Here is a 49,635-nt window from a genome sequence, read left to right as displayed (position 1 = left end):
CCATAAAAGATGATAATCAGCCATATGAAAAGCCAAAAACCTAGCAAAACAAACAACCAACGAATGATTGTCCAAAAAAACACGGGTGACAGACGATCCGACGAGGAAAAACCCGCCACCCAAAAAAATTGAGTATTAATGCTCTTTCACAGACCACTCCTGGCCTGCCGGCACCAACACACAACCAAAAACAAAAAATAAAAAAGTACTTGGCACACTATTGAGTTCTCAAACAACACACGCACAACCAACCTGAGTGATGGATTTACCAGACTCGGTGTGATTGGCTGGGGTTTCACGTTAACAAAGAATTCATCTCTTTGTCAAAGAATTTTCCCCTTGCAGTGAGTTACAACCTTTCGGCTGCTGTCTCGCTGACCCGGATTAAGTTACGCACAATCCAACAGGAATACAAATCTGCAGGTCATCAGCCATATTATATGCCAAAAGGCGGTGAGGATTGATCCTCACCGCCCTCACTTTAGCGAATTAGGCCTTGCGGGCTCCGGCGAAATTCTTCTTACCCTTACGCAGGACGAGCCATGAACCGTGTAGCCAGTCAGCTTCGGCTGGCTGCCAATCTTCAGATTCGATGCGTTCGTTGTTCGCGTACGCGCCACCTTCCTTGATGGTGCGACGCGCGTCGCCCTTGGAAGCAACGAGACCAGATCCCACGAGAAGATCCACGATGTTCGCGTCTCCAGGTGCATCAAAGACAGCGGTTTCTGCCAGCGCGCCGGCAAGCGTCTTTTCATCGAGTTCGGTCAGCGATGCCTTGCCGAAAAGTGCCTGCGCAGCGAGTTCAACTGCGACGGTGGCGTCGTGACCGTGAACCAGATCTGTCATTTCCTGTGCCAGGCGTCGTTGTGCTTCACGCTTGAATGGGCGCTCAGCTACCGCGTCTTCGTAAAAGGCGATCTCTTCCTGTGTCAGGAAGGTGAACCAACGCAGGTAGTCGATGACCACGGAGTCACCAGCGTTGAGGAAGTACTGGTACCAGGAGTACGCGGAGGTCTTCTCCGGATCGAGCCAGAGCTTGCCACCACCGGTGGACTTGCCGAATTTCTGGCCCTGCGCATCGGTGACCAGAGGCACGGTCAGACCGTGAACCTTCGCGCCGTCGACACGGCGGTTGAGGTCAACGCCGGAAACGATGTTGCCCCACTGGTCTCCGCCACCGATCTGCAGTACGCAGTCGTGCTCGCGACGCAGGTGAACAAAGTCGTTGGACTGCAGCAGCATGTAGGAGAATTCGGTGTAGGAGATGCCGTCGGATTCCAGGCGACGCTTCACAGTGTCGCGGTCCAGCATCGTGTTGAGGGAGAAGTTCTTGCCCACGTCACGCAGGAAGTCGATGACGGACATGTTCATCGTCCAGTCAGCGTTGTTCACCATCAGAGCTGGGTTATCGCCGTCGAAGTCGACGAAGCGTCGCAGCTGCTCCTTGATGGCCTCCAAATTCTTTTCAATGACTTCCTGGGAAAGCATCGAGCGCTCGCCGACGTCGCGAGGGTCGCCGATGAAGCCGGTTGCGCCGCCGGCAAGGGTGATTGGGCGGTGTCCGGCCTGCTGGAAGCGACGGAGCATGATCATTGGCACCAGGTGACCTGCGTGGAGAGAGTCACCCGTTGGGTCGAAGCCACAGTACAGAGTGATCGGGTTTTCACATGCTTCGCGGAGGGCGTCAATGTCAGTGGACTGGTTAATCAGGCCGCGCCACTGGAGTTCGTCAATGATGTTCATTTTTCCTACTTTGCTGGGTATTCTTCGGCTTCATCTGCAAGCATCACCGGGATGCCATCGTCGATTCGATAGGCAATCCCTAGCCGCTCGTTTACGAGCTTTTGCTCTGCCTCGAGATATCGCAGTGGGCCTTTGTCTTGTGGGCACACCAGAATTTCCAGCAACTTAGGATCGATTGTCATGACCTGCATTCTACCTATGGGCCCGTTGTCAGGGTGCACTACCCTGCGACGGCCCGTCGAGATAGAGCTTCACTCCGGAGAACTTCTCCTCGAGCTGTGATCGTTGGTCTTCCAGGCCCTTGAATTTCTGTTGCACGATGGCATTGAGAATCTTTGATGATTCCATGTTCAGGAAGTGAAGTGACTGGTCAAGCTCATCGATGCCCTGTGAACGAGCGATGTCGGGGACTTCTTCGAAAGCCGTGACAAGTGTCGGCACGTGGCTGAACGCAATTTCGTTTACGGTCTGCAGCAGGATTGGCTGGGCGGCGAGCTCGTCCATGTGTCGCTCGAGCTGGCCGATGGTCCAGCTCAGCTGCCCAAGCTCACGCTCGGAGGATTGACCAACTCCAAGATTTCGGAAGCGTACGGTTGATTCTTCAATGGCGTCAACAAGCGTGCGTGGTTCTTCGAGCGCGGGTTGTGGGGCCGCCGGGGTGAGTGCGACGCCGATGCCCCACGCAGACAGCGCGATAACCGGCCACATTGTGCCGAGGCCGACAACAAGGTGAACCACGATGGCGACGATGGCCAGGACCATTCCCACCATGTTCCGCCTGGAAAAGAACCAATTATTGGTATCCACGGATCTCCTTAAATGCCGCGGCGAGGTCACCCTTTGTGGCATCGAACGTCTTGCCACCAGTGAGTTTCGCGAGTGATTCCATCTCTTGCTTGTTGGATTCGCCGTACAGGATGACGAACACTGGAATGCGCTTTTGCTCCGGAGTCAACGCATTGTAGAAGCGCTCGAAATCCTTGTAATCGGCACCGGTATTCGACGCGCCGTCGGACATGAGGACGATGGATGGAATCTTGCCGTCCTTGCCTACGCCACTTTCGAACTCGTTGTAGGCGGTTTGGAGGGCGTCATAAACGGCGGTCCCGCCACCAGGTTGAATCCCGTTGATCGTCGCCTTCAGTTCATCTCGTTTGCTCTGATCAGACTTCTCAAAGGTTCGGCTTTGCGGGGCGGCAACGTAGGTGTCGAATGCAATGATGGTGAGCTCTTCCCTATCGCGTAGGCCCACGGCGCCAGTGGAGGTGCGGGCTGTGCCGTCGACAAGCTCGGTGAGGATCTGGTGCAGGCTGTCCATGCGCTGGCCCGTCATCGAACCCGACTTGTCCAGAACGAACACCGTGCGCCCTGGGGATCGGAGGTCGTCGCTGAATGCTGACACGAGGTCATCAGCCACCTCTTGGCGCGCGGGAAAAGGCAGCTCGATCAGCGTGTTTTTCTGATGGTCCGGATGCGGCCTAGTACCTGGGTCCACCGGGCGACGCTGCGTATCCTTCACGATGTCGCCATTGTGCTCGACCAACCACTTGCTGAGTTTTTGCACGTTGTCCGCCGCGGACTGGCTGCGGGGATTGTGCAGCGGAGCAAGCGGATAGTCCGCGGTCACGACACCATCCGCTGGCACCACCACCTGAATGTCCGAACGCCCAGAATTCTTCATTTGCAGCAACACGGACTCGTAGTTGATGATCGCCTCAGTGCGATTCGGATCAGATACGAAGGCCTCTTCCAGCCAGCCTGAGGAGCCCGACATCAGGTTTTGCCCCGCAAAAAACTCCCGCAACGGCGCTTGCACCTTGCGGATGTCCTCAGTGGTCAAGGCTGCGCCCGTATCTGCCTGAGCAGTGGCGACAGACACCAGCGCCGAAAAACCGGAATTTGAGCGCGAGGGATCAGTCATGCCGAAGCGAAGCTTCTTCGCCTTGACCGCCTCAATGATTTCCGCCCACGTCGGCTGCTTGTCAGTCCACCCCAACGAGCGCGCGGTCTCCTGCCGCACACCGAAGGCAATGGGTGAGGTGGCAATGCTTGTCGACGTGCCAAGCTTGTCCTCCGCGTTGTACAAATCGACATACTTGTTCGTGGCAAACCACGTGGCATCGTAAGCGCCATCGAAGGAACCATTTTTCAGCGCCATGGAGTTCGCGATGGTGCCATCCGGGTAGTCAAGCGTGATCTTCATCGAGAGTTCCTTTTCGGCCTGACGAATCAAAGGCGCCATGTCCTTGAGCTCCGTGGCCGCTACGATGCGGATTTCGCCGCTCGCTTTGTCCCCGGGTGGCACCAACGAATCCGTTCCGCAGGCCACGAGGACGAGGCTGAGAACCGAAGCTAGCGCTGCTTTGAGTTTGGTGATCATTGTTCCGGAGCTCCTTCGGGAGGCGCTGAGCTGGAATATTGCGCGCTTACCCCTTCGATGAGTTGTTCAAGGCGATCGAAGTCAGGTGGGTTGATCGTGGATAGGAAGTCAGGAGGCGGGGTAATTCCGCTTTGGTTGAGTTGCTCCGCGAAAATCCCTGGAGTGTTCGGGCGGAACCCGTGCTTAGCAGCAAGTTTTTGCAGCTCTTTGTCCGTGGCGAGCGCTTCGCCCAATTTATTTCCCTTCTCGCTGTAGGCCAGCAGGGTGTGTTGGGAGGAAATGGTTGGATCAAGGTACGCGAGTTTCATATTTGCACCGATGGTGTTCGGCGCGGACATCTGTTGGCCAAGGAATTGCGCCTCGTAGATCATCACCATTGGCTTGGCTCCCATCCCCTGGGAAAGGTATTCAGCGAACGGCCCTGCCGAGGAGCTTCCGGTGTATCCCTGGTGAGTGAACAGTGGGCTGACCTTCCGAACCACCTTGTCCACTTCTGCATCGGAGGTCGGCACGTTTCCGCCATTGGCCACCCACGCAGCAATTGACAGATACATCGCCGCTGAGTTGGAACTGCGGATATCCGTTGAGGCGATCTGAACGCCCAGCGGAGACGGGAACTCCGGCGCGATGTCGCGCCAGCGCTTGCCACTAGCGGAAAGCTCTAGGTACTTCTCCATGTTGATGTACCAGTGACCGTCTTTTTGAGTTGCTACCTTTTCGCGCTCGAGGGCTACCAGGATCGGCTCGAACGTGGCAACGGCCATCGGAGAATGGAACGGCGTGTACATGCCTTTCGGCTGTGTTTCGCGGGAAATCTTCTCCGCTGCCGGCCCGGAGGAAGGGAACGCAGCATCAAAATCTTTGAGATCAGGGCGCGTAGCGATCTTTCGGGAGCCGCTTGGGGTGACTTCGACAGTCAAGCCCCGTTCTTCGAGGCGCTTCACAACCTCTGGATCGCGGAAGAACTCCATCTTCTCGGATCCGGCGACAACCCGCACCGTATCCTTATCCCCGGCCAACGGGAGGTCTTTGTCCCCGCTGCGTCCGACTATGACCGCAGCAACGATCACACCGATGAGAACCAGTGCGAGCAGAATTGAAATAAAACCTGGTCCTGATCGCTTTTTCGTTTGATAACTGCTCACCATAAGCTCATGGTAGATCCCACTGGTCATCACCGCTATGGATAGACGAGTGCCCCCACCTGTTTGAGGCGGGGGCACTTGTTGTTAAGGGCTGATTACTTCTCGGCCCACTTCTTGAACTCGGAGGAAGCTGCTGCGACTCTCTCGCGTTGCTCGGCGACGCGCGAGCCCGCGGTGCCACCACGGGTGGCGCGGGAGGCGACGGCGCCTTCAACGGTCAACACCTGTCGAACGTCAGGTGTCAATCTAGCATCGACCGATGCCAGCTCCTCGTCGGTGAGGTCGACCAGGTCTACTCCCCTAGCTTCCGCAATGCGGACGCACGCACCGGAGGCTTCGTGAGCTTCGCGGAATGGGACGCCCTGACGGACCATCCACTCCGCGAGATCGGTTGCAAGAGTGAATCCGGCTGGTGCCAGCTCGAGCAGGCGCTCCTCGTGGAAGGTCAGCGTGGATACCAAACCGGTCATTGCAGGCAGCAGCAGGTTGAGCTGCGCAAAGGAGTCCACAATTGGCTCCTTGTCTTCCTGCAGGTCACGGTTGTACGCCAATGGCATGGCCTTCAAGGTTGCCATCAGGCCAGCGAGGTTACCGATCAAGCGACCAGTCTTGCCACGAGTCAATTCAGCCACGTCAGGGTTCTTCTTCTGCGGCATGATCGACGAACCCGTGGACCAGGCGTCAGACAGCGTGACGTAGCCGTATTCCGGGGTGCACCAGTAGATGATTTCCTCGGCCAGGCGGGACATGTCGACGGCGATCTGTGCCAGCACGAACGCGGTTTCCGCCGCGAAGTCGCGGGAGGCGGTGCCGTCAATCGAGTTGTCGCAAGCAGACTCAAAGCCAAGCTCCGCTGCGATCGCTTCTGGATCCAACGCAAGCGAGGAACCAGCGAGCGCGCCGGAACCATAAGGAGACACCGCGAGGCGCTTATCCAGGTCCTGGATGCGCTGCAGGTCACGCAGCAATGGGTGCGCGTGCGCCAGGAGCTGGTGTGCCAACAGTACTGGCTGCGCTGCCTGGGAGTGGGTCTTGCCCGGCATGATCGCGTTCGGGTGAGCTTCGGCCTGAGCCACCAGGGCGTCGACAAGCTCGGTGACCTGGATAGCTACGGAACGGGCGGCATCGCGGACCCACATGCGGAACAGGGTTGCCACCTGGTCGTTGCGGGAACGGCCAGCGCGCAGGCGACCGCCAACCTCGGGGCCGACGATGTCGATGAGCCCGCGCTCCATGGCGCCGTGGACGTCCTCGTCGGTCGGCAGCGGCTTGAATTCGCCAGAGGCTACTGCAGCGCCGAGCTGGTCCAAACCGTCGAGCATGGTGGCAAGGTCAGCGTCCGAGAGCAAGCCAGCCTTGTGAAGCACGCGGGCATGTGCCTTGGAGGCGAGCACGTCGTACGGTGCGAGCACCCAGTCGAAATGCGTGGACACGGATAGGGCAAACATTGCCTCAGAGGGGCCGCCGGCGAAGCGGCCTCCCCAGAGTGCGCCTTCGTTTGTGCCGGCCATTTATGCCTCGCGGTCGCGCTTGTTGGCGATCTGCGTGGACAGACCGTGCAGCTGGACGAAGCCCTTGGCAGCGGTCTGGTCGAAGGTATCGCCGGTGTCGTAGGTTGCGAGGTTGAAGTCGTACAGGGAGTGGCTGGAACGACGGCCGTTGACGATGATCTGGCCAGCCTGCAGCACCAGGCGGATATCGCCGGTCACGTGCTCCTGGGTGGACTCGATGAAGGCATCGAGGGACTTCTTCAGCTGACCGAACCACAGGCCGTCATAGACCTCTTCGGACCAGCGGGAATCGATCAGGCGCTTGTAACGGCCCAGCTCACGCTCGACGGTCACGTCTTCCATGGCTTCGTGTGCCTTGATCAGGATCATGGCGCCCGGTGCCTCGTAGATTTCGCGAGACTTGATGCCAACGAGGCGGTCCTCAACCATGTCCAAGCGACCAACGCCCTGAGCGCCACCGCGGCGGTTGAGCTCCTCGATGGCCTCGAGAACGGTGACTGGGCGACCATCGATGGCTACTGGCTTGCCCTGCTCGAAGGAGATGATCAGCTCATCTGGTGCATTGCCGAGGGCTGGATCCTCGGTGTAGGCGTAGAGGTCCTTTGTTGGTGGGTTCCACAGGTCCTCGAGGAAGCCGGTCTCGACTGCACGGCCCCAGACGTTCTGGTCGATGGAGAATGGGGACTTCTTGGACTGCTCGATAGGCAGGTTAATTTCCTCGGCAAAGGCGATGGCCTTATCGCGAGTCCAGGCGTAGTCACGAGCTGGGGCGATGATCTCGAGGGATGGGTCGAGGGCACGGAAACCGACCTCGAAGCGAACCTGGTCGTTGCCCTTACCGGTGCAGCCGTGGGAGACGTGGGTGCCGCCGTGCTCCTGAGCAGCCTTAATCAGGTGCTTGACGATCAGTGGGCGGGAAATTGCAGAGACCAGCGGGTACTGCTTCATGTACATGCCGTTTGCCTTGATGGTTGGCAGGCAGTAGTCGTTGGCGAACTCATCCTTGGCGTCAATGACAATGGACTCAACAGCGCCACAGTCAAGAGCGCGCTGGCGCACGGACTCCATGTCCTCGCCACCCTGGCCGAGGTCGAGGGACACGGCGATGACTTCGCCACCGGTCATTTTGGCCAGGTATGGGATGGCAACGGAGGTGTCGAGGCCACCGGAGTATGCAAGTACAACGCGGTTAGTCATGAAAGTTTCTTTCCTTTAGTTGTTGAAATTTTTAAGAGCGGCGGCTGAACATGTCGCCGAGTTCTTTGCCCGTCATCGGTTCGCGTGCCAGAACGAAAACAGTGTCGTCACCTGCGATGGTACCCACCACTTCGTTCATGCCAACTCGGTCGATGAAGCTCGCCAGGTATTGTGCGGCTCCGGGAGGAGTGCGCAGTACTGCAATGTTGCCTGTGTGATCGACGGAGACCAGCAGATCATCGAGCATGCGACGCAGCTTTTCCTGCGGGCCTCGCGGTTGTTCAATCCGTTGGCCGTCGACAAGCCCGACAGCGTAGAACGCCCGACCGCCGTCTGGACGCACCTTCTTGGCGCCGAGTTCGTCGAGGTCGCGAGAGAGGGTCGCCTGGGTAATGTCGATGCCTTCGTCGAGCAGGAGCTCAGAGAGCTGGACCTGGCTGGAGACGCGGTACCGTTCGAGGATTTCCAGGATGCGGGCTTGGCGCGCAGTTCGAGTCACGGGATTTGTCATCGTTGATGCTCCATGAGCCACACGAGCAGTGCCTTCTGCGCGTGGAGGCGGTTTTCGGCTTCATCAAAAACGCGGGACTGAGGACCGTCGATAACCTCGGCGGTGACCTCATTCCCACGGTATGCAGGCAAACAGTGCAAGAATACCGCAGTGTCTTTCGCGCGTTGCATCACCGCGCCGTTGACCTGATAAGGCAGGAACGGTGTGCGGCGGTCGAGGCCGTCGTTTTCCATGCCCATCGACACCCAGGTGTCGGTGATGACCACGTCGGCACCATCTACAACGTCCAAGGAATCAGAGACAGTGACGGTAGCGCCGGTCTCCTCTGCACGGCGCTGAGCACGCTCGACGAACTCGGCACGCGGCTGGAAGTCCTTCGGCGCGCAGATGGCGATGTCCATGCCTGCGGTCGCGAAACCGATGAGGTAGGAGTTGGCCATGTTGTTGTCACCATCGCCGAGGTACACGGCCTTCTTACCCTTCAGGCCCGCAGGTCCTTCTTCAGGACACAGGTTTTCTACGCATGTCTGCAGGTCTGCCAGGATCTGACACGGATGCAGATCATCGGACAGCGCATTCACGATCGGCACCGTCGCAGTCTCAGCCATGTCCAGCAGGTTCTGGTGCGCGTAGGTTCGCCACACGATCGCGGACACGAACCGCGACAGCACAGCGCCAGTGTCCTGGTAGGTCTCCCCCTTGCCCATCTGCGAGCTGCCGGAATCAGTCACGATCGCATGACCACCGAGCTGCGCGATGCCAGCATCGAAGGAGAAGCGAGTGCGCGTGGAGGTCTTATCAAAGAGCACCGCTACCGACTGCGGGCCGGCAAAAGTGTCCCGAGAGTACGGTGCCTTCTTCAGCTCCGCCGCCAGCGCAAGCACCTCTGCCTGTTCTGCTGGGGTGAGATCGTCGTCAGCCAGGAAGTGTCGAACCATTTAAGCCTCCTTCTCTACGTCTGCCAGCAGTGATGCCAGCCGCTTCGTTGCCTCAGCTAGTTCTTCGTCGGTGATGACGAGCGGTGGGGTCAGTCGCAGCACGCTTGTCGACGGCGCGTTGAGAATCAATCCATAGTCCGCGCCCTTCGCGACTGCTTGCTTTGCCCATTCTCCCTTGAGCACGACGCCAAGCATCAAGCCACGACCGCGAACATGCTCAACCTGAGCAATCTGAGTAATCTGAGCTGCAAACTCAGAGCCCTTTCGGGTCACCTCAACGCAGAAGTCATCGTCGATGACACTCAAAACGGCATTTCCCGCGGCGCAGGACACCGGATTGCCACCAAAGGTGGTGCCGTGGGAGCCCGGGGTGAACAGCTTGGCCGCCGCACCGTGCGCCAGGCAGGCACCGATCGGCAAGCCACCACCGAGCCCCTTGGCCATCGTCACGACATCAGGGACGACGCCTTCATGCTGGTGGGCAAAGAAGTCACCGGTACGCGCGACACCCGTTTGTACTTCGTCCACGATGAACAGCGCGCCAACCTCGTCACAGATCTCGCGAACTGCCTGCAGGAATCCTTCTGGTGCCGGGATGACGCCGGTCTCACCCTGAATCGGTTCGAGGATGATCGCCGCAACATCGGTCGGGTTGATTCCAACCAATTTGCGCAAGTAATCCACATCGCCGTACGGGTAAAACTCAACGCCGCTTGGCATTGGTTCGAAGGCCTTGCGCTTGTCCGGCTGACCGGTCAGCGCCAGCGAGCCCATGGTGCGACCGTGGAAGCCGTGCTCGGCAGCAAGGATGCGGCGCTTACCAGTCAAGCGCGCAAGCTTGAAAGCAGCCTCATTTGCCTCGGCGCCGGAGTTGCAGAAGAACACGCGGGTCTCCCCTGCCAATTCCACATTGCCGCGGGCAAAGCGCTCAATGAGTGACGCACCGAGATTGAGAACTGGCTCCGACTGGAACAGGTTGGACACGTGTGCAAAGTTTGCTACCTGTTTGGAAACCGCCTCAACGATGGCTGGATGACCATAGCCCAGGGAGTTCACTGCAATTCCCGCCAGCAAGTCGATATGGACGCGACCTTCGGAATCCGTGACGGTTGCACCTTGACCGTTGGTGATGGTCAATGCGGGCGTGCCGTAATTGTCCATCAAAGTTTCTGACCACTGTGGCATTTACTTGTCCTTCCTGAACACAGTTCCATCTGGGTAGTTTTCCCGGTCGTAACCGTCGGGAAGCACCATCGTGCCGATACCGCCCATGGTGAGCAGCTCGAGTAGCACAGAGTGCGCGATGCGACCGTCGATGACATGGGACGCCGCCACGCCCTGATCGACGGCCGAAAGGCATGACTCCATCTTAGGGATCATTCCCGAATCGAGGTTCGGGAGAATTTCCCGCAGCTTGCTCGACTTAATGGCTGAAACGAGGGAGTCCTTGTTAGGCCAATCGGTGTAGAGGCCCTCCACGTTGGTGAGGATAACGAGGCGCTCGGCACCCAAGGCACCTGCGAGTGCACCAGCGGCTGTATCAGCATTGATGTTGTACACTCCCCCGTCGTCACCTGGGGCGACAGTGGAGACCACTGGGATACGACCGGCGTCGATAATGTCGCGGATGGTGTCTGCGTTGACGGACGTGATGTTGCCGACGAGGCCGATATCGGTGGCGGTGCCTTCGACGTCGATAAGGCGTTTTTCGGCCTTGAAAAGGCCGCCGTCCTCACCAGACATGCCGACGGCGTAGGGACCGTGGGAGTTGATCAGGTTGACCAGGTCGCGGCCTACCTGGCCAAAGAGCACCATGCGCACGACCTCCATGACCTCCGGAGTGGTCACGCGGAAACCGCTCTTGAACTCGCCGTCGAGGCCAAGACGCTTCAGCATGCAGGAAATTTGCGGTCCGCCGCCGTGCACGACAACTGGCTTCACGCCAACGGTGCGCAGGAACACCATGTCAGCTGCGAAAGCGGCTTTGAGCTCGTCATCGACCATGGCGTTGCCACCGTACTTGACCACGACGATCTTGTCGCGGTAGTGCTGCAACCACGGCAATGCCTCTGCCAGGACATGAGCCCGGTCGGAAGGGGTGAGATCTACCATCGTGAGGCCCTCCTAGCTCGAGTAGGCCGAGTTGATCTCGACGTAGTCGTGGGACAAGTCTGTGGTGCGTACCATCGCCTGGCCTGGGCCACCGGTGCCGAGGTCAACGAGGACATCAATGTCTGCTCCCGACAGGTCAACCTCGCGGGCACCTGGGGCACCGGTCGTCTTTTCGCAGACGGCCTGGCCGTTAAAGAACACGGAAATGTTGTCTGGATCCATGTCGGCATCTGCCATGCCTACGGCCGCGAGAACGCGACCCCAGTTCGGGTCGGATCCGAACATCGCGCACTTGAACAGGTTGTCGCGGCCCAGCGTGCGTGCTGCGTTCAGGGCTTGTTCGTCGTTCGTAGTTCCCTTGACCGTGATCTTCACGCGCTTGGTCACGCCTTCGGCGTCACTTTGCATCTGGTCTGCAAGGCTGGCGCATGCTTCCAAAACTGCGGCCTCAAACTCTGCAGTGTTCGGAGCGACGCCGGAAGCGCCATTAGCGAGCAGAATGACAGTGTCATTGGTCGAGGTGGAACCGTCGATATCCAGCGTGTTGAAGGTGACAGCGCACGCCTTCCGCAGTGCTTCTTCGGCCACCTCAGCGGTCACCTGCGCATCCGTCGTGAGGCAGACAAGCATCGTAGCCAGCGACGGCGCCATCATGCCGACGCCCTTGCCCATACCGCCAATAGACCAACCGTCACGCTCCACCAACACGGTCTTTGCGACGGTATCCGTCGTCATAATCGCCGTGGCAGCTGCGTCACCGTTGTCGCCCAAATCGCCGGCAAGCTTGTCGACGCCAGTGAGCACCTTCTCCATCGGCATAAGCTCACCGATGATGCCGGTAGAGCAGGCAGCGACATCGGCAGCAGGGACATCGAGTAGTTCGGCAACCTTGCTCACCACTGCCTGAGCGTCCGCATCACCTTGCGTGCCATTGCACGCATTTGCGTTACCGGAGTTGTACACGACTGCGCGCAACTGGCCATTGGCAAGTGCCTTCTTCGAAAGCTTGACTGGCGAGGCAGTGACGCGGTTGCGCGTAAACACACCTGCTGCGACGAACTCTGGTCCTTCGTTGACCACGAGCGCCATATCTGGATTACCGGACGGCTTAATTCCCGCGGTGGTAGCCGCTGAGAGGAAGCCTTGTGGCTTAGTAACGGTCATCGTCTTCTCCTTTAAGGTGCCAAACCGGTCAGGGGAAGGCCGGCAGTTTCGTTGTATCCGAGGACGAGGTTCATGCACTGCACTGCAGCGCCCGCGGTCCCCTTGGTCAGGTTGTCGATTGCGCTGGTAACCAGCAGCACCCCAGCGTCACGGTTCGCCTCCACTTGGATGTGGACCGAGTTTGAGCCCACCACGTTCTTGGTTTGTGGCTGCTCGCCAGCTGGGAGAACCGTTACGAATGGTTCGTCCTGGTAGAAAGCTTCGTACACCTCGCGTGGGTCCTGGTCTGAGATCAGTGGCGCGGTCGCGGTGGTGAGAATGCCACGTGGCATTGGTGCGAGAACCGGGGTGAAACTGACGTTGACCGGTTTATCCGTCACTTCAGAAAGGTTCTGTGTGATTTCCGGGGTGTGGCGGTGCTTGCCGCCGGTGTTGTAGGCCTTGACGTTGCCCATGGTTTCGGAGCCGAGCATCGCAACGTTTGCCTTCTTACCAGCGCCGGAGACACCGGTGATAGACACGACGTTGATGGTTGGCTCGATGAGGCCCGCCTGGACGGCTGGCAGCAGCGCCAGTGTCGCCCCCGTTGGGAAGCAACCTGGGATCGCAATGTGGCGAGCGTTCTTGATCTGATCGCGGTGCCCCGGCATTTCGGGGATGCCATATGGCCACGTGCCGGCATGTGCGCTGCCGTAAAACTTCTCCCAGTCTGCACTGTTTTGCAGGCGGAAGTCGGCGGCGCAGTCAAGAATGACGGTCTCCTCCCCCAACTGCTGTGCGATCTCCGCGGAGTGCCCATGTGGAAGGCCGAGGAACACCACATCGTGGCCAGCGAGAGTATCCTTGGTGGTATCAACCAGGCGTCGGTCACGTAGCTGTGGCAGGTGTGGCATGAGATCCCCCAGGGACTGCCCAGCATTGGAGCCTCCCGTGAGAGCGCCGATGGTCAGGTCACCGGATATATACGCCGGGTGATTCAGCAGCAGGCGCAAGATTTCGCCGCCTGCATAGCCGGAAGCCCCAGCGATCGCTACGTTTACAGTCATACCCATCAGCATACCACATTATGCGCATAAGTGGAAAGTATGCAGACTTTTTGTGTCGTTTCATACAGACGTCAGTTTGTGAATCGAGGTCAACCGCCGTCGACTGCGGGTTTCGCCAACAAAAATATCTTGTCTTGTGGGCAAGCAGGCCAAGCCCCCCCCAGGAAAGAACGACAAGTTAATCAAAATAAGCAGCTAAGACCCGACGTTACTTTCGATGCCTAGAAAATGAAACGATCGAAACTGCGATCAAAATTCCAAGACCAATACATGGGAAAATTATCGGGGTGGGAAGAATTGCATAGTAGAAGTCTTCACCAAACAGATATTTGACAGTTGGCTCGATTATGAATCCAACTCCAACGGCAAATAGGACCATTAACCATCGTGTGTTAAACCGGACGACTTTCAACAAAATAGCCACCAAGAAACCCAGTGTTATCGCTGAAAAGCAACAGACCAGTGCAGTGAACGCGCTGGTCGACCACCCAAAAATACTGCCACGAAAAATCATTGGATAGAAAAACACCACAGCGAAAATTATTGTGGTGGCTGAATATACAACAGGCACAACGCTTTTCTTAATAGCCACATGACACCTCAGTGTAGGTAATATCCAAGTCCAATTTGAGACAGAGTTGACCATGAGCTCCGAAACGATCATGTTCACTTTCTTGTCTACCATTCCCATCCACTGGGTGCTTATAGCCACCCCGCCCATTTTCAGCACAACCCCAATTACTGATCCACAGCCCCTGTACGTGAGCTGGAACAATATTCACCCAACAGCGGAATCCAATAACCGCCTCAGTCCAAAACGGCATCCACAAAAAACAAAAAAAGCCACGGAAAACAACTTTCCGTGGCTTTTGCCAAGCGAAAACTACTGCTCCTGAAGGCTCGCACGATTACGGTGCCAGTAGGCCATGCCCAAAGCGATGATCGAGCCACCGATAATGTTGCCGATGGTCACTGGCAGCAGGTTGCCTACCAAGTAGGAGTAAACGGTCAGACCAGACAGGTCCTTACCAGCCATTGCTTCCATGACAACTGGATCAGCCTGGCCCTTGAGCAGCAGACCCAGCGGGATCATGAACATGTTGGCCACGGAGTGTTCGAAACCAGATGCAACGAACAAGCCGATTGGGAATGCGACAGCAAGAATCTTGTCAGCAACAGTCTTGCCTGCGAATGCGAGCCACACGGCCAGGCAGACCAGCATGTTACAGAGAATGCCCAGGAAGATGCATTCCACGAACGTGTGAGAGGTCTTGGACAGGGACGCATTGATGACCACAGCGCCCCAGGCGCCCTTGTACTGGTGAGCTGCGCCGGAGAAGAACACGATCAGCGCCATAATGAAGGCGCCAGCCATGTTAGAGAAGTAAACAATGCCCCAGTGGCGAAGCATCTGGCCTACAGTCATGCCCTTTTCCTTCACAATGAAGGTGGTCATGGACGTAGAAGTGAACAGATCAGCGCCAGTGATGATGACCAGGCCAAGACCCGTGGAGAAGACGACGCCGCCGAGCACCTTTGCCAGGCCGGTTGGGAAGTCGGTCCAACCGACCTGGGAGGTGATAAAGAAGATGAAGCCCATGCCAATCATGGCACCGGCAAACATCGAGGACACCACCATGGTGCCTAGGTTGGCACGAGACTTTGCCAACAGGCCGGCCTTGGCGGTGTCGATGATTTCGACTGGAGTCGAAATCGTGGTTGTTGCAGTCATTGATATGAACCAATCCACTAAGTGCTTATAGGTACACAAGCATCTTAGCCATCAGCCCATCTAACCGCGTAGTTCGGCCCCGAATGCGGTTTCTGCAGCCTTGACAGCGGCCATGCGAGCTTCGGAGCATTCGTCGTCGGTAAGCGTGCGATCTGGCGCGCGGAAGACGAGGGAGAATGCGAGCGACTTCTTACCCTCACCGAGCTGCTCGGAGCGATAAACATCGAACAATTCGGTCTTTTCCAGCAGGTCACCGGCCGCTTCGGCCACAACCTTGCGCACCGACTCCGCTGGAGTTGCTTCGTCGACAACCAGGGCGAGGTCCTGAAGCAACGCTGGGAACGCAGACAGCACCGGAGCTGGGAAGCTCGGCGTGAATGGAAGTGCGGTCACATCCAGCTCCATGGCGCAGGTGCGGGCAGGAAGTCCGGCACGTTCCAGCACCTGTGGGTGCAGCTCGCCAGCGTAGCCAACAACCTCGCCGTTCACCTTCAATGCGGCGCAACGACCTGGGTGCCATGGCAGCATCTCAGCGTTCTCTAGCTCCAATTCGACGTCAGCTGCGCGCGCAACCACTTGAGCCGCCTCGATGGCGTCGGCGTAGGTGTAGTCACGACCTTCACCCCATGGACCTTCCGGCTCATTAGCACCGGATCCAACCACAGCGACGTGCAACGGCTGGTGCGGCAAGGAGGCCACGAGTTCGGCGATGGTTTCCTCGGATGGGCGCTCGCTTACCGACGGCATCGGCGACACGCCTTCACCACGCGCGAAGGACACCTGCTCAACGCCATACAGGGAAATGTCGTGCTGGCCACGGGCCACATTGCGCTTCACAGCCTCGAGCATTGATGGCAGCAGCGTGGTGCCGAGGATCGCATGGTCGGACTCGAGTGGGTTTTGCACCTTCACAACGCTGCGACGTGGGTCGTCGGCATCCAGGCCCCACACGTCGAAGACATCGTTGGCAATGAACGGAGATGGAAGTACCTCAAGGTAGCCGTTGTAAGCCAGTGCGTGGCCAATGGCACGACGACGCTTCTGAGCCGGGGTGAGACCCTGGCCAGCGGGGGCGGTCGGCACGATGGACGGAATAGCTTCCAGGCCTTCGAGGCGGAGCACCTCTTCCACCAGGGCTTCAGGGTAAGTCAGGTCTGGGCGCCAAGACGGTGCGGTGACCTCCAAAGTGTCGGTGCCGGTTACGGTGCAGCCGACCTCTTCCAGGCGCTTAACCACGGTCTCGCGGCTGTACTCGACACCTGCGATACGGCTTGGGAAGTCGGCAGCCATCGTGACGGTTGCTGGGGTCGGCAGGGAGCCGACCAGGGTGCGACCAGCTTCGACGGTGCCACCTGCGTACTGGACCAGCAGGGATGCTGCCATGTCCAGGGCGATCTCCGGCAGCGTTGGGTCGACACCACGCTCGAAGCGTCGGGATGCCTCGGAAGACAGCTTGTGGCGGCGGCAGGTGCGTGCCACGGTGATTGGATCCCAGATTGCTGCCTCGAAGTAGACGTCTACGGTATCGTCTGCGATTTCGGAGGTGGAGCCACCCATCACACCAGCAAGGGACTGAATGCCCTGCTCGTCACAGATGACTACGTCTTCGACATCAAGCACGCGATCGACGTGGTCGAGGGTGGTGAGCTTCTCCCCTGCTTCGGCGTTACGCACGGTGAGGGAACCTTGGATCTTAGCGGCATCAAAAGCGTGCATTGGCTGGCCGAGCAGGATCATCACGAAGTTGGTGATGTCGGTCGGCAGGTTCACCAGGCGCTGGCCGGAGAGCAGCAGCTCGCGTTCCATCCAGAATGGGGTCTTTGCCTTTGGGTCAATGCCAGTGACTTTACGCAGACCGAAACGGACAGCCTTGGTCTCTGGTGCCAGGTCCACTGGCAGGGACTCGCCGTCCACTGCTGGGACGTCCACGGTGATACCCGCTGCGGAAGGATCCGCTGCAACGTCCGTGTAAGTCAGGTCGAAAGCGGAAGCCAGCTCGCGGGTCAGGCCGCGAGCGGAGAGCGCGTAGCCGCGGTCCGGGGTGACGTTGACGTCAAAGACGGTGTCGTTAAGGCCCAGGACAGCGCGGGCGTCGTCGCCAGGTTGCCCCGCATTCGCGGGCAAGACCATAATGCCCTTGGTCTGCTTGTCAGCCATGCCCAGCTCAGCGGCGGAGCAGATCATGCCTTCGGAGACGTGGTCGTAGGTCTCACGGGCAGCGATCTTGAAGCCACCTGGCAGCTCGGCACCCGGCAGGGAGACGACAACCATGTCGCCTTCCTGGAAGTTGCGGGCGCCACAGACGATGCCCTGCAGCTCACCGGTGCCGTTTGCGTCACCGACGTTGACCTTGCAGTAGCGGATTGGCTTCTTAAAGCCGGTCAGTTCCTCGATGTTCTCCACGATGCCGAGCACCAGCGGACCGGTGGTCTCTTCGATCGGCGCGTAGCCTTCGGTTTCGAAGCCGACGCGGACGTAGCCGGAGTCCATGTCTTCAGCGGAGACGGACCAACCTGGGTTCTTTGCGCCCAGCAGGGTGGTTACCCAATTTTGAGAAAGCAGCATTGTAGATCAAGTCTCCTTTAAGCCTGGACGCCAAATGGCTCGGTGAAACGGACGTCGCCTTCGACCATGTCACGCATGTCGGTCAGGCCGTTGCGGAACTGCAGGGTGCGCTCAAGGCCCATGCCGAACGCGAAGCCGGTGTACACCTCTGGGTCGATTCCGGCAGCACGCAGCACGTTCGGGTTGACCATGCCACAGCCGCCCCATTCGATCCAGCCTGCGCCGCCCTTCTTGTTCGGGAACCACACGTCCACCTCGGCGGATGGCTCGGTGAATGGGAAGTAGTTGGTGCGCATGCGAGTGCGGGTCTCTGGACCGAACAGAGTCTTTGCCAGGTGGTCCAGGGTGCCGCGCAGGTGCGCCATAGTCAGGCCCTTATCGACGGCCAAGCCTTCTACCTGGTGGAACACTGGCGTGTGCGTCGCGTCCAGCTCATCCGTGCGGAACACTCGGCCCGGGCAGGCGATGTAGACCGGAACGTCGCGGGAAAGCAGGGTACGCACCTGGACTGGAGAGGTGTGGGTTCTCAATACCTGTCGCGAGTTTTCTCGCGACACGTGGAAGGTGTCCTGCAGGGTGCGAGCTGGGTGATCCGGCAGGAAGTTCAGTGCGTCGAAGTTGAAGTACTCTGCCTCAACCTCTGGGCCGTCGGCGATTTCCCAGCCCATGCCGATGAAGATGTCGGCAATGTTTTCCGAAAGCTGGGTAATTGGGTGCATCGCGCCCCGGCGACGAGTGGTTGGGACGGTGACGTCGACACGCTCAGCCACGAGGACCTCAGCGTTGCGCTTTTCCTCGAGAACGACCTTGACCTCGCCAAAGACCTTTTCCACTCGACCACGAGCCATATTCACCAGTCGACCAGCATCCTTGCGCTGATCCTTCGGGATCGAGCCGAGCGCGCGACGCGCCATGGGGATTGGAGCGTCGTCGGCAAGGTGCGCCTTTCGGGCGACCTCGAGTTCTTCCAGATTCTGTGCCTGCTCAAACGCCGCAACCGCTGCATCTGCTAGAGATGTGAGGTTGCTTTCCGTCAACTCGATGTCGCTCACCAGTGAAGTCCCCTTGTTGTGAAGTGTCAGGTTCTAACCCAAGTACTATACCGCGCCACCAGCACCGTATCTTCGAGCGGACTAGAATTGTGGAATGGCAAAGGACATCATCTGCGTTGGCGACAGTCTGACTCATGGAATTGTCGGCTGGTCCTACATCGATTTTTCGCGTCTTAAGTCCCGCATGGTCAATCACGGCGTGGACGGTGACACGCTTGCCGGGGTAACTCAGCGTATCGACGCCATTCTGGCAAACTCCCCCGACGCCCAGCACCTAGTGCTCTCGATCGGCACCAACGACACGGTTTTTCCGTTCCTGTCCACCCAGTTCGGCTGGCGGAAAGAAATGACCGCTCGTTCAAAGCTCAAGCAATGTGAACGCGTGGATGAGCGCTTCGCTGAGAACTACCGGTCGCTAGTCCAACGGATTTCGTCCGCCGGACTATCAGTAGTGCTCGTAGGGTTGCCACTGGTGGAGATGAAGGGTTTTCCGACTGCTGAACTGGCACGGCGCAGCGACTTGATCAAGCAGATTGCCGATGAACAAGGCACGCAATTTGTTGATATCGCCGATGCCATGCGCAAGGTATCCCAGGTTCACGACGCTCACTACTCGTGGACAGGCAGAAAGCTCCTTCGAGTAGCCGATGCCAAGGCAATGCAGGTAGCGCCTCAGATCAAGGATAGGTTGGCTCGCAGCCGGCGCCTCGATCTCACTGTCGACGGCGTGCATTGGACATCAGAAACCGCTGGCGCCATTGCCAGAGCAATCGACAGCGCGCTAGTTCCCTAGTCGGCGCACGGCCTCCTGGAGCACCTCGTCCTTCTTGCAGAACGCAAAGCGCACGAGGTTTCGCCATTGCTGCGGATGATCAGTAAAGGCCGGCAGCGGAATCGCGACAACGCCCTTCGATTCCGGCAAAGCACGACAAAATTCAATTGCATCCTGCCCCACGTCCGCGATCAGGAAGTAGGTTCCCGAGGTATCGAAGACTCGATAGCCAGCGCTGCGGAGCCCGTCGGCAAGCAGCTGGCGCTTACGATCCAGGTCAGCGACCATGTCACGCACCCAACTTGATTCGTGTCGCAGTGCGTATGCGACGGCAGGTTGGAAAGGCGTGGCGCCAACGTAGGTCATGAACTGCTTTGCCTTGACGACGCCGTCGAGGAGATCCCGCGAGGCGACCGCCCAGCCGGTCTTCCAGCCAGTGCAATTGAAGCTTTTGGCCGCGGAGGATACGGAGATGGTGCGCAGCCACATGCCGGGGAGTTCGGCGATGCGGGTGTGCTTGGCATCGCCAAACACAAGATTTTCATAGACTTCGTCGGAAAGAACGAGCAGGTCACGCTCGACGCACAGCTTGGCGAGCTCCTCGAGCCCCGATCGGGAGAACACCGCTCCGGTCGGGTTGTGTGGCGAGTTCACGATGATCATGGCCGTCTTGTGGGTCACAGCGGCGCGAATCGCGGGAACATCGATGTCCCAAGTGTTCCCCACCTGCTTGAGCGGAACCGCAACCCGCTTTGCACCTGCGAGGGCGATCGCTGCTGCGTAGGCATCGTAGTACGGCTCTAGCACGATGACTTCTTGTCCGGGTTCCACGTTGCCCAGCACCGCCGCGGTGAGAGCTTCTGTGGCACCGACGGTGATGAGGACATTGTCCACGGATACGAGCCTGTGGTCAGCCACGGCTTCACGCAATTCCTGCACACCCATTCCCAGGGAGTACTGGTTGTTCCCGTTGGCGATCTCCTCCTGCGCGATCTGAAGCATCTTCGCTGGGCCATCGGTATCCGGGAACCCCTGCCCCAAGTTGATTGCATTATGCTTCGTTGCCAGCGCGCTCATGGTGGCGAAGATCGTCTCGCCGAATTCATTCAATCGATCAACAGTCATCGGTTTTGTGCCTTCGAGGATTCGTACATGCAAATTGAGGCGGCGGTTGCCAGATTCAGGGATTCCGCACGTCCGCGAATCGGGATGCGCATCGTGATGTCAGCCTTGGCCATCACTTCCTTCGGTAGGCCATGAGCCTCATTACCGAAGAGCCATGCGGTTGGTTTCGTGAGTACGTCATCCGCTTCATCCAGGCTCATCTCCCCCTCTGGCGAGGTAGCAATGATCTGTAAATCCCGCGCCTTGAGGGAATCGAAAACGGTTTGGAAGTTAGTTTCGCGGATCACAGGGATATGGAAGAGCGATCCTGCGGAAGCCCGAACAGCCTTGGGTCCCTGTGGGTCCACAGTTTCACCTGCGAACAGAACCGCGTCAGCTCCGACAGCATCAGCGACGCGGATGAGGGTACCGGCGTTCCCGGGTTCTGCAGTCTCCACAGGAACCATCACCAGGCGTGGTTTGCTGCGCATGACGTCGCGAAGCGGCCACAGCACCAGCGCACAGACCGCAAAGATACCCGTGGTGGTGACAGTATCGGACAGTGATTTCGCTGCTTTATCCGTGATCGGATGAACATAGACGTTCATGTGACCGGCTGCTTTGAGCAATTCTTCAAACCGGACCGCGGCCTTTTCAGTGACGAAGACATCGCGCGCAGCGCCTGTTGAAATCGCTGCTTCTACTGCGTTTTCACCTTCTGCCAGAAACAACTCGGCCTTCTTACGGCCGGCAGATTTCAATAACTTAGCTGCGTTCACCACCCGAGGGGTGCGCTCCGTAAAAGCCTGTTCGAAATCCAAATACATGCTGTCAGATTACCCGGCATCCGCGTCGAGCTCGGCCTGGGCTGCCTTATTCGCAACCAAGATCACCGGAATGAACATGAGAAGTCCAACCGAAATGATCGCCACAAACAGCACTTCGGTTAACTTCACACCGCTGACCCATATCGCTACCAAGCTCACGAAATAGTACAGTGCAATGCAAATATTAATGCTGGATACCGTACGATGTGCTGCCTTCCATGCGCCAAGAGTCGCTGTAGTTGTCGGAGTATTAATTCCCGGCATTTGCTGGTAATTCAGCCCCAAGAATTCTCCGCGCGGTGCCACCACCCCCATGAAAAGAAAACACACTCCAAGGAGTGCGAGCACCAACGTCATGAATAACATGCGGTCCAACTTACCCCCCTTTTAGACCCCCCTCGCTGCCGCGTCAAATTGGTCACACCGGCCTGACCTGGACTTTATCACCCTTTTTGATGACGTTCTATTATCACTTCATGATTTGTTTACCTGTCATCTACCTACGTTCTAGCGTAAAAGTATCCAAGGCAAACTAGAAAGGTCGTAATAGATATGGACAAGCAAATCTACGGCGCAATGGCTCGAGTTTTCGGCGTCGTCGTCGCCATCGTCGGCGCAATCCTCCTGTACGCAGGAATGTTCGCACACGGCTTCGTCACCGACCAGCTCAACCAAGAGAACATCACCATGCCAGCAGGTCAGGCGATCACTTCCCTGAAGAGCCAGGAAGCACAAGACGCCCTCAAGCCATTTGAAGGCCAGCCAATGACCACCGGCCCACAGGCAAAGGCCTACGCTGACCACTTCATCTGGGAGCACATGATGGCTTCCTCCGAAGGCAAGACGTACCAGGAGATGGGCGACGTCATCAAGTAGGCCAAGAAGGACGGCAAGTCCGAGGACGAAATCAAGAAGTTGAATGACACCCGCGACTCCCTATTCAAGGGCGACGCACTCCGCGGCATTCTGCTCAACGCCTACGGTTGGTGGCTCGTCGGATCCATCGCCATCTGGGCAGGCGCCGGCCTCCTCGCACTCGCAGTCATCCTGCTCGCGCTTGGCTTCACCGTCTTGAAGAAGAAGTAGCAGCTAGACGACAAAGACCCGCCTCCTTGAGGCGGGTCTCTTCTTTGTACACTATTGCAGCGGCACGCCACGCGCATCGCGCGCATAAGAGCCAGATCCGAGCAGAATCAGCACAAATTCAATGAGTACCCACGTTTCTAGGGCGCCCAGAATGAAGAAACCAATGATGAAAAGGGACGTGAAAGCACCGAACAGGAACAGCATCAGCTGCGCGATGGCCTTTCCAGAGCTTCCCAGGTAGAAATTGTGAGCACCAAAAGCTCCCAGGAAGAAAGCCAACAGAGCCGCAACAACCTTCGTTTTCGGCGGCCCTGCCACAGCTGGCGCCATTTGATACTGCTGGGTTGGCAGGTACTGAGGCACCTGACCAAATTGCTGCTGCATCTGTGGCTGCTCTATAGGCAGGCCGTCCTGATTGTATTGACCTTGAGGCATCGTCATTACAGTGACCCTTTTCGCGTCGAGTGATGTGAACTGCTTTAGCTTAAGCGCGCCCAACGCGAAAACGCCCTCAATAATCGCCCTTTTCGTCCTTTTGGCGTTATGTTTCGTACTTTCGGCCACCCCTACCGCTGCAGTGGCACACCCTTAGCATCGCGGTCATATGGGGAGCTTCCGGCGAGAATCATAATGAAGTCCACCAGTGCCCAAATGCCGACAGCCATGCAGATGAACAGGCCAACGAAAATGAGGGACGTAACCAGTCCGACAGCCATCAGAATGAGCTGCGTGAGGCCACGGTTGGTGTAGCCCAAGTAGAAATTATGGATTCCAAAGCCGCCGAAGAAGAATGCAAGCAGCGCCGCGACGATCATCTGCTTCGGTGGTTGCATTGCCATCGGGTACTGCTGCTGAACTGGCATACCGTACTGTGGCTGCATTTGTGGCTGTGCCTGTGGCATCGGCTGGCCATAGCCCGGGTTCATCTGTGGCTGCTGAGGCTGTGGAACCCCAAATGGATTATCCGCTGGAGCAGCATTCTGGGGCTTCGGAGGTGGAACTGGCAGTCCATCCTTATCAAAGTCACCGTATGGGTTCTGCGGAAAAGTCATCTTCGTACCACCTTAAGCTCAAACAACACTGTGCGATTTAGCTAACCAAATTGGCATATTAATAGCAAAAGCACCCCTCTGGGTGACCAGGGGGGCGCTTTTGTGAGAGATTTTAGGCAGCCGTTGGAGCGTTAACATCCTCAGGCAGTGCAGCCTTTGCGGCCTCGCAGATTGCGGAGAATGCTGCGAAGTCGTTGACAGCAAGCTCAGCGAGCATCTTGCGGTCGACCTCGATCTCAGCCAGGCGCAGGCCCTGGATGAGGCGGTTGTAGGTGATGTCGTTCATGCGTGCAGCCGCGTTGATGCGGGTGATCCACAGGCGACGGAACTCAGACTTGCGCTTACGGCGGTCGCGGTAAGCGTAGGTCATGGAGTGGAGCCACTGCTCCTTAGCCTTACGGTACAGGCGGGAGCGCTGACCGCGGTAGCCCTTGGCGGACTTCAGGATCTCGCGGCGCTTCTTCTTGGCGTTCATTGACCGCTTGACACGTGCCATTGAATTACTTCCTTAACTGTCTTGAAAAGTTTATGGGGGTGAAAAGAGGTCAGGGCTTAAGCCATGCCCAGGAGACGCTTCATGCGCTTCTCGTCGGACTTTGCAACGTCCGTGGTGCCCTTCAGGCGACGGGTGCGGGTGGAAGGCTTGCCTTCGAGCAGGTGGCGACGGTTAGCCTTTTCGCGACGAAGCTTGCCGGAGCCGGAGATCTTCACGCGCTTAGCGGTGCCCTTGTGGGTCTTGTTCTTCATTTAAGTTGTCCTTATTAGAAAGAGTCGGTTACTTCTTGCCCTTGCGCAGTGGGCCCAAAACCATGGTCATGTTTCGGCCGTCCTGCTTTGGCCTCGACTCGACGACGCCATGCTCGGCGACGTCAGCTGCGAGACGTTCCAGGAGTCGGAAGCCAAGTTCTGGTCGAGACTGTTCACGTCCACGGAACATGATGGTGACCTTGACCTTGGATCCCTTATCCAGGAATCGGATCACGTTACCCTTCTTCGTCTCGTAATCGTGATCATCGATCTTTGGACGAAGCTTCTGCTCCTTGACCACAGTCTGCTGCTGGTTCTTACGAGCTTCGCGGGCCTTCTGGTCCTGCTCGTACTTGAACTTGCCGAAGTCCATGATCTTGACTACGGGTGGCTTCGCGTTAGGTGCAACCTCGACCAGGTCGAGATCTGCATCGTAAGCCAGCTTGCGTGCGTCCTCGATGCGGACGACGCCTGCTTGCTCACCATTTGGACCTACAAGACGTACCTCGGGAACCCGGATACGTTCGTTGATGCGAACTTCAGCGCTGATGTGTACTCCTCAAGTAGCAGTAAATAACGTGGTACCGCGTGGCTTGAAGTGTCGATTCCCCCGAGCGCTCACGACAAAAACCCGCGCGACTAGTGCAGTCGTGCGGGAGATCCGCGAGCTGAAAGCTCATGTTTGACCCTTATCCAACTAGAATCTAGCGGCATCAGGTGGGAGGGACCTCCACTTGCGGCCTGTATCCCATAAACAAGGACACTAGGCGGTAGCCCCCGTAATGTACCACGCGCCGGATAACATTTCCAAATCTTTCGAGCGCAGCACATTCGGCACCTCTAAGATCTGCGATTATGAAGATCAATAAAGATGATGAAAAGGCGTTTGAGCAGATCGCCAGCCGCCTCACCGCTGCAGAAAAAGCAGTCTCGGAAGTACGCGAACAGCTGTTTGTCCTATATTCCCACGCCGAGATGGTCGAGGCTCCCGCGAAACCCGAGCGCGTGGAGATCCCAGTACCCAAGCCAGCACCTACTCCCCCTCCGTCTCCACCAGTGGCGGCTATGGCTGCTACACCCCCACCAATCCAACCTCCTATGCAAACGCCACCCATGGGCGTCGAAAAGCGCGTGCCGTGGTGGGAAGATGAGCGTCGCATCATTAAGTACGTCGCGATCGGTGGCGTGCTTATCACCCTGGCGGGCGTGTCACTGCTGATCGCGCTCGCTGTCCAGTCTGGTTGGCTGGGCCCGCTCGCCCGCGTGGTCGGCGCGTGGGTACTCGCGGTGGCTCTGATGCTCGGCGCCTACATTGTCCGCGAACGCGGGCTTTCTCGGGAAGGACGATATGCGCTGAGCACCGCGTCGTTGCTGACTGCGATCCTCACCGTCATGGCCACGGTCAGTATGCTCAACTGGTGGTCACCGCTGGTGGGAGCGCTCGTCTTGCTTGCCTTGCTGGCCGTCTATTCTGCGATCGCCCGAGCGTGGGACGACCAATGGATGCTGATCATCACCATTGTCTCCAGCTTCGCGCTGTTCTACCTTTACCTCGTTTTCGGCGATTTCTTCGCCTTCCCACTCATCGCACCGGCCCTCTTCGTCGCGACCTGCTCGATGCAACGCCGGTGGGTGCCGTCGCGCAACATCGCGGCGTTCATCGCACCGCTGGCAATCCCGGCTGGGCTTATCGACGACAGTTTCCCCATCGCTTTTACCGTCATCATCGGTGTCGCCACCTTTACCGCAATTTCGCTGCTCGACGAATGGAACGACCCTAGCGACCGCAACCTCGGGTTCTACTCCCCCATGGTCATGTTCGCGCTAGGTGCTATCTTCACGTCGTCTTTTGTGGAGTTGACCATTTTGGTGGCAGCCATCGTGGCGTTCACGATTCTTTCCGCTCTCTTCCACGGCAAGTTCGCCGTGGCACCACTAACGGCCCTCCCAATTGTCTATTTGCTGTGGTGGTCCCACGCCCCGGCTATGGGTTCACAGATGCTGCTGGAACGCCCAGTTCTCGTAGCCCTGTTTTTCCTCGCATTTTCCGGTTTTGCTTTTTGGCTGGCGCGCAATAATCGATACGGCTGGTACCCATGGGCATCGACTTTTGCGGTTGGTCTCATCCTCACTTCGGAACTTGGCGGAGCGGTGCTCGCGAAGAAGCCGCTATGGCTCACCAGTCACATCGCACCTGTTCAAGCGCTTGCGATTCTGATCTTCATGGTTGTGATCTTCTTGCTGCGCCATTCGTTCAAGAAGTTCCCGACAACTGCCCAGGTGCTGATCGGTCTGGCTGGCCTCCACCTGAGTACGCTGATCATCGTCACGATGTGCACCTATGTGTTCAGCTTCCTCGGCCAAGGCATGATGTGGCTTGGCTACCTCATCGGCCACGCCCTGGTGTCGATCCTGTGGATGCTGCTGGCTGCATACATCCTCGTGGTGACCAATGCCTTCAGCCAACGCACTTCGCTGGCTGTCGGCCTCATCCTCGCTATTGCTGCGGTGGTCAAGCTGGTCTTCTTCGACCTCGGGACGCTTGAGGGCCTGCCACGCGTGCTTGCCTTCCTTATCTCCGGTCTTGCGCTGCTTGGTATTGCCTCGCTGCGCGCCAAGAAGGCAAGCGACCTTGCCCGTCGTTAAAGCAATTCCTTGAGGAAGCTGCCGGTGTGCGAGCCCGGCACCGCAGCGACCTGCTCTGGTGTGCCTTCGGCAACGACCTTGCCGCCACCAGAGCCACCCTCGGGGCCCATATCGATGACCCAGTCGGCTGCTTTGATCACGTCGAGGTTGTGCTCGATGATGACAACCGAGTTGCCCTTTTCTACCAGCCCCTGGATCACCAGCATCAGCTTGCGGATGTCCTCAAAGTGCAGGCCGGTGGTCGGCTCGTCGAGGATGTAGATTGTGCGCCCCTTGGAGCGCTTTTGCAGCTCGGAGGCAAGCTTCACACGCTGCGCTTCGCCACCAGACAATGTCGTCGCGGACTGTCCGAGGCGCACATAGCCCAGCCCCACCTCAACCAAGGTATTGAGGTAGCGGTGAATGCTGGAAATGGGAGCAAAGAACTCGGCGGCCTCAGAAATCGGCATGTCGAGAACCTCTGCGATGTTCTTACCCTTGTAGGTCACTTCCAAGGTTTCGCGGTTGTAGCGGGCTCCTTGGCACACCTCACATGGCACGTACACGTCAGGAAGGAAGTTCATCTCGATCTTGAGCGTGCCGTCACCATGACAGGCCTCGCATCGGCCGCCCTTCGTATTGAAGGAGAATCGGCCAGGCTTATAACCGCGCACCTTCGCTTCGGTTGTCTCCGCAAACAGCGTGCGGATCTTGTCGAACACACCGGTGTAGGTTGCCGGGTTGGAGCGTGGGGTCCGGCCGATTGGGCTTTGATCCACCTGAACCAGCTTGTCCAGGTGCTCAAGACCTTCCACTCGCTTCGCACGCCCTGGCACCTGACGCGCACCATTGAGTTGGTTAGCGAGCGTCTTGGCCAAAATCCGGTTGATCAACGTCGACTTGCCAGAGCCAGACACACCAGTGATGCACGTGAGAACACCCAGCGGGATGTCAACCGAGACATCCTGCAGGTTGTTTTCCTTTGCACCAACAATCCGCAGCATGCGGTCTTTGTCAACGGCTCGACGCTGCTCCGGAACGCCCAACAATCGACGCCCCGAAAGGTAAGCGCCTGTGAGCGATTCTTCGCACTCCAGGATTCCATCTGGGTCGCCCTGGTAGACCACCTCACCACCATATTCACCGGCGCGGGGTCCGATATCGACCAACCAGTCTGCGGCCTTGATGGTGTCCTCGTCGTGCTCGACGACGATCAGCGTGTTGCCGATATCCCGCAGCCTTTGCAGCGTTGAGATCAAGCGTTGATTGTCTCGCTGGTGCAGGCCGATGGACGGCTCGTCGAGCACGTAGAGCACGCCGGCAAGGCCGGAGCCGATCTGAGTAGCCAAGCGAATGCGTTGTGCTTCGCCACCCGAAAGGGTGCCTGCCGAACGGGACAGGGTGAGGTACTCCAAACCAACATCGAGCAGGAATTTCAGGCGCGCGTTGATTTCCTTCAGCACTGCGCCTGCGATGATTTCCTCGCGCTTGCCCAGCTTCAGCGTCGACAAGAACTCCGCAGCGTCTTTAATGGACAGGTCGGTGAGGCCTGCAATCGACTTTTCGCCGTGCTCAGAGGCAAGTCGCACGGAAAGGATCTCTGGCTTCAGGCGGGCGCCATGGCAAGCAGGGCACGGAACATCGCGCATATAGCTTTGGTAGCGCTCCTTGGACCACGCACTTTCGGTCTCATCGGCCTTCCGGTGAAGGAATGGGATCACACCTTCAAACGGAGCGGACCAATTACGCACCCTGCCGTAGCGATTCTTGTAGCGCACCGAGACGACCTCGGTAGAGCCATGCAGCACCTTCTTTTTCTGAGCTGCGGTCAATGAGGAGTACGGCGTATTCGGATCAACTCCGATACTTTCAGCAAAACCAGCAATGAGCTTGTCAAAGTACTTCGAATTGGGCGAAGACGTCCACGGCTGGATGGCTTCATTGAGCGGTGCGTCAGGATCCGGGATGATCAGATCAACGTCTACTTCTTGCTTGGTACCCAAACCATCACAGGTTGGGCAAGCACCGTATGGAGAGTTGAAGGAAAAAGCGCGTGGCTCCAGCTCTTCCACGGTCAGGGCGTGGCCATTCGGGCAGGCCATCTTCTCGGAAAAGCGCCGGATCTCGCCAGAGTCAACGAATTCCAACGCGACCACACCATCAGCGAGCTTTAAGGCGGTTTCGATCGAATCAGTCAGGCGCTGCTTCTGAGTTTCCTTAACCTGTAAACGGTCCACCACGACTTCGATGTCGTGCTTAATCTGCTTCTCGAGCTTCGGCGGGCTGGAGAGGGAATGCACCTCGCCGTCGACACGCACGCGCGAGTAGCCCTGCGCAGCGAGGTCGGCGAATAAATCGACGAATTCGCCCTTGCGGGTTCGCACGACGGGAGCCAGCACCTGGAATTTCAGGCCCTGCTCCATCGCCAGGACTTGATCGACGATTTGCTGCGGGGTTTGGCGCTCAATTTTCGCGTCACATTCCGGGCAGTGTGCGGTGCCGGCGCGGGAGAACAGCAGGCGGAGGTAGTCATACACTTCGGTGATCGTGCCGACTGTCGAACGCGGGTTGCGGTTCGTCGACTTTTGGTCGATCGACACTGCTGGCGAGAGACCATCGATGAAGTCAACATCCGGCTTGTCCATCTGGCCGAGGAACATGCGCGCATAGGAGGACAGCGACTCAACATAGCGGCGTTGTCCTTCCGCGAAGATCGTGTCGAAGGCAAGAGAGGACTTGCCGGAACCGGAAAGTCCGGTGAAAACGATCATTTTTTCGCGAGGCAAGTCGATGTCGACGCCCTTGAGGTTGTGCTCCCGCGCGCCACGAACGATGAGGCGATCTGCCACTTGTGAATACCCTTCAAGCCGTTGTCTAGTACTCAAACCAGGGTACCCTCATAAGGCATGAACCTTATCCTCGACCAGATTTCTGTTTCCGACTTCGACAACAACTGCTACCTACTGGTGTCCGGCGATGAGGCCCTGCTTATCGACGCCGCCGACAACGCCCCCGCGTTGCTCGAGCTAGCTGCTTCGCACAACGCGCGCATCACACACGTCGTGACCACCCATCGGCACAGCGACCATGTACGCGCACTCAAAGAGGTCTTGGATAAAACAGGCGCCACGCACGTCTCCTCTTTCCTTGACTCGCCTGCCCTGCCCGCGCCCGTCGACATCGAATTGCATCACGGCGACACCCTAGAATTTGCCGGCCATAGCTTCCCTGCAATCATCCTGCGCGGCCACACTCCCGGCGGTCTTGCTCTTGAGGTAACCATCGACGGCGCCATCCACCTCTTTGTTGGCGACAGCTTGTTCCCCGGTGGCGTGGGCAAAACGAACAATGAGAATGAGTTCGGTCGCTTGCTCAGCGACGTCACCGAGCGCCTTTTCGATGTCTACCCTGACGACGCCATCGTCCACCCTGGTCACGGCGCCGACACGACGCTGGGAGCGGAGCGCCCACACCTCGACGAATGGGCCGAACGCGGCTGGTAAGTGTCGAAGTTGCTATTCGTTACGCAACAGTGATGTACCCTCTGGCCTCGACAAACACCACCCCTACGGTGTCGAATCATGACGTAGATCACAACGAAGTGCCTTGATCCTGGTTAAGATGGGGCCCACAACCAATTAGCAAAGGAGATACAACCAATGATTCGCAAGATCGCTCGTCCGATGCTCGCCTCCGCTTTCGTCGCTTCCGGCGCCGACATGGTGATGAACTCTGAGGAACACCGCCAGGGCACCCAGGAGCTGCTGACCAAGCTGCGACAGGTGCTGCCGGCTGAGTATGCTCAGCACGTTCCTACGGATCCGGATCTTGTTTCCAAGACCTTGGGTGGCACCCAGGTTGCTTCCGCTTCCCTGCTCGCTTTGGGCAAGTCCCCTCGCATCACCTCCGCAGCACTGGCTGCCGTAGCGATTCCTTCCATGTTGGCTCGCTACGCGTTCTGGGACACCCAGGATGCGCGTGAGAAGCAGGACCGTCGCAATGGCCTGCTCACCAACGTTGCACTCCTCGGCGGACTGATGATCACTTCCGCTGACACCCAGGGCAAGCCAGGTCTGGCATGGCGCGCACAGCACGCTTCCAAGAAGGTTCAGGCTGCTCTGCCAACCAAGTCCGAGCAGGAAAAGATCGCCGACAAGGTCACTGGCTACATCGACGATGCTGCAAAGTACTTCGATGACAACAAGGATGATTGGCTCGCCCGCGCTCAGAAGAACTCTGACGTAGCGAAGTCGAAGTTCGTCAAGGTTGCTGCCAAGGCCCAGGACCGCGCTCAGGAGCTGCAGAAGGTAGCTGCTGAAGAGGCAGGTCGCGCCCAGAAGAAGGCTGCCAAGCAGGCTGCGATCTACCAAAAGAAGGCTGACAAGGCGACCGTTAAGGCACAGAAGAAGCTGAAGAAGTACGATATCTAATCTGTACTTTTAAGGGCCGCCGCGAAAGTTTACTTCGCGGCGGTTCTTTTTGACCGAAATGAAAGGCACTGGTGGATGAACGACATCGCCGCAGAGCAGGATTACCTCAACGGACTCTTTGCCCGCATCGATGAAGAAGTCCAGCAGGCTAACGAGCGCATGAAAGAGGTCATGCTCCGGGTGGACCCGGACGCCCTCATCGAACGCGAAACTGAATACCACGCACTGAACGCCAAGCTCGACAAGCTCACGATTGCCCAGCTAGGGCTCGTCTTTGGGCGCATCGACATTGCCACCGACGATCCAGAAAATCCCGTTCCCGGACGCCCCGACTTGGAACGCCGCTACATCGGACGCATGGGCATGGACGACCGCGAGGACAACTACCGAACCCTCCTACTCGATTGGCGTGCCCCGATGGCCAGGCCGTTCTATCTGGCTACCACGGCGCAGCCCGAAGGCGTCGAGAAGCGCCGGCACATCCGCACCAAGGGGCGCACAGTAACTGCCATCGATGACGAAGACCTCACGCAGGCATCCGACGACCATGGTGTCGCCAGCGAATCGGCGCTGATCACGGCGCTCAACAAGGCGCGTGGCACGCACATGAACTCCATCGTGGAGACAATTCAGCGCGAGCAAGACGAGATTATCCGCGACCCTTCGCGTGGCATCATGGTTGTCGAAGGCGGGCCCGGCACCGGCAAGACGGCAGTTGCACTGCACCGAATCGCATATTTGCTGTACACCTGGCGCGAGCAGCTCGCCAAGACGGGCGTTCTCATCATCGGACCGAACTCGGTGTTCCTTGAGTACATCTCCCACGTGCTGCCTGAACTTGGTGAAACCGGCGTCGTCCTCTCCACCATCGGCGAACTCTACCCCGGCGTCACGCCTACCGCGGAAGACTCCCCGGTCGCGCGCGAAATCAAAGGCAGCCTGGAAATGCTGCACATCCTCAAACGCGAAGTGCAGTCCTACCAGCGCGTTCTGCCCGACACTCCCCTCCGCGTCGGCAGCATCGAACTCACCTGCGCATCGGCAATGATGAAGACTGCCCGCACCCGCGCCCGTCGCACCCGCCGGCCACACAATGAAGCGCGCGCCATCTTCGCCGATGCACTCCTCGACCAGCTCGCCCACCACATGGCCACCCTCATCGGCACCGACCCCCTCGGTGGCACCAACCTGCTGTCTGCCGGCGACGTCGCTGAGCTGCACGACGAGCTTGCCGACGAACCAGCAGTCACCGCCCTCATCGACGACCTCTGGCCCACTCTCACCCCAGAAGACGTCCTCCTCGACCTCACCACCTCCCGCGAACGCATCGCTGAGGCAGCCGCCGAATACGACGAGGAAACTCAAGACGCCCTCTTCCGCGACCACACCGAATTCACCCCGGCCGACGCGGCGCTTCTCGACGAACTCGTCCAGCTCATCGGAATCCCCGATGAGAGCTCCGAGGACGACACCTGGGCGCAGGAAGTGGAGGAAGCCCAAGCGGCTCTTGATGTTCTCGAAGGCTCCGCCCTCGAGGAACTCGACGATGAACTTTTGCTTGCCCACGACGTCATCGACGCCGAAGCCTTGGCCGCTCGCCAGCAAACTCGCGACTACCGTTCCACTGCGCAGCGCGCGCGAGCGGACCTGACGTGGGCTTATGGGCACATCATCATCGACGAAGCTCAGGAACTCACGCCGATGGAGTGGCGCATGATGATGCGACGCTGCCCTTCTCGCTGGATGACTATCGTCGGTGACACTGCCCAGACCAGCTCGCCTGCGGGGGTCGACTCGTGGGAGGAAACCCTAGAACCGTTTGTTGGCGCGCGTTTTACCAGGCGCTCCCTGACGGTCAATTACCGCACGCCGGAGACGATCATGGACTACGCAACGCAGACGCTTCCTGACCTTGCACATGACATGATTTCCGTACGTCCTGGCGAGCCGGTGCGGTTTGGTTCGGTTGCAGATATGGAAAGGCACGTCCCCTCCGATGGGCGCTCCCACATCGTGATCGACCACACCAACGTGGACAAAATTAAAGGCCTGGAGTTCGACCACGTCATTGTGGTGAATCCAGACCTCATTCGTTCGCTGCCTCAAGGCGAGCAGAACTTGTATGTGGCGCTAACGCGCGCCACACAAACCCTCACCGTGCTTGATTAGCCAGCGACGGTGTGGACGATCATGACGTCGCAGTCGGACTGACGTGCAACATCAGCTGGGACGGAGCCCAGGAGGCGACCAGTCAGGGAGTTGATGCCGCGGTTGCCCACGACAAGCAGATCGGCGTTGTTCTCGGTAACGATGGCCATCAGTGCCTCAACTGGGGTGCCTGGCTTGATCGCGGTTTCGATCTTGGCTGCGCCAATCTTCTCGGCAGCAACCTTAGCCTTGTCCAGGTTCTCCTGTGCTGGGTCGTTGCCGAGCACGGTGACGGAGTCCTGACGCAGCGTCTTGTTCGCGTCTTCCTTGGACTCGTAGTATGCGCAGCCGATGATCAGAGTTGCATCGAAAGCAGCTGCGATCGCTGCGGCACGCTCAACAGCGAGGAGCGAGGACTTGGAGCCGTCAGTACCGACGACGATCTTGGAGTAGTGACTCATATTGAGACCTCTTCATCTAGGGGATGGTTAACAATGATTTTACATAGGTTAGATGCCAGCTTCATTCAAGCCGCGCAGTTCTTTTCTCAGCTCGAAAATTTCGTCTCGCAATCGGCCCGCAAGCTCGAACTTTAGCTCGCGCGCCGCCTCTTGCATTTGGGCGGAAAGGTCGTCGATGAGCTTTTTAATCTCATCTTGCGCCATGCTTGAAGTATCGAGCTTTTCGACGGCCGCGACTTCCTCTTCCTCGACGAGTTCAAGGATGTCCTGGATTTTCTTATTCAGAGGCTGAGGTGTGATGCCGTGCTCTTCGTTGTAGGCAATTTGCTTTTCGCGGCGACGCTCAGTTTCCTCGATCGCCTGCTGCATCGAATCCGTGATCTTGTCGGCGTACATGTGCACTTCGCCGTTCACATTGCGGGCGGCGCGGCCGATGGTCTGGATCAGGGACGTGGTCGAGCGGAGGAAGCCTTCCTTGTCAGCATCGAGGATCGCAACGAGGGAGACTTCCGGCAGGTCCAGGCCTTCACGGAGTAGGTTAATGCCGACGAGGACGTCGTATTCGCCCAGGCGGAGCTGGCGCAGCAATTCGACGCGCTGCAAGGTGTCGATATCCGAGTGCAGGTAGCGCACCTTCACGCCGTTTTCCAGCAGGTATTCCGTCAGATCCTCGGCCATCTTCTTAGTCAGCGTGGTAACCAAGACGCGCTCGTTCTTTTCCGTTCGCAGGCGAATTTCGTGGATCAGGTCATCGATCTGCCCCTTCGTAGGCTTGACCTTGATCTGCGGATCCACCAGGCCCGTCGGGCGGATCACCTGCTCCACGAACTCGCCGCCCGTAGCCGCCATCTCATACTTGCCCGGGGTGGCCGACAGGTACACGCACTGGCCCTTGCGCTCATCGAACTCCTCCCAAGTGAGAGGTCTGTTGTCCAAGGCGCTCGGGAGGCGGAATCCGAATTCGACCAAGTTCCGCTTACGGCTCGCATCACCCTCGAACATCGCGCCGATCTGTGGGACGGTGACGTGGGATTCGTCGATGATGGTGAGGAAATCTTCCGGGAAGTAATCAATCAAGGTAGCCGGGGCGGAGCCTGCCTCGCGCCCGTCGATGTGGCGGGAATAGTTCTCGATGCCACTGGTAAAGCCAACTTGCTGGATCATCTCGATGTCGTATTCGGTGCGCATGCGCAGGCGCTGCGCCTCCAGCAGCTTGCCTCGGTTTTCAAAATCCTGCAGCCGCTCCTCGAGCTCCTCCTTGATCGCCTCGATCGCCTTCTCCATCCGCTCCGGCCCCGCCACATAGTGGGTCGCCGGGAAGATGCGCAGTTCGTCTACCTGGCGAATCACGTCGCCCGTTAGCGGGTGGATGTAGTACAGGGCGTCGATCTCATCGCCGAAGAATTCCACGCGCACGGCCAGTTCTTCGTACGCCGGAATGATGTCCACGGTGTCGCCCTTCACGCGGAACGTGCCACGCGTAAAGGCGACGTCGTTGCGGGCGTACTGAATGTCCACCAGCAGGCGCAGGAACTTGTCCCGCTCGACTTCCTCATTCACCCGCAGAAAAACCGACCTATCCAGGTACGACTGAGGCGTGCCCAGGCCATAAATACAAGACACCGAGCTCACCACCACCACATCGCGACGACTCAGCAGGCTCGACGTCGCCGCGTGACGCAGCCGCTCCACGTCCTCATTAATCGACGAATCCTTCTCGATGTACGTATCACTCGACGCTATATACGCCTCCGGCTGGTAGTAGTCGTAATAACTCACGAAGTATTCCACCGCATTATTCGGCAGCAGCTGCCTCAGCTCATTCGCCAGCTGCGCCGCCAGCGTCTTATTCGGCGCCATCACCAGCGTCGGTCGCTGCATCTTCTCGATGAGCCACGCCGCCGTCGCCGACTTACCCGTACCCGTGGCACCCATCAGCACCACATCGCGCTCCCCGCGATTAAGCCGCTCCGCCAATTCCGCAATCGCCGCCGGCTGGTCACCGCTCGGCTTGAACTCCGAAATGACCTCAAACTTCCCATCGGAACGCTCAATATCCTGAGGGCGGTGAGATGATACCGGAATCAACGGGTGCTCTGCTGGAAATGCCATGCCCCAAGCCTACATTCTGTGGATAACGCAACTTATCCACAAGCCGCCCGCTTATCGACGCCTAATCCCCCGCATTCTCGGCTACCTTGCAAGCCATGTTCTCCGAATTCGCCGCCGCACACGCCCCAGGCTTCGCCATCCTCGACGACTGCGCCCGCCTGGCCCGCCTCAACGGCGTCTCGGACCTCGCAGCACAATCCGGCCTCTCCGAGGCCTACATCCGCACCCTCCTACAAGCCCACAAGCGACTCCAGGAGCATGCCTGCCTTGCCGAGGGCATCCCCGTCCACACCCTCATCCTCGTTTCCCGATGGGCGAAGAAAATGCAGCCGGACGCCATCCCCGCCCTCCTCGAATCCGTGCGCCACTGCTCCTACGACGAAGCCGAAGACCACCTCCGAGCCGCCATCCACGAATTCGGCAAGCCGAAACCGCCCCGCGGGACAGTGGGCGTCGCAAAGCGACCAGACTTTTGGGGCCGACGCCGCGTCACCTTCCACCTCACCGACAACGAATGGGCGCAGGTGCGCGAAATGGCGCGCCCCTTCATCGACGCCCATCGAGAAGAACTGACCTACGGACAGGCGCTCGACATGTGGTTCAAGCGCCAGCTACTCTCATCGGCGAATGAACACTCGACGACCTACAAGCCAGTCCTACTGCTGCCAGCAGATCCCTCCCTCATTTGGGACCGAGGTTACCTCGTAACTGCCGATGGGGCGCGCGTCCGGCCAGAAGAACTCCTCGAAGCCCAACTCGACGGCACCGGCTGGGCGCTTCAAACCGCCCTCGACGCCGATGGCATCGCCCAGACAGTCACCGTCGCACGCATCCAAGACACCCGCTTCTCGACGGGCGAGCACCGCATGATCGCCAGCCTCGAAACACTCGTCTGCTCTTGGCCCGGCTGCCACCGTGTCGCCGGCGAATGCCAATCCCACCACATCGACGCCTACGCAAACGGAGGCGAAACCTCCTGGGAGAACCTCACACCACTATGCGCCATCCACAACGGCATGAACGACAAAGCCAACCACGGCCGAATAGTCCGTGGCAACGGCGGATACCCCGGACACCAACGAAGACACGGCGACCCCATCAGATACTCCGGAAACGACCTACTCACCTCCGGCTGGCGCGGACTCACATACGACTACTACGCGTCAAGACGCTCGACAAATGCCGCTGCATCGGCTGACCCACCGCAGCCATAAAGAACTCCGTGCGAAGTGTATCCCCCTCCAGGGCATACACTCGCTTCGTCGCGTCCACTTGCTTTGCGGTGGTGGAATTCTGGACATTCGAGGCATCAAACGCCATCGAGGAGCCGGAAACCTCCCCATCGAGAATTTCAGTTTGTCCTGTCGGCTGTGCGATGACGAACTCGACCTTCCCATCGGCAATCGGACGCAGGAAACCCATTTCCGTGTGCATCGGGCCATTAGCCCCCTTCGTCTTTTGCACATACACCAAGAACGGCTTACCCGGGACGCGGGAAAACTCGATGGTTTCTTCGTACTCGAAATCGACGATGGTCGGATAGACGCCACGCCCCGGCCCCGACCACGTTCCCACTAAGGCATCAAGCATTCCGAATCCTTTCCACCAAAGCATCGACCTGAGAAGTTAGGTCCTCGAGGCCACCATTGTTGTCGATGATTACATCGGCAACCGCTTCACGCTGTTCATCTGAAATTTGCGCCGCCATTCGCTTTCGAGCGTCAGTTTCCACAATTCCACGTTCGATGAGTCGTTTTACCCTTGTCTCGGTGTCAGCGCTTACGACGACCACCAAGTCCATGTCCTTGTGAAGTCCCAAATCAACCAGCAATGGCATGTCGTACACTACGTCGCCCGGTGCTTCCTTGATACGACGATCTGTCTCCTGCCTGATTCGCGGGTGCATGATTGAATTGAGCTTTTCAGTTGCCGATGGGGAGGCGAAAGCGAGCTGTGCCAGTTTCTTCCGATCGAGTCTCTCCCCGTCCATGATTTCGGGGCCGAAGGCGTCGCAAAGCTCGATGAGGGCGGGTTGGCCGGGTTCGACGATGTCGCGCGCGATGGCATCGGCGTCGATGATGGTGAAGCCGCGGTCGCGGAGGAGGCCGGCGACGGTTGATTTGCCGGAGCCGATGCCTCCGGTGAGTCCGATAAGCATGTAAACAACAATAGCCCGGCTCCCATCGGGGAACCGGGCTATTGGGCTACAGACTAGTTGCCTGCGAGCTTTTCGCGGAGTGCTGCGAGCTGCTCGTCGGATGCGAGGGAGCCTGCGGTCTCTTCTGCGGCTGGTGCTTCTTCGGCAGCAGCTTCGGAGGAGTAGTTTGCAGGTGCGGCCTCTGCAGCCTCAGCGGCAGCGGCGCGGTTCTTCTCGATCTGAACGGTGTGCAGCTGGTGGCGACGCTCGGACTCTGCGTAGCGAGCCTCCCACTCTGCACGCTGCTCTTCGAAGCCTTCGAGCCATTCGTTGGTCTCTGGGTCGAAGCCCTCAGGGAAGATGTAGTTGCCCTGCTCGTCGTAGGAGTCAGCCATGCCGTACTTGGATGGGTCGAACTCTTCGGTGTAGTCTTCGTCAGCCTGCTTGAGGGAGAGGGAGATACGACGACGCTCGAGGTCGATGTCGATGACCTTGACCATTGCTTCGTCGCCAACGTTGACGACCTGGTCTGGAACCTCGACGTGGCGCTCAGCCAGCTCGGAGATGTGGACGAGGCCCTCGATGCCCTCTTCGACGCGAACGAACGCACCGAATGGAACGAGCTTGGTGACCTTACCAGGCACGATCTGGCCCACAGCGTGGGTGCGTGCGAAGACGCGCCATGGATCTTCCTGGGTAGCCTTCAGGGACAGGGAGACGCGCTCGCGCTCGAGTACAACGTCGATGACCTCGACGGTGACTTCGTCGCCAACGGAGACAACCTCGGATGGGTGGTCGATGTGCTTCCAGGACAGCTCGGAAACGTGAACGAGGCCGTCGACACCGCCGAGATCGACGAATGCGCCGAAGTTGACGATGGAGGAAACGACACCCTTGCGGACCTGGCCCTTCTGCAGCTGTGCGAGGAACTCGGAGCGGACCTCAGACTGGGTCTGCTCGAGCCATGCACGGCGGGAAAGAACCACGTTGTTGCGGTGCTTGTCCAGCTCGATGATCTTAGCTTCGATCTGCTGGCCGATGTATGGGTCGAGGTCGCGAACGCGACGCATTTCGACGAGGGAAGCTGGCAGGAAGCCGCGCAGACCGATGTCCAGGATCAGGCCGCCCTTGACAACCTCGATAACGGTACCGGTGACTGGCTCGTCCTTTTCCTTGAGCTCCTCGATGGCGCCCCATGCACGCTCGTACTGTGCGCGCTTCTTGGACAGGATCAGACGGCCTTCCTTGTCCTCCTTGGTGAGGACGAGAGCGTCGATCTGGTCGCCGACCTGGACAACCTCGTCTGGGTCAACGTCGTGCTTGATGGACAGCTCGCGGGATGGGATGACACCTTCGGTCTTGTATCCGATATCGAGCAGTACCTCGTCGTGATCGACCTTGACGACGGTACCCTCAACAATGTCGCCATCGTTGAAGTACTTGATGGTTGCGTCGATCGCTGCGAGGAAATCCTCAGCGGTGCCGATGTCGTTGATGGCTACCTGAGGAACGTTGTGGTTGGGCATGTGTTAATAGCTCCGAAAGCTTATAGGAAATCGAAAATGGACAGGGATTTGCGCGCCTGAACTGCAAGAACGAGGGTCACAAGCTTTCCTATAGAGCAAGAACCACACGCTTATGCTGACACGCTCCAAAAACATTAGCCCGTTTTACCTGCAGAATCAAATAGGATGTGAATAATGTCAAGCAGTTTTTCTGAGGCAAACCGCGCGTGGTGGGATCAAGACGCCCATCGGTACCACGAGTCGCACAAACGATACCTGTCATCGTTCTATTGGTGCCCGGAAATGCTGCACGAAAAGGACGCGCATTTGCTTGGCGACGTCATCGGCAAAAAAGTACTCGAAATTGGCTGCGGATCCGCGCCCTGCACCCAGTGGTTACAAGGGAAGGCAGACTTGGCTGTTGGATTCGACCTCTCGATGGGGATGCTCAAGCGAGGCGCCGGACCTCTAGTCCAAGCCGACGCCCTATCGATGCCATTTGCCGATGGGGCGTTCGACATCGTCTTCTCCGCCTTCGGCGCCATCCCCTTCGTCGAATCCTCTTTGACTGTCTTGCAGGAGGCAGCTCGCGTTCTGAAGCCGGGCGGCCGATTCGTCATGTCGATCAATCACCCAATGCGGTGGATTTTCGCCGATGATCCGGAAAGCTTTGACGTGGTGTTCAGCTACTTCGACCGCTCCGGCTACATCGAGAGAGATGGCTCCACGGTGACGTACGCCGAACAGCATCGGACGATGGGTGATCGGATTCGGGAGCTTCGGCAGGCAGGTTTCACGATTGAGGACCTGATTGAGCCCGAGTGGCCGGAGGATCTTAATGAAAATTGGGGACAATGGTCGCCGATGAGGGGAAGGGTGTTCCCGGGCACGGCGATTTTCGTCGCGAAGCTAGGCGTGTAGCGCCTCGATTTGCTCTTTGATTTCGTCGATGAGGCGGGGGTCGTTGTCCCAGAGTTCGAGGAAGTCGGAGTCGGGCGCGATCATTTGGGTGAGCAGGTCGATGCCGGTGTCGATGTGTTCTTGGAGTCGGTCGAGTTTGCCGGGCCAGATGTAGGGCACGCCGAGGACTTCGAGGAGGTAGCACGCTGCCCGGATTTCTTCATAGTTGTCGTAGCATTCGAAGGCGTGGTCGATGTGGGCGTCGATGTCGATACCTTCGAATACTGCGTGGAACCAGTCGGCAGCGTGGTCGTTTTCCCAGGGCTTTGCTCCCCATGCACCCATTGCGTTCTCCCGTGACAGGTGGTTAGTTCCCTATCAATCTAGAACGAATTGGGCTAGTGCGCAGCGTCATCCCAATTCTTGCCGATACCTGCGGATACTTCGAGCGGGACGGACAATTCAATGGCGGCGTTCATTTCCCGCTCCACGATTTCCTTCACCTGCTCGAGTTCGCCGGGTGCAACTTCGACGACGAGTTCATCGTGGACCTGCAGCAGCATGCGCGACTGAAGGCCGGACAGCGCCGAAGCGACGCGCAGCATGGCCACCTTGATGATGTCCGCAGCTGTGCCCTGGATTGGCGCGTTAAGCGCCGCACGCTCGGCGTTTTCGCGGGCGACGCGGTTGTCGGACAGCAGCTCGGGCAGGTAGCGACGACGACCGAACAGGGTTGCGGTGTAGCCGTCCTTGCGGGCCTGCTCAACTACCGATGAGAGGTAGCGGCGCACACCGCCGAAGCGCTCGAAGTAGGCATCCATGATCTTCTTGGCTTCGCCTGCGGAAATGTCGAGCTGACCGGCAAGGCCGAAGGCGGAGAGGCCGTAGACGAGGCCATAGGACATGGCCTTGACGCGGCGGCGCAGTTCCGGGGTGACCTCGGAGACGGGGACATCGAAGACGCGGGAGCCGACGTAGTTGTGCAGGTCCTCCCCTTCCCGGTAAGCCTCGATGAGGCCTGGGTCTTCGGACAGGTGCGCCATGACGCGCATTTCGATCTGCGAATAGTCGGCGGTCAGCAGGCACTCGTAGCCTCGGCCGACGGTGAAGGCGGCGCGGATGCGGCGACCTGCGGGGGTGCGGACCGGGATGTTCTGCAAGTTCGGCTCGGTCGAAGAAAGGCGACCCGTGGAAGCGACGGTCTGGTTGAACGTCGTGTGGATCCGCCCATCGGAACCAACAGACTTGATGAGGCCGTCGAGGGTGGTCTTCATCTTTTGGTATTCACGGTGCGCGAGCAGGTGATCCAGGAATGGGTGCGGGTGGTTGACAGCCAGCGTCTCGATTTCTTTCGCAGCCGTCGAATAGCCCGTCTTCGTCTTCTTGGTCTTCGGCATGCCGAGGGTTTCAAACAGCACGACCTGCAGCTGCTTCGGCGAGGACAGGTTTAGGGTTGGGTCGCCGGCGAGCTCGCGGGCGGCGGCCTCCTCATCGGCAACCATCTCGATGAAGGTGTCGCGCTGTTCTTCAAGTGCCTCGATGGATACTGCAATTCCGGCCGCCTCCATGCGTGCCAGCACGGAAACCAGCGGAAGTTCGAGCGATGCGTACAGCTCGTAGGACTCGATGGCATGGAGCTCCTTGGTCAGCGCCTCTGCCAACTCCCAGATCGCGGCTGCGTGGTCGGCGAGTTCGGTGTTGTCGGAAAGCAGGCTGAGCTGCTCCGATCCGGCTGCCAGCTGCTTCTTCAGGTGACGCTGGTACACATCAGCAAGCTCGTAGGTGCGCTGACCAGGGCGGACCAGGTAAGCGGCGATGGCGGTGTCATGCGTGATGCCATTTAGCTCATAGCCACGCTCATGGAAGAAGTGCCAGGCAGCCTTCGCGTCATGGAAGAACTTCGGCTCCTCGGATTTCAGCCACGCTGCTAAGGCGCGGTCGTCGTCCTCGTCGAGCTCCGCGAGGTCAACGAGGAGAGCGTGGCGATGCTCGTCGACAAGCGCGATGCGGTCAGCAACAGCGACGGCGAGCGGCCCTCGCGGCAACCATTCACTCACGCGCGCCTTATCGACGACCAGTTCCGCCACTTCTTGTGGCACTTCTATTACTTCTGCATTGACCACGCTCAGGATGCGTTCGCGCAAGTTCGTACCGAATTCGAGTTCGTCGAACTTCTCAGCGATCTCAGCGACGTTGACTGGTTTGAAATCCAGCTGGTCGGGGCTGACTGGAAGTTCGAGGTCGCGCACCATTTCCGTGAGGGTGCGGTTCATCTTGACTTGCTCGATGCGTTCGCGGAAGGCGTCGCCGGCCTTGCCCTTGATCTCATCGGCGTGCTCGACCAGGTTGTCGATGGTGTGGTACTGCTGGATCCACTTCGCGGCCGTCTTTTCGCCGACGCCCGGGACGTTCGGGAGGTTGTCAGAAGGGTCGCCACGCAGGGCAGCGAACTCCGGGTACTGGGCCGGGGTGAGCTTGTACTTCTCCTCCACCGCCTCTGGGGTGAAACGATGGAGCGTGGAGACGCCACGCATCGGGTACAGGACAGTGGTGGTGTCGTTGATCAGCTGGAACGAATCGCGATCGCCGGTGACGATGAAGGTCTCAAAACCGAGCGGTTTCGCGGCGGTGGCGAGCGTGGCGATGATGTCGTCAGCCTCGTAGTTTTCCTTACGGATCGTGGTGATGCCCAGCTTATTCAGCGCATCCTCGATCAGCTCGACCTGGCCACGGAACTCCTCCGGGGCCGCCTCGCGCTGCGCCTTGTACTCTGGGAACATCTCCGAACGGAATGTCTGGCGTCCAACGTCGAAAGCGACGGCGATGTGATCGGGCTTTTCCTCTGCTAGCAGCGTGGCGAGCATGGACAAAAAGCCATACACCGCGTTCGTGTGTTGCCCGCCTGACGTGGCGAAATTCTCCGCCGGAAGGGCGTAAAACGCACGAAACGCCATGGAATGACCATCGATCAACATCAACTTCATGGCACCCAAGTCTAGGCGATTTTATTTCCCTGCTTCGCATGGGCTAATATTTTGTGACGCGCCCCAGTATCCCAATTGGCAGAGGAAACGGATTCAAAACCCGTGCAGTGTGAGTTCGAGTCTCACCTGGGGCACAGATAGGCGCAAGATTCTCCAGACCACAGCTAGACCGGCACTACCACAGGTAGGGACGGTTTATCGTTTGCAAGCTCGGTGAGTTTTGTTGATCACTTAGGCGAAGACGGAGGGTCGTTTTAGGGAGATGTCCACCTCGGGACCAGGGTTTTAGGAACATGGAGACGGCTGCCGCTAATCTTTGCCTCGATTGCCTAAGTTTTGACCCGGCAACCCTCAAAACCCCATCACAATTGAGCGCCACCCCACCTGCCGGGAGTCTCGAAGTAGAGCCAACGATACATCCCGCAGCCCTGCTCATTCTTCAAAGATGAGTTATTTAGTGTTTACCCTTGAGTTGCAGCATAACCGACAAAGCCCCAACTCCCATGCCAAAATTTAACCCAATAGTTAGCAATTCAGCCCAGAACATATTCGCCATAGTTAACCCCATTATCCAATATTTAACCACCCTTAAGGCACACAACCCCACTCCCGTAAGTCTCCTTTGACATTTTGTCATTCCTGAGATACACTTTACCCTATGGATATACCTCTAAATTCAATAATCCATGGCGATTGCATTTCAGTAATGCAGAAAATGCCAGACAATTCAGTGGACCTAGTAATCGCAGACCCGCCTTACAATCTTTCCAAAGGCACCGCCTGGAAATGGGACAATTCCGCACACCTTCCCGGAATGGGAGGAAACTGGAATAAGGTAATGGAAGATTGGGACAATTTGGACATTGTGGAATATTTCAAATTTACAAGTTTATGGCTAGCTGAAGTAAAAAGAATCACGAAACCAACAGGTTCTATTTGGACATTTGGCTCATACCACAATATAGGATTAGTCAATTTCATTTGCCAAATCCTTGATATCGAAATCATCAATGAAGTAGTTTGGTACAAGCGGAATGCATTTCCCAATCTGTCTGGCCGGCGTCTTACCGCAAGCCACGAGACTATACTTTGGTCTCACCCACATAAGGGAGGAGACCGCAAATACTACTTCAATTACGAAGAATCCAAATTTGGCGATTATTCTTACGACCGCCTCAAGACACCTGAGAAGCAAATGAGGACTGTTTGGGACATTCCCAACAATAAAGAACGGCGCGAAATAGAATTTGGCAAGCACCCCACCCAAAAACCACTTCGCCTACTGAAAAGAATGATCCAACTCACTTCCAAACAGGGAGATTTAATACTCACCCCTTTCGCCGGATCAGGAAGTGAGTGCTTGGCGGCTATGGAACTGGGACGCAACTATATCGGAATTGAGATTGAATCCAAGTTTGTGGATCTCGCGAAACTTCGCCTAAAGACACCTCAAACTGAGTTAGATCTATCACGGTTGGCGGTCTTCGATGCGTAGACAGGTCTCAGGCAAGAAAATTCGGGTCGCGATGGCTGAAATCGGTATCCGATCGATTACCGAGCTAAGCAACCGCTCTGGGGTATCTCGGCCAAAGCTATATAAGCTGCTAAATGGAGAGTCTCCCTACCAGACAAGCCTATTGCATATTGCCGAAACGCTAAAAATTGATCCAGAAGATCTCACCGATGGGGAGACTTGCAATGAGCACGATTAGACCAGCCATTAAGTGGAGCGGAAGCAAACGGAGCCAAGCTCACTTCATCGCGAAATGCGCCCCTTCATTCAAGACTTATTTCGAGCCATTTGTGGGTGGGGCCTCAGTTGCATACGCAATATCTCCCGAATATGGGGTGGCCGGTGACCTTTCAAAGCCGCTGATCGAGCTCTGGAACTTGATTCTGAGTTCTCCGGAAGCTGCAGCAGACTACTACGAAGAGCATTGGACTGTGCTGCAAACCAACAAACCTGACCACTTCTATGTTGTGAGAGACTATTTCAACCGAACTGGTGATCCTCGTGCATTGCTCTTCCTGTCGAGAACTTGCGTAAATGGGCTCATTCGTTTTAACAGCGCGGGCGAGTTCAATAACTCGTTCCATTTGTCGCGCCCCGGTATTAATCCTAATACGCTTCGACATATTTTAGTTGATTGGAGTTTACGACTTGCAAAAATGTCGTTTTTGCACGGCGACTATCGAGAAACAACTGAATCCGCAACAACAGGCGACTTCATTTATCTAGACCCGCCCTATATGAACACTGTCGGCCGGTATTTCAAGCAGCCCACGATTGATTATTCTGAATTCTTCTCCTACTTAGATTCGCTCAATAGCAAAGGCATCCATTGGGCTCTTTCGTTTGACGGAAGTCGAGGGGAAAAAGAATACGACCACAGCCTTCCGTCTGAGCTTTACAAGACAAAACTCTTGTTAAAGTCAGGACACTCGACTTTCCGGAGAGTAATCGACAAAGAAGTGGAGCCCGTTTACGAATCCCTTTTTCTCAACTATGATGTCGATCCAGGCATATTCACTGAAACTTTACGCTGATACCTTCAATTTTGTCTGTAGACTCAAATAGAAGTTTTAGCGCTTCGAATTGCTCCGCCTTCGCTGAGCGGTTTCTCACTTCAACGAGCCATTCGTCTTGTTGATAGGATAAGGCGAAGAAAACATCACACTGAGTCTTCGTTCCAAGCAAGTGTAAATCGTCAGTATTCGATGCAATATAGGCAGCTCCGGAAACAATCGACTCTGAGTTAATTGCAGCTAGGTCCTTGGCGATAGCCCAGTCTCCTGAACCAAGACGAGAAGCACTCGGCAGATACTGCACCAGATGTACGATGTACCTCACGAGACTGTTACCAACGTTGGGCTCGAGGTCTTTGGAGCGATCCTTGGATTCGACCGAAAGAATGAATGGGGCTCCATCCTCTGGGAATAGCTGAACAACATGGTCTGGACGTTTCCCTTGGACCTGGGCACTGACACGCGGCAATGACAGCCAACGACTTTCAAGGTCATCCACTCGGAGAGATAGACCAGACCAGTCCCCGCCAGGAGGGTTACATAACCCCTCAAATCTCGAAATTTCTGGCAAGTTCGAAAAAGCAACATGGAGAACCGCATCCACATCGTCCTCGTGAATAGACTGAGCGTCAATACTTACCGCGGGAAAAGAAACTCTATCGTCCGAGCCCTTCGAAAGGTACATATTCTTGAGTTCTCGGGATCCCACAATACCTTGCAAATATCGGTTAGGGTTCCCAACTTCAGGAGAATCGATGATAATAGCGTTACTAAGGCTCAGGAAGACTTTCCAAAAACCACTTTCAGCAGCTACCGATTTAGGATTGTTTCTTAGATCAAAAAACCGCTTCTCTGTAATCGGGCCGTAAATGTACGTAAGAATATTGAAATTCTCGCCAAGCAACATAGCAATTAAAGGAAGCACCCCTCGATCCGGTCGAGCGTCATCACCCCGCGGCTTAAATCCCTTTACCAGACAGATAACCAAATCTGAAGTCGTGTCTATCGATTCTGAAAGAACATCTCTTCGGGCGATTCCTTCTCTCTCCAGTTTCTTTAGAAAAGACTCGACTTGATCTTCAGGGACCAACGCAAATGGGAGGTTTGTGGCCCCAAGGCCGACCGCAAAATTCGAGCAAATCTCGATCATTTTCTTTGTCTTTTTCGAAAGACTTTTCTGGGCGACCTTTTTCGCCCAAGGTAGTTTCTGAAGAATTGCTTGTTCAACGATTGACACATGATTTTCGCTAATAAATTCCCAATCTTCTACGCTAAATCCCGATCCTTTCCGAGTCTTCTTCGCAAAGAAGTTCACTGCCTTTATGTTCTTCTCCTTCAAGCGATTCTCTTGGTCCTCAGTTTCATGGCCAGTGACGAGGTTCGCAAGATACTCCCCTAACTCCACATGGCCAAAGATTGATTCATCAAAATCTCTAAGCGAAGGGTCGTCTGGATTGAATTCTTCAGCTCGTACAAAAACTTGCGCTACAAAGACATCGGAGTCTTTGGCTGCTTGTGTGTATGAGAATGGGACGAGCGGATTTGGCATGCGCAGAGCTTTGCGATTCCGCATTGAATCGAGTTCATATTTTACGAAGTCGACTATGTAGAGGTAAGGACATCCGGCCCGCATGATGGAAAAGGCTCGCCCCGATCTTTGCCACGCTTGGTTTCCGGCTTGAAGAGCCGAGCAAAACTCCAGTCCGCAGAGTATTTCTTCAGTGTCTTCACTCTCATCAAGAATTGTGATTAGAGCGTCCGGCGTTTCATCAAGAATGCTGCCTTCCTGGCGTAGTTGGTCGAATACATCAACATTCCAGCGAGCACGTTTGGACTTATTGAATCCGGGAAAAAGCTGAAATCTGACCTCCTCGATGAAGTCATTAATCATAATATTTGTTTTAATCTCAATCACCGAGTTGGAGGCGTACGATACCTTTCGAGCCGATGGATCCTCAAAATCGCTCATAAAGGTCAAGACCCGTTCACATTCAACGACATTGTCACCGTGTATGCGTATTGTTCTCACCGGACACTCCCTGTAGGTTTTACTTAAAAGGAATTAGCTAGGAGACCCTCGCCCTGGTACGCCTAGATTCCAAAATTATTCAATAATATCAAAAGGTAGTAAGTTTCATCGGCGGTTCATAGGGCCGGACCAACCCACAATTTTCTTGCGACCTCTTCGAACTGCTACAAAGCTTGCACTTTCAATTTTAGTGCCATTATGCCTCTAGTTTCGAACGGCGAGACTTTCCCACATTACTTTGCATGCGAGTTTTTGCCACTTATAATCTCGGCCACATCTATTGGGGGATAGCCTTCACTACCCAATTTATAAATGATACCTAGGCGGAAAGTCTGGGCTTAGCGGACACCGCATTGCGAATCCATCGGCCCGAATTGCTGAAAACATGGCAAAGTGGGGATGTCCCACCCTCATGAAAAATCAAACATTGTTTTCATAACCCTTGGCTCGATGAAAAAAGGAGCACCTGGTCAGGAAGGGTTCGAACTTTTTGATTCAAAGGCTCTTCTTAGCGATCTCGTAGCCCTCCGCAGATAAATCCTGAACGAATTGAATAAAAAGAAATCGCCAAGGTGGAAAGGTAATTTTGGCTGGAATCAACTGAAGGCCAAAAGGAACATCACTTGAGACAAGTATCCCCAAAGCGCCTACACCAAAAGGCACTCTGACGATACTTCGATACTGAATGTTTTGCTCTGCCATGGCCCAGAGATAAATTTCAGACATATTCCGTTACCACGTTTTCCTAACACAGGAATGGACGCGGCCACTTCAAACATGTGAAAGACTTCCAAAATGTCCTGCTTGAACGTCATACAAGGCAGATTCTGAAGCCAAGAACCGAAAGAATGCACAAAGCTGCAGTCCTAATACTTGTCCCTTGGGCACGCGAAATCTTCCCCGTGGCTTGGATCTTTATCCAATGAGATGCCCCAAGGGGCGACGTCGTGCAGCATGCCTTCAAGATCGTCGCCAGCAAGAGTGTGACGCAACTTTTCGGGCGGGTGTCTCAGTTCAAATTTAGCATGAAATCATGCAGTGTCTTCAATAAAGTGTCGGTCCGATTCTAGGTATCGTTGGACAAGATCAGACAT

46 protein-coding genes and 1 tRNA gene are annotated in these 49,635 nt (G+C 57.2%); 13 read left to right on the top strand and 34 right to left on the bottom strand.

The genetic code is table 11. The features are described 5' to 3' along the window. Positions 1 to 489: 489 nt before the first annotated feature. The 16 genes from tyrS to pheS all read right to left on the bottom strand — a co-directional run bounded on the left by tyrS (position 490) and on the right by pheS (position 19,096). Complete coding sequence (tyrS, locus tag WG939_RS11160) at positions 490 to 1,743, bottom strand: tyrosine--tRNA ligase (protein ID WP_339985765.1); 1,254 nt, start codon at positions 1,741 to 1,743, stop codon at positions 490 to 492. 5 nt (positions 1,744 to 1,748) lie between these two features. Further along, positions 1,749 to 1,925: a Trm112 family protein gene (locus WG939_RS11155; RefSeq protein ID WP_339985763.1), complete on the bottom strand. Its 177-nt coding sequence runs from the start codon at positions 1,923 to 1,925 to the stop codon at positions 1,749 to 1,751. A gap of 28 nt (positions 1,926 to 1,953) precedes the next feature. Beyond that, the gene (locus tag WG939_RS11150; protein WP_339985761.1) at positions 1,954 to 2,550 is read right to left on the bottom strand and encodes a hypothetical protein; all 597 of its coding nucleotides are present in this window, start codon (positions 2,548 to 2,550) and stop codon (positions 1,954 to 1,956) included. Beyond that, complete coding sequence (locus tag WG939_RS11145; protein WP_339985759.1) at positions 2,537 to 4,123, bottom strand: vWA domain-containing protein; 1,587 nt, start codon at positions 4,121 to 4,123, stop codon at positions 2,537 to 2,539. The genes WG939_RS11150 and WG939_RS11145 overlap by 14 nt, the downstream gene beginning before the upstream one ends. Further along, positions 4,120 to 5,271, bottom strand: coding sequence for a hypothetical protein (locus WG939_RS11140; RefSeq protein WP_339985758.1), 1,152 nt, complete (start codon positions 5,269 to 5,271; stop codon positions 4,120 to 4,122). The genes WG939_RS11145 and WG939_RS11140 overlap by 4 nt, the downstream gene beginning before the upstream one ends. Before the next feature lie 92 nt (positions 5,272 to 5,363). Next, on the bottom strand, positions 5,364 to 6,779 hold the full coding sequence (gene argH / locus WG939_RS11135) for an argininosuccinate lyase (RefSeq protein WP_339985757.1): 1,416 nt from the start codon (positions 6,777 to 6,779) through the stop codon (positions 5,364 to 5,366). Continuing rightward, positions 6,780 to 7,976: an argininosuccinate synthase gene (locus WG939_RS11130; protein WP_339985755.1), complete on the bottom strand. Its 1,197-nt coding sequence runs from the start codon at positions 7,974 to 7,976 to the stop codon at positions 6,780 to 6,782. It abuts the gene before it with no gap. A 31-nt stretch (positions 7,977 to 8,007) separates the two neighbouring features. Continuing rightward, positions 8,008 to 8,487 carry an arginine repressor gene (locus WG939_RS11125; RefSeq protein WP_339985752.1) on the bottom strand — a complete coding sequence of 160 codons (480 nt, stop codon included), beginning with the start codon at positions 8,485 to 8,487 and terminating at the stop codon, positions 8,008 to 8,010. Next, positions 8,484 to 9,425: an ornithine carbamoyltransferase gene (gene argF, locus WG939_RS11120; protein WP_339985750.1), complete on the bottom strand. Its 942-nt coding sequence runs from the start codon at positions 9,423 to 9,425 to the stop codon at positions 8,484 to 8,486. Before argF ends, WG939_RS11125 begins: the two co-directional genes overlap by 4 nt. Then, a complete protein-coding gene (locus WG939_RS11115) occupies positions 9,426 to 10,610 on the bottom strand; it encodes an acetylornithine transaminase (RefSeq protein WP_339985748.1) in 1,185 nt (394 codons plus the stop codon). Continuing rightward, positions 10,611 to 11,537, bottom strand: a complete 927-nt coding sequence (gene argB / locus WG939_RS11110; RefSeq protein ID WP_339985746.1) for an acetylglutamate kinase — start codon at positions 11,535 to 11,537, stop codon at positions 10,611 to 10,613. It abuts the gene before it with no gap. A gap of 12 nt (positions 11,538 to 11,549) precedes the next feature. Then, positions 11,550 to 12,701, bottom strand: a complete 1,152-nt coding sequence (gene argJ / locus WG939_RS11105; RefSeq protein ID WP_339985744.1) for a bifunctional glutamate N-acetyltransferase/amino-acid acetyltransferase ArgJ — start codon at positions 12,699 to 12,701, stop codon at positions 11,550 to 11,552. Between the two features lie 11 nt (positions 12,702 to 12,712). Continuing rightward, positions 12,713 to 13,747 (bottom strand): N-acetyl-gamma-glutamyl-phosphate reductase, encoded by a 1,035-nt coding sequence (gene argC, locus WG939_RS11100; protein ID WP_339985742.1) that lies wholly within the window; start codon positions 13,745 to 13,747, stop codon positions 12,713 to 12,715. An 883-nt stretch (positions 13,748 to 14,630) separates the two neighbouring features. Continuing rightward, a complete protein-coding gene (locus WG939_RS11095; protein ID WP_339985740.1) occupies positions 14,631 to 15,479 on the bottom strand; it encodes a formate/nitrite transporter family protein in 849 nt (282 codons plus the stop codon). Between the two features lie 60 nt (positions 15,480 to 15,539). Further along, on the bottom strand, positions 15,540 to 18,044 hold the full coding sequence (gene pheT / locus WG939_RS11090) for a phenylalanine--tRNA ligase subunit beta (protein ID WP_339985738.1): 2,505 nt from the start codon (positions 18,042 to 18,044) through the stop codon (positions 15,540 to 15,542). 17 nt (positions 18,045 to 18,061) lie between these two features. Next, the gene (pheS, locus tag WG939_RS11085) at positions 18,062 to 19,096 is read right to left on the bottom strand and encodes a phenylalanine--tRNA ligase subunit alpha (RefSeq protein ID WP_339985736.1); all 1,035 of its coding nucleotides are present in this window, start codon (positions 19,094 to 19,096) and stop codon (positions 18,062 to 18,064) included. A gap of 94 nt (positions 19,097 to 19,190) precedes the next feature. Here pheS and WG939_RS11080 point away from each other — a divergent pair, with 94 nt between their 5' ends. Beyond that, positions 19,191 to 19,889 carry an SGNH/GDSL hydrolase family protein gene (locus WG939_RS11080; protein ID WP_339985734.1) on the top strand — a complete coding sequence of 233 codons (699 nt, stop codon included), beginning with the start codon at positions 19,191 to 19,193 and terminating at the stop codon, positions 19,887 to 19,889. Here the strand turns inward: WG939_RS11080 and WG939_RS11075 are convergent. The 3 genes from WG939_RS11075 to WG939_RS11065 are packed head-to-tail and all read right to left on the bottom strand — an operon-like array spanning position 19,878 to position 22,174. Beyond that, a complete protein-coding gene (locus WG939_RS11075; RefSeq protein ID WP_339985732.1) occupies positions 19,878 to 20,993 on the bottom strand; it encodes a pyridoxal phosphate-dependent aminotransferase in 1,116 nt (371 codons plus the stop codon). The genes WG939_RS11080 and WG939_RS11075 overlap by 12 nt on opposite strands. Further along, positions 20,990 to 21,799: a TrmH family RNA methyltransferase gene (locus WG939_RS11070; RefSeq protein ID WP_339985730.1), complete on the bottom strand. Its 810-nt coding sequence runs from the start codon at positions 21,797 to 21,799 to the stop codon at positions 20,990 to 20,992. Before WG939_RS11070 ends, WG939_RS11075 begins: the two co-directional genes overlap by 4 nt. A gap of 9 nt (positions 21,800 to 21,808) precedes the next feature. Beyond that, positions 21,809 to 22,174 carry a hypothetical protein gene (locus WG939_RS11065; protein WP_339985728.1) on the bottom strand — a complete coding sequence of 122 codons (366 nt, stop codon included), beginning with the start codon at positions 22,172 to 22,174 and terminating at the stop codon, positions 21,809 to 21,811. Positions 22,175 to 22,351: 177 nt separating this feature from the next. Here WG939_RS11065 and WG939_RS11060 point away from each other — a divergent pair, with 177 nt between their 5' ends. Continuing rightward, positions 22,352 to 22,675, top strand: coding sequence for a hypothetical protein (locus WG939_RS11060; protein WP_339985726.1), 324 nt, complete (start codon positions 22,352 to 22,354; stop codon positions 22,673 to 22,675). Between the two features lie 39 nt (positions 22,676 to 22,714). Further along, complete coding sequence (locus WG939_RS11055; RefSeq protein ID WP_339985724.1) at positions 22,715 to 22,885, top strand: hypothetical protein; 171 nt, start codon at positions 22,715 to 22,717, stop codon at positions 22,883 to 22,885. A 51-nt stretch (positions 22,886 to 22,936) separates the two neighbouring features. Here WG939_RS11055 and WG939_RS11050 read toward each other — a convergent pair whose 3' ends face one another. The 5 genes from WG939_RS11050 to infC form a co-directional block, all read right to left on the bottom strand. Beyond that, positions 22,937 to 23,326 carry a TM2 domain-containing protein gene (locus WG939_RS11050; RefSeq protein WP_339985722.1) on the bottom strand — a complete coding sequence of 130 codons (390 nt, stop codon included), beginning with the start codon at positions 23,324 to 23,326 and terminating at the stop codon, positions 22,937 to 22,939. A 125-nt stretch (positions 23,327 to 23,451) separates the two neighbouring features. Further along, positions 23,452 to 23,937, bottom strand: a complete 486-nt coding sequence (locus WG939_RS11045; protein ID WP_339985720.1) for a TM2 domain-containing protein — start codon at positions 23,935 to 23,937, stop codon at positions 23,452 to 23,454. 112 nt (positions 23,938 to 24,049) lie between these two features. Beyond that, positions 24,050 to 24,433, bottom strand: coding sequence for a 50S ribosomal protein L20 (rplT, locus tag WG939_RS11040; protein ID WP_339985718.1), 384 nt, complete (start codon positions 24,431 to 24,433; stop codon positions 24,050 to 24,052). Between the two features lie 56 nt (positions 24,434 to 24,489). After that, the gene (rpmI, locus tag WG939_RS11035) at positions 24,490 to 24,684 is read right to left on the bottom strand and encodes a 50S ribosomal protein L35 (protein WP_182386010.1); all 195 of its coding nucleotides are present in this window, start codon (positions 24,682 to 24,684) and stop codon (positions 24,490 to 24,492) included. A 28-nt stretch (positions 24,685 to 24,712) separates the two neighbouring features. Next, the gene (gene infC, locus WG939_RS11030; protein WP_339985792.1) at positions 24,713 to 25,234 is read right to left on the bottom strand and encodes a translation initiation factor IF-3; all 522 of its coding nucleotides are present in this window, start codon (positions 25,232 to 25,234) and stop codon (positions 24,713 to 24,715) included. Positions 25,235 to 25,539: 305 nt separating this feature from the next. On the opposite strand from infC, the gene WG939_RS11025 reads away from it, so the two are divergent. Continuing rightward, complete coding sequence (locus tag WG939_RS11025; protein ID WP_339985714.1) at positions 25,540 to 27,330, top strand: DUF2339 domain-containing protein; 1,791 nt, start codon at positions 25,540 to 25,542, stop codon at positions 27,328 to 27,330. Here WG939_RS11025 and uvrA read toward each other — a convergent pair. Further along, positions 27,327 to 30,158, bottom strand: coding sequence for an excinuclease ABC subunit UvrA (uvrA, locus tag WG939_RS11020; RefSeq protein WP_339985712.1), 2,832 nt, complete (start codon positions 30,156 to 30,158; stop codon positions 27,327 to 27,329). The two genes, WG939_RS11025 and uvrA, sit on opposite strands and share 4 nt — an antisense overlap. Positions 30,159 to 30,215: 57 nt before the next feature. Between uvrA and WG939_RS11015 the strand changes: the two genes are divergently transcribed. The 3 genes from WG939_RS11015 to WG939_RS11005 all read left to right on the top strand — a co-directional run bounded on the left by WG939_RS11015 (position 30,216) and on the right by WG939_RS11005 (position 33,908). Further along, positions 30,216 to 30,812, top strand: coding sequence for an MBL fold metallo-hydrolase (locus WG939_RS11015; protein WP_339985710.1), 597 nt, complete (start codon positions 30,216 to 30,218; stop codon positions 30,810 to 30,812). A 156-nt stretch (positions 30,813 to 30,968) separates the two neighbouring features. Next, positions 30,969 to 31,739, top strand: a complete 771-nt coding sequence (locus WG939_RS11010) for a DoxX family protein (RefSeq protein WP_339985708.1) — start codon at positions 30,969 to 30,971, stop codon at positions 31,737 to 31,739. 75 nt (positions 31,740 to 31,814) lie between these two features. Then, positions 31,815 to 33,908: a HelD family protein gene (locus tag WG939_RS11005; RefSeq protein ID WP_339985706.1), complete on the top strand. Its 2,094-nt coding sequence runs from the start codon at positions 31,815 to 31,817 to the stop codon at positions 33,906 to 33,908. On the opposite strand, the gene WG939_RS11000 is transcribed toward WG939_RS11005, so the two are convergent. After that, the gene (locus tag WG939_RS11000; protein WP_339985704.1) at positions 33,905 to 34,348 is read right to left on the bottom strand and encodes a universal stress protein; all 444 of its coding nucleotides are present in this window, start codon (positions 34,346 to 34,348) and stop codon (positions 33,905 to 33,907) included. The two genes, WG939_RS11005 and WG939_RS11000, sit on opposite strands and share 4 nt — an antisense overlap. Before the next feature lie 48 nt (positions 34,349 to 34,396). Beyond that, a complete protein-coding gene (uvrB, locus tag WG939_RS10995) occupies positions 34,397 to 36,460 on the bottom strand; it encodes an excinuclease ABC subunit UvrB (RefSeq protein WP_339985702.1) in 2,064 nt (687 codons plus the stop codon). A gap of 95 nt (positions 36,461 to 36,555) precedes the next feature. On the opposite strand from uvrB, the gene WG939_RS10990 reads away from it, so the two are divergent. Next, entirely contained in the window at positions 36,556 to 37,674 is a 1,119-nt protein-coding gene (locus tag WG939_RS10990) for an HNH endonuclease signature motif containing protein (RefSeq protein WP_339985700.1), read from the top strand. Here WG939_RS10990 and WG939_RS10985 read toward each other — a convergent pair. Genes WG939_RS10985 through rpsA form a run of 3 tightly spaced genes read right to left on the bottom strand, consistent with a single transcriptional unit; the run spans position 37,604 to position 40,123 of the window. Continuing rightward, positions 37,604 to 38,050, bottom strand: coding sequence for an FABP family protein (locus tag WG939_RS10985; protein WP_339985697.1), 447 nt, complete (start codon positions 38,048 to 38,050; stop codon positions 37,604 to 37,606). The genes WG939_RS10990 and WG939_RS10985 overlap by 71 nt on opposite strands. Continuing rightward, positions 38,043 to 38,618, bottom strand: coding sequence for a dephospho-CoA kinase (coaE, locus tag WG939_RS10980; protein WP_339985695.1), 576 nt, complete (start codon positions 38,616 to 38,618; stop codon positions 38,043 to 38,045). The genes WG939_RS10985 and coaE overlap by 8 nt, the downstream gene beginning before the upstream one ends. 53 nt (positions 38,619 to 38,671) lie before the next feature. Continuing rightward, positions 38,672 to 40,123 carry a 30S ribosomal protein S1 gene (gene rpsA / locus WG939_RS10975; protein ID WP_339985693.1) on the bottom strand — a complete coding sequence of 484 codons (1,452 nt, stop codon included), beginning with the start codon at positions 40,121 to 40,123 and terminating at the stop codon, positions 38,672 to 38,674. A gap of 174 nt (positions 40,124 to 40,297) precedes the next feature. On the opposite strand from rpsA, the gene WG939_RS10970 reads away from it, so the two are divergent. Further along, entirely contained in the window at positions 40,298 to 41,023 is a 726-nt protein-coding gene (locus tag WG939_RS10970; protein ID WP_339985691.1) for a class I SAM-dependent methyltransferase, read from the top strand. Here WG939_RS10970 and WG939_RS10965 read toward each other — a convergent pair. Both WG939_RS10965 and polA read right to left on the bottom strand, forming a co-directional pair. Further along, positions 41,012 to 41,347 carry a DUF4259 domain-containing protein gene (locus WG939_RS10965; RefSeq protein ID WP_339985689.1) on the bottom strand — a complete coding sequence of 112 codons (336 nt, stop codon included), beginning with the start codon at positions 41,345 to 41,347 and terminating at the stop codon, positions 41,012 to 41,014. The genes WG939_RS10970 and WG939_RS10965 overlap by 12 nt on opposite strands. Before the next feature lie 53 nt (positions 41,348 to 41,400). Then, positions 41,401 to 43,977 (bottom strand): DNA polymerase I, encoded by a 2,577-nt coding sequence (gene polA, locus WG939_RS10960; RefSeq protein ID WP_339985790.1) that lies wholly within the window; start codon positions 43,975 to 43,977, stop codon positions 41,401 to 41,403. Between the two features lie 69 nt (positions 43,978 to 44,046). Between polA and WG939_RS10955 the strand changes: the two genes are divergently transcribed. The 4 genes from WG939_RS10955 to WG939_RS10945 all read left to right on the top strand — a co-directional run bounded on the left by WG939_RS10955 (position 44,047) and on the right by WG939_RS10945 (position 46,533). Further along, positions 44,047 to 44,120: transfer RNA gene (locus WG939_RS10955), tRNA-Leu, on the top strand. Positions 44,121 to 44,644: 524 nt separating this feature from the next. After that, on the top strand, positions 44,645 to 45,481 hold the full coding sequence (locus WG939_RS10950; RefSeq protein ID WP_339985687.1) for a DNA-methyltransferase: 837 nt from the start codon (positions 44,645 to 44,647) through the stop codon (positions 45,479 to 45,481). Continuing rightward, positions 45,474 to 45,698: a helix-turn-helix domain-containing protein gene (locus tag WG939_RS12060; protein WP_445227904.1), complete on the top strand. Its 225-nt coding sequence runs from the start codon at positions 45,474 to 45,476 to the stop codon at positions 45,696 to 45,698. The genes WG939_RS10950 and WG939_RS12060 overlap by 8 nt, the downstream gene beginning before the upstream one ends. Beyond that, entirely contained in the window at positions 45,685 to 46,533 is an 849-nt protein-coding gene (locus WG939_RS10945) for a DNA adenine methylase (RefSeq protein WP_339985685.1), read from the top strand. The genes WG939_RS12060 and WG939_RS10945 overlap by 14 nt, the downstream gene beginning before the upstream one ends. Here the strand turns inward: WG939_RS10945 and WG939_RS10940 are convergent. Next, positions 46,514 to 48,481: a hypothetical protein gene (locus tag WG939_RS10940; RefSeq protein WP_339985683.1), complete on the bottom strand. Its 1,968-nt coding sequence runs from the start codon at positions 48,479 to 48,481 to the stop codon at positions 46,514 to 46,516. The two genes, WG939_RS10945 and WG939_RS10940, sit on opposite strands and share 20 nt — an antisense overlap. 555 nt (positions 48,482 to 49,036) lie before the next feature. After that, positions 49,037 to 49,267: a hypothetical protein gene (locus tag WG939_RS10935; protein WP_339985681.1), complete on the bottom strand. Its 231-nt coding sequence runs from the start codon at positions 49,265 to 49,267 to the stop codon at positions 49,037 to 49,039. Between the last annotated feature and the right edge of the window lie 368 nt (positions 49,268 to 49,635).

This window comes from Corynebacterium sp. H130 (assembly GCF_037572395.1).
In the GTDB taxonomy this organism is placed as follows: Bacteria; Actinomycetota; Actinomycetes; order Mycobacteriales; family Mycobacteriaceae; genus Corynebacterium.
The sequence above is the reverse complement of the archived record's forward strand: the minus strand, read 5'-3'. Positions and strand labels throughout refer to the sequence as shown.

Bases quoted from the DNA above. Each gene is read 5' to 3' on its own strand.
- WG939_RS11145 (WP_339985759.1), bottom strand. From the start codon at position 4,123: ATGATCACCAAACTCAAAGCAGCGCTAGCTTCGGTTCTCAGCCTCGTC.
- WG939_RS10965 (WP_339985689.1), bottom strand. From the start codon at position 41,347: ATGGGTGCATGGGGAGCAAAGCCCTGGGAAAACGACCACGCTGCCGAC.
- WG939_RS11075 (WP_339985732.1), bottom strand. From the start codon at position 20,993: ATGACTGTTGATCGATTGAATGAATTCGGCGAGACGATCTTCGCCACC.
- WG939_RS11060 (WP_339985726.1), top strand. From the start codon at position 22,352: ATGGACAAGCAAATCTACGGCGCAATGGCTCGAGTTTTCGGCGTCGTC.
- argH (WP_339985757.1), bottom strand. From the start codon at position 6,779: ATGGCCGGCACAAACGAAGGCGCACTCTGGGGAGGCCGCTTCGCCGGC.
- uvrB (WP_339985702.1), bottom strand. From the start codon at position 36,460: ATGGCATTTCCAGCAGAGCACCCGTTGATTCCGGTATCATCTCACCGC.
- argB (WP_339985746.1), bottom strand. From the start codon at position 11,537: ATGGTAGATCTCACCCCTTCCGACCGGGCTCATGTCCTGGCAGAGGCA.
- WG939_RS10935 (WP_339985681.1), bottom strand. From the start codon at position 49,267: ATGTCTGAAATTTATCTCTGGGCCATGGCAGAGCAAAACATTCAGTAT.
- argJ (WP_339985744.1), bottom strand. From the start codon at position 12,701: ATGACCGTTACTAAGCCACAAGGCTTCCTCTCAGCGGCTACCACCGCG.
- tyrS (WP_339985765.1), bottom strand. From the start codon at position 1,743: ATGAACATCATTGACGAACTCCAGTGGCGCGGCCTGATTAACCAGTCC.
- WG939_RS10970 (WP_339985691.1), top strand. From the start codon at position 40,298: ATGTCAAGCAGTTTTTCTGAGGCAAACCGCGCGTGGTGGGATCAAGAC.
- WG939_RS10985 (WP_339985697.1), bottom strand. From the start codon at position 38,050: ATGCTTGATGCCTTAGTGGGAACGTGGTCGGGGCCGGGGCGTGGCGTC.
- WG939_RS12060 (WP_445227904.1), top strand. From the start codon at position 45,474: ATGCGTAGACAGGTCTCAGGCAAGAAAATTCGGGTCGCGATGGCTGAA.
- WG939_RS11010 (WP_339985708.1), top strand. From the start codon at position 30,969: ATGATTCGCAAGATCGCTCGTCCGATGCTCGCCTCCGCTTTCGTCGCT.
- WG939_RS11045 (WP_339985720.1), bottom strand. From the start codon at position 23,937: ATGACTTTTCCGCAGAACCCATACGGTGACTTTGATAAGGATGGACTG.
- WG939_RS11140 (WP_339985758.1), bottom strand. From the start codon at position 5,271: ATGGTGAGCAGTTATCAAACGAAAAAGCGATCAGGACCAGGTTTTATT.
- argC (WP_339985742.1), bottom strand. From the start codon at position 13,747: ATGACTGTAAACGTAGCGATCGCTGGGGCTTCCGGCTATGCAGGCGGC.
- WG939_RS10945 (WP_339985685.1), top strand. From the start codon at position 45,685: ATGAGCACGATTAGACCAGCCATTAAGTGGAGCGGAAGCAAACGGAGC.
- rpsA (WP_339985693.1), bottom strand. From the start codon at position 40,123: ATGCCCAACCACAACGTTCCTCAGGTAGCCATCAACGACATCGGCACC.
- WG939_RS11000 (WP_339985704.1), bottom strand. From the start codon at position 34,348: ATGAGTCACTACTCCAAGATCGTCGTCGGTACTGACGGCTCCAAGTCC.
- WG939_RS11115 (WP_339985748.1), bottom strand. From the start codon at position 10,610: ATGCCACAGTGGTCAGAAACTTTGATGGACAATTACGGCACGCCCGCA.
- argF (WP_339985750.1), bottom strand. From the start codon at position 9,425: ATGGTTCGACACTTCCTGGCTGACGACGATCTCACCCCAGCAGAACAG.
- WG939_RS10950 (WP_339985687.1), top strand. From the start codon at position 44,645: ATGGATATACCTCTAAATTCAATAATCCATGGCGATTGCATTTCAGTA.
- WG939_RS10990 (WP_339985700.1), top strand. From the start codon at position 36,556: ATGTTCTCCGAATTCGCCGCCGCACACGCCCCAGGCTTCGCCATCCTC.
- WG939_RS11005 (WP_339985706.1), top strand. From the start codon at position 31,815: ATGAACGACATCGCCGCAGAGCAGGATTACCTCAACGGACTCTTTGCC.
- WG939_RS11015 (WP_339985710.1), top strand. From the start codon at position 30,216: ATGAACCTTATCCTCGACCAGATTTCTGTTTCCGACTTCGACAACAAC.
- rpmI (WP_182386010.1), bottom strand. From the start codon at position 24,684: ATGAAGAACAAGACCCACAAGGGCACCGCTAAGCGCGTGAAGATCTCC.
- WG939_RS11080 (WP_339985734.1), top strand. From the start codon at position 19,191: ATGGCAAAGGACATCATCTGCGTTGGCGACAGTCTGACTCATGGAATT.
- rplT (WP_339985718.1), bottom strand. From the start codon at position 24,433: ATGGCACGTGTCAAGCGGTCAATGAACGCCAAGAAGAAGCGCCGCGAG.
- WG939_RS11125 (WP_339985752.1), bottom strand. From the start codon at position 8,487: ATGACAAATCCCGTGACTCGAACTGCGCGCCAAGCCCGCATCCTGGAA.
- WG939_RS11070 (WP_339985730.1), bottom strand. From the start codon at position 21,799: ATGTATTTGGATTTCGAACAGGCTTTTACGGAGCGCACCCCTCGGGTG.
- WG939_RS11130 (WP_339985755.1), bottom strand. From the start codon at position 7,976: ATGACTAACCGCGTTGTACTTGCATACTCCGGTGGCCTCGACACCTCC.
- pheT (WP_339985738.1), bottom strand. From the start codon at position 18,044: ATGCTGCTTTCTCAAAATTGGGTAACCACCCTGCTGGGCGCAAAGAAC.
- WG939_RS11050 (WP_339985722.1), bottom strand. From the start codon at position 23,326: ATGACGATGCCTCAAGGTCAATACAATCAGGACGGCCTGCCTATAGAG.
- WG939_RS11095 (WP_339985740.1), bottom strand. From the start codon at position 15,479: ATGACTGCAACAACCACGATTTCGACTCCAGTCGAAATCATCGACACC.
- WG939_RS10940 (WP_339985683.1), bottom strand. From the start codon at position 48,481: ATGAGCGATTTTGAGGATCCATCGGCTCGAAAGGTATCGTACGCCTCC.
- polA (WP_339985790.1), bottom strand. From the start codon at position 43,977: ATGTTGATCGATGGTCATTCCATGGCGTTTCGTGCGTTTTACGCCCTT.
- WG939_RS11155 (WP_339985763.1), bottom strand. From the start codon at position 1,925: ATGACAATCGATCCTAAGTTGCTGGAAATTCTGGTGTGCCCACAAGAC.
- WG939_RS11025 (WP_339985714.1), top strand. From the start codon at position 25,540: ATGAAGATCAATAAAGATGATGAAAAGGCGTTTGAGCAGATCGCCAGC.
- coaE (WP_339985695.1), bottom strand. From the start codon at position 38,618: ATGCTTATCGGACTCACCGGAGGCATCGGCTCCGGCAAATCAACCGTC.